50 protein-coding genes, 1 riboswitch and 2 other annotated features are annotated in these 53,896 nt (G+C 28.7%); of the genes, 13 read left to right on the forward strand and 37 right to left on the reverse strand.

What is annotated here, in order from left to right; genetic code table 11:
* Positions 1-12: 12 nt before the first annotated feature.
* The 7 genes from Q5O29_RS00800 to Q5O29_RS00830 all read right to left on the reverse strand — a co-directional run bounded on the left by Q5O29_RS00800 (position 13) and on the right by Q5O29_RS00830 (position 8,447).
* Positions 13-1,182, reverse strand: coding sequence for a glycosyltransferase (locus Q5O29_RS00800; RefSeq protein WP_022211126.1), 1,170 nt, complete (start codon positions 1,180-1,182; stop codon positions 13-15).
* 6 nt (positions 1,183-1,188) lie between these two features.
* Complete coding sequence (locus Q5O29_RS00805) at positions 1,189-2,463, reverse strand: glycosyltransferase (protein ID WP_022211127.1); 1,275 nt, start codon at positions 2,461-2,463, stop codon at positions 1,189-1,191.
* 3 nt (positions 2,464-2,466) lie between these two features.
* Positions 2,467-3,999: a murein biosynthesis integral membrane protein MurJ gene (murJ, locus tag Q5O29_RS00810; protein WP_022211128.1), complete on the reverse strand. Its 1,533-nt coding sequence runs from the start codon at positions 3,997-3,999 to the stop codon at positions 2,467-2,469.
* Entirely contained in the window at positions 3,989-4,735 is a 747-nt protein-coding gene (locus Q5O29_RS00815) for a WecB/TagA/CpsF family glycosyltransferase (RefSeq protein ID WP_022211129.1), read from the reverse strand. The genes murJ and Q5O29_RS00815 overlap by 11 nt, the downstream gene beginning before the upstream one ends.
* Before the next feature lie 12 nt (positions 4,736-4,747).
* The gene (locus Q5O29_RS00820) at positions 4,748-5,836 is read right to left on the reverse strand and encodes a M48 family metallopeptidase (protein ID WP_022211130.1); all 1,089 of its coding nucleotides are present in this window, start codon (positions 5,834-5,836) and stop codon (positions 4,748-4,750) included.
* A 136-nt stretch (positions 5,837-5,972) separates the two neighbouring features.
* Positions 5,973-7,700, reverse strand: a complete 1,728-nt coding sequence (locus tag Q5O29_RS00825) for a phospho-sugar mutase (protein WP_022211131.1) — start codon at positions 7,698-7,700, stop codon at positions 5,973-5,975.
* A 153-nt stretch (positions 7,701-7,853) separates the two neighbouring features.
* Positions 7,854-8,447: a 50S ribosomal protein L25 gene (locus tag Q5O29_RS00830; RefSeq protein ID WP_022211132.1), complete on the reverse strand. Its 594-nt coding sequence runs from the start codon at positions 8,445-8,447 to the stop codon at positions 7,854-7,856.
* A 197-nt stretch (positions 8,448-8,644) separates the two neighbouring features.
* Between Q5O29_RS00830 and Q5O29_RS00835 the strand changes: the two genes are divergently transcribed.
* Together Q5O29_RS00835 and glmS are read left to right on the forward strand one after the other, a co-directional pair.
* On the forward strand, positions 8,645-10,108 hold the full coding sequence (locus tag Q5O29_RS00835) for an aminotransferase class I/II-fold pyridoxal phosphate-dependent enzyme (RefSeq protein ID WP_022211133.1): 1,464 nt from the start codon (positions 8,645-8,647) through the stop codon (positions 10,106-10,108).
* 202 nt (positions 10,109-10,310) lie between these two features.
* Complete coding sequence (gene glmS, locus Q5O29_RS00840) at positions 10,311-12,134, forward strand: glutamine--fructose-6-phosphate transaminase (isomerizing) (RefSeq protein ID WP_022211134.1); 1,824 nt, start codon at positions 10,311-10,313, stop codon at positions 12,132-12,134.
* 44 nt (positions 12,135-12,178) lie between these two features.
* Here the strand turns inward: glmS and Q5O29_RS00845 are convergent, their stop codons facing one another.
* From Q5O29_RS00845 to zapA, 6 genes are all read right to left on the reverse strand, one after another.
* Entirely contained in the window at positions 12,179-13,207 is a 1,029-nt protein-coding gene (locus tag Q5O29_RS00845) for a hypothetical protein (protein ID WP_022211135.1), read from the reverse strand.
* Positions 13,200-13,661 carry a DUF523 domain-containing protein gene (locus tag Q5O29_RS00850; RefSeq protein ID WP_022211136.1) on the reverse strand — a complete coding sequence of 154 codons (462 nt, stop codon included), beginning with the start codon at positions 13,659-13,661 and terminating at the stop codon, positions 13,200-13,202. Before Q5O29_RS00850 ends, Q5O29_RS00845 begins: the two co-directional genes overlap by 8 nt.
* Positions 13,662-13,724: 63 nt before the next feature.
* Positions 13,725-16,082, reverse strand: coding sequence for an endonuclease MutS2 (locus Q5O29_RS00855; protein WP_022211137.1), 2,358 nt, complete (start codon positions 16,080-16,082; stop codon positions 13,725-13,727).
* A 16-nt stretch (positions 16,083-16,098) separates the two neighbouring features.
* Positions 16,099-16,443, reverse strand: a complete 345-nt coding sequence (locus Q5O29_RS00860) for a hypothetical protein (protein ID WP_022211138.1) — start codon at positions 16,441-16,443, stop codon at positions 16,099-16,101.
* A gap of 7 nt (positions 16,444-16,450) precedes the next feature.
* Complete coding sequence (locus Q5O29_RS00865; protein WP_022211139.1) at positions 16,451-18,802, reverse strand: DUF3656 domain-containing protein; 2,352 nt, start codon at positions 18,800-18,802, stop codon at positions 16,451-16,453.
* Positions 18,803-18,869: 67 nt separating this feature from the next.
* Positions 18,870-19,991: a cell division protein ZapA gene (gene zapA / locus Q5O29_RS00870; protein WP_022211140.1), complete on the reverse strand. Its 1,122-nt coding sequence runs from the start codon at positions 19,989-19,991 to the stop codon at positions 18,870-18,872.
* A gap of 162 nt (positions 19,992-20,153) precedes the next feature.
* Here zapA and Q5O29_RS00875 point away from each other — a divergent pair, with 162 nt between their 5' ends.
* Positions 20,154-21,071, forward strand: coding sequence for a radical SAM protein (locus Q5O29_RS00875; RefSeq protein WP_186834800.1), 918 nt, complete (start codon positions 20,154-20,156; stop codon positions 21,069-21,071).
* Positions 21,072-21,094: 23 nt separating this feature from the next.
* Here Q5O29_RS00875 and Q5O29_RS00880 read toward each other — a convergent pair whose 3' ends face one another.
* Positions 21,095-21,631, reverse strand: coding sequence for a hypothetical protein (locus Q5O29_RS00880; RefSeq protein ID WP_022211142.1), 537 nt, complete (start codon positions 21,629-21,631; stop codon positions 21,095-21,097).
* 204 nt (positions 21,632-21,835) lie between these two features.
* Between Q5O29_RS00880 and Q5O29_RS00885 the strand changes: the two genes are divergently transcribed.
* Together Q5O29_RS00885 and Q5O29_RS00890 are read left to right on the forward strand one after the other, a co-directional pair.
* Positions 21,836-22,135: a hypothetical protein gene (locus Q5O29_RS00885; RefSeq protein ID WP_022211143.1), complete on the forward strand. Its 300-nt coding sequence runs from the start codon at positions 21,836-21,838 to the stop codon at positions 22,133-22,135.
* A gap of 137 nt (positions 22,136-22,272) precedes the next feature.
* Positions 22,273-23,208, forward strand: a complete 936-nt coding sequence (locus Q5O29_RS00890; protein WP_022211144.1) for a DUF2156 domain-containing protein — start codon at positions 22,273-22,275, stop codon at positions 23,206-23,208.
* A 72-nt stretch (positions 23,209-23,280) separates the two neighbouring features.
* Here Q5O29_RS00890 and pheT read toward each other — a convergent pair whose 3' ends face one another.
* The 9 genes from pheT to ytxC all read right to left on the reverse strand — a co-directional run bounded on the left by pheT (position 23,281) and on the right by ytxC (position 32,377).
* Complete coding sequence (pheT, locus tag Q5O29_RS00895) at positions 23,281-25,659, reverse strand: phenylalanine--tRNA ligase subunit beta (RefSeq protein ID WP_022211145.1); 2,379 nt, start codon at positions 25,657-25,659, stop codon at positions 23,281-23,283.
* A gap of 31 nt (positions 25,660-25,690) precedes the next feature.
* Positions 25,691-26,710, reverse strand: a complete 1,020-nt coding sequence (gene pheS / locus Q5O29_RS00900; RefSeq protein ID WP_022211146.1) for a phenylalanine--tRNA ligase subunit alpha — start codon at positions 26,708-26,710, stop codon at positions 25,691-25,693.
* A gap of 109 nt (positions 26,711-26,819) precedes the next feature.
* Positions 26,820-27,041, reverse strand: a binding site (T-box leader).
* A gap of 65 nt (positions 27,042-27,106) precedes the next feature.
* On the reverse strand, positions 27,107-27,883 hold the full coding sequence (locus Q5O29_RS00905; protein ID WP_022211147.1) for an RNA methyltransferase: 777 nt from the start codon (positions 27,881-27,883) through the stop codon (positions 27,107-27,109).
* A gap of 13 nt (positions 27,884-27,896) precedes the next feature.
* Entirely contained in the window at positions 27,897-28,568 is a 672-nt protein-coding gene (locus tag Q5O29_RS00910; protein WP_022211148.1) for a TrkA family potassium uptake protein, read from the reverse strand.
* Between the two features lie 12 nt (positions 28,569-28,580).
* Entirely contained in the window at positions 28,581-29,927 is a 1,347-nt protein-coding gene (locus tag Q5O29_RS00915) for a TrkH family potassium uptake protein (protein WP_022211149.1), read from the reverse strand.
* Between the two features lie 206 nt (positions 29,928-30,133).
* Complete coding sequence (gene rplT / locus Q5O29_RS00920; protein ID WP_022211150.1) at positions 30,134-30,493, reverse strand: 50S ribosomal protein L20; 360 nt, start codon at positions 30,491-30,493, stop codon at positions 30,134-30,136.
* Between the two features lie 27 nt (positions 30,494-30,520).
* Positions 30,521-30,718: a 50S ribosomal protein L35 gene (rpmI, locus tag Q5O29_RS00925; RefSeq protein ID WP_022211151.1), complete on the reverse strand. Its 198-nt coding sequence runs from the start codon at positions 30,716-30,718 to the stop codon at positions 30,521-30,523.
* Between the two features lie 21 nt (positions 30,719-30,739).
* Positions 30,740-31,261, reverse strand: a complete 522-nt coding sequence (gene infC / locus Q5O29_RS00930) for a translation initiation factor IF-3 (protein WP_022211152.1) — start codon at positions 31,259-31,261, stop codon at positions 30,740-30,742.
* Between the two features lie 225 nt (positions 31,262-31,486).
* Positions 31,487-32,377 (reverse strand): putative sporulation protein YtxC, encoded by an 891-nt coding sequence (ytxC, locus tag Q5O29_RS00935; RefSeq protein WP_022211153.1) that lies wholly within the window; start codon positions 32,375-32,377, stop codon positions 31,487-31,489.
* Positions 32,378-32,520: 143 nt separating this feature from the next.
* Between ytxC and Q5O29_RS00940 the strand changes: the two genes are divergently transcribed.
* A complete protein-coding gene (locus Q5O29_RS00940) occupies positions 32,521-33,222 on the forward strand; it encodes a DUF6873 family GME fold protein (protein ID WP_022211154.1) in 702 nt (233 codons plus the stop codon).
* Positions 33,223-33,325: 103 nt separating this feature from the next.
* Here the strand turns inward: Q5O29_RS00940 and hslO are convergent, their stop codons facing one another.
* The 3 genes from hslO to Q5O29_RS00955 all read right to left on the reverse strand — a co-directional run bounded on the left by hslO (position 33,326) and on the right by Q5O29_RS00955 (position 35,348).
* Complete coding sequence (gene hslO / locus Q5O29_RS00945) at positions 33,326-34,207, reverse strand: Hsp33 family molecular chaperone HslO (protein WP_022211155.1); 882 nt, start codon at positions 34,205-34,207, stop codon at positions 33,326-33,328.
* A 27-nt stretch (positions 34,208-34,234) separates the two neighbouring features.
* On the reverse strand, positions 34,235-34,972 hold the full coding sequence (locus Q5O29_RS00950; RefSeq protein WP_022211156.1) for a class I SAM-dependent methyltransferase: 738 nt from the start codon (positions 34,970-34,972) through the stop codon (positions 34,235-34,237).
* 124 nt (positions 34,973-35,096) lie between these two features.
* Positions 35,097-35,348 (reverse strand): small, acid-soluble spore protein, alpha/beta type, encoded by a 252-nt coding sequence (locus Q5O29_RS00955; protein WP_022211157.1) that lies wholly within the window; start codon positions 35,346-35,348, stop codon positions 35,097-35,099.
* Positions 35,349-35,515: 167 nt separating this feature from the next.
* A riboswitch (Lysine riboswitch) is annotated at positions 35,516-35,685 on the forward strand.
* A 124-nt stretch (positions 35,686-35,809) separates the two neighbouring features.
* Here Q5O29_RS00955 and Q5O29_RS00960 point away from each other — a divergent pair.
* From Q5O29_RS00960 to Q5O29_RS00975, 4 genes are all read left to right on the forward strand, one after another.
* Positions 35,810-36,793, forward strand: a complete 984-nt coding sequence (locus tag Q5O29_RS00960; RefSeq protein ID WP_022211158.1) for an aspartate-semialdehyde dehydrogenase — start codon at positions 35,810-35,812, stop codon at positions 36,791-36,793.
* A gap of 21 nt (positions 36,794-36,814) precedes the next feature.
* A complete protein-coding gene (dapA, locus tag Q5O29_RS00965) occupies positions 36,815-37,693 on the forward strand; it encodes a 4-hydroxy-tetrahydrodipicolinate synthase (protein WP_022211159.1) in 879 nt (292 codons plus the stop codon).
* A gap of 14 nt (positions 37,694-37,707) precedes the next feature.
* The gene (gene dapB, locus Q5O29_RS00970; RefSeq protein WP_022211160.1) at positions 37,708-38,460 is read left to right on the forward strand and encodes a 4-hydroxy-tetrahydrodipicolinate reductase; all 753 of its coding nucleotides are present in this window, start codon (positions 37,708-37,710) and stop codon (positions 38,458-38,460) included.
* A 141-nt stretch (positions 38,461-38,601) separates the two neighbouring features.
* Positions 38,602-38,766, forward strand: coding sequence for a hypothetical protein (locus tag Q5O29_RS00975; protein ID WP_022167862.1), 165 nt, complete (start codon positions 38,602-38,604; stop codon positions 38,764-38,766).
* Between the two features lie 39 nt (positions 38,767-38,805).
* Here the strand turns inward: Q5O29_RS00975 and Q5O29_RS00980 are convergent, their stop codons facing one another.
* Both Q5O29_RS00980 and Q5O29_RS00985 read right to left on the reverse strand, forming a co-directional pair.
* Positions 38,806-39,939: a pyridoxal phosphate-dependent aminotransferase gene (locus tag Q5O29_RS00980; RefSeq protein ID WP_022211161.1), complete on the reverse strand. Its 1,134-nt coding sequence runs from the start codon at positions 39,937-39,939 to the stop codon at positions 38,806-38,808.
* Between the two features lie 30 nt (positions 39,940-39,969).
* Positions 39,970-40,503, reverse strand: a complete 534-nt coding sequence (locus Q5O29_RS00985) for a cob(I)yrinic acid a,c-diamide adenosyltransferase (protein ID WP_022211162.1) — start codon at positions 40,501-40,503, stop codon at positions 39,970-39,972.
* Positions 40,504-40,656: 153 nt separating this feature from the next.
* Between Q5O29_RS00985 and dapD the strand changes: the two genes are divergently transcribed.
* Positions 40,657-41,367, forward strand: coding sequence for a 2,3,4,5-tetrahydropyridine-2,6-dicarboxylate N-acetyltransferase (gene dapD / locus Q5O29_RS00990; protein WP_022211163.1), 711 nt, complete (start codon positions 40,657-40,659; stop codon positions 41,365-41,367).
* Positions 41,368-41,419: 52 nt separating this feature from the next.
* Here dapD and Q5O29_RS00995 read toward each other — a convergent pair whose 3' ends face one another.
* Together Q5O29_RS00995 and Q5O29_RS01000 are read right to left on the reverse strand one after the other, a co-directional pair.
* A complete protein-coding gene (locus Q5O29_RS00995) occupies positions 41,420-42,106 on the reverse strand; it encodes a single-stranded DNA-binding protein (RefSeq protein WP_022211164.1) in 687 nt (228 codons plus the stop codon).
* Between the two features lie 115 nt (positions 42,107-42,221).
* Positions 42,222-42,980, reverse strand: a complete 759-nt coding sequence (locus Q5O29_RS01000; protein ID WP_022211165.1) for a polysaccharide deacetylase family protein — start codon at positions 42,978-42,980, stop codon at positions 42,222-42,224.
* A 125-nt stretch (positions 42,981-43,105) separates the two neighbouring features.
* On the opposite strand from Q5O29_RS01000, the gene Q5O29_RS01005 reads away from it, so the two are divergent.
* Positions 43,106-43,639: a DUF4364 family protein gene (locus tag Q5O29_RS01005; protein WP_022211166.1), complete on the forward strand. Its 534-nt coding sequence runs from the start codon at positions 43,106-43,108 to the stop codon at positions 43,637-43,639.
* Here Q5O29_RS01005 and Q5O29_RS01010 read toward each other — a convergent pair.
* The gene (locus Q5O29_RS01010) at positions 43,636-44,511 is read right to left on the reverse strand and encodes a YncE family protein (protein WP_022211167.1); all 876 of its coding nucleotides are present in this window, start codon (positions 44,509-44,511) and stop codon (positions 43,636-43,638) included. The genes Q5O29_RS01005 and Q5O29_RS01010 overlap by 4 nt on opposite strands.
* 379 nt (positions 44,512-44,890) lie before the next feature.
* Here Q5O29_RS01010 and Q5O29_RS01015 point away from each other — a divergent pair, with 379 nt between their 5' ends.
* A complete protein-coding gene (locus Q5O29_RS01015; protein ID WP_022211168.1) occupies positions 44,891-45,331 on the forward strand; it encodes a hypothetical protein in 441 nt (146 codons plus the stop codon).
* A 46-nt stretch (positions 45,332-45,377) separates the two neighbouring features.
* Here Q5O29_RS01015 and deoD read toward each other — a convergent pair whose 3' ends face one another.
* From deoD to Q5O29_RS01045, 6 genes are all read right to left on the reverse strand, one after another.
* Positions 45,378-46,088 carry a purine-nucleoside phosphorylase gene (deoD, locus tag Q5O29_RS01020; protein ID WP_022211169.1) on the reverse strand — a complete coding sequence of 237 codons (711 nt, stop codon included), beginning with the start codon at positions 46,086-46,088 and terminating at the stop codon, positions 45,378-45,380.
* A gap of 87 nt (positions 46,089-46,175) precedes the next feature.
* Entirely contained in the window at positions 46,176-47,477 is a 1,302-nt protein-coding gene (locus Q5O29_RS01025; protein WP_022211170.1) for a folylpolyglutamate synthase/dihydrofolate synthase family protein, read from the reverse strand.
* A 162-nt stretch (positions 47,478-47,639) separates the two neighbouring features.
* Positions 47,640-50,282: a valine--tRNA ligase gene (locus tag Q5O29_RS01030; protein WP_022211171.1), complete on the reverse strand. Its 2,643-nt coding sequence runs from the start codon at positions 50,280-50,282 to the stop codon at positions 47,640-47,642.
* A 56-nt stretch (positions 50,283-50,338) separates the two neighbouring features.
* Positions 50,339-50,613, reverse strand: a binding site (T-box leader).
* Between the two features lie 84 nt (positions 50,614-50,697).
* Positions 50,698-52,923 (reverse strand): ATP-dependent Clp protease ATP-binding subunit ClpA, encoded by a 2,226-nt coding sequence (gene clpA / locus Q5O29_RS01035; protein ID WP_022211172.1) that lies wholly within the window; start codon positions 52,921-52,923, stop codon positions 50,698-50,700.
* 3 nt (positions 52,924-52,926) lie between these two features.
* Complete coding sequence (locus tag Q5O29_RS01040; RefSeq protein ID WP_022211173.1) at positions 52,927-53,226, reverse strand: ATP-dependent Clp protease adaptor ClpS; 300 nt, start codon at positions 53,224-53,226, stop codon at positions 52,927-52,929.
* Between the two features lie 299 nt (positions 53,227-53,525).
* The gene (locus Q5O29_RS01045) at positions 53,526-53,657 is read right to left on the reverse strand and encodes a CPC_1213 family protein (RefSeq protein WP_022211174.1); all 132 of its coding nucleotides are present in this window, start codon (positions 53,655-53,657) and stop codon (positions 53,526-53,528) included.
* Positions 53,658-53,896: the final 239 nt, after the last annotated feature.

The following is a 53,896-nucleotide window of genomic DNA, read 5'->3' on the forward strand; positions in this document are numbered from 1 at the left end:
ATTAGCCCTATGCTATTTTTTCATACGAAACTTTACACTATCTTTTAAAACTTCTTTATACACAGAAATTATCTTATTTACTATAACCTTAGGACTAAATCTTTTTAAGCAGTCAATCCTTATTTCTTCTTCATCATAACTTTCAATATTATCATAAACTTCTATCATTTTTTCTGCCAATATATCTATATCATCTATTGGAATAAGATATCCATTAAGATTATTTATAATATCTTCTGCTCCACCATTTAAAGCCCCTATAACCGGTCTTCCACTGGCAAGAGCTTCAATATACACTACACCAAATGTTTCATATCTAGAAGGTAATACAAAACAGTCACATTTATTCATCCATTTTGAAACATCATCTCTTGAAAGAGCTCCTAAAAAGATTATTTGATCTTTAACACCATTCTCCACAGTCAAAGCTTCTAACCAAGATCTTTGACTGCCATCCCCGCCTATATATAATACTGCTTCTTTATCTTTAAACTTCTTTGCAAAAGACTTTATTAATGTATCAAATCCTTTTTCACCTTCTAAAAATGCCAGTGAAAAGAAAATAAACTTTTCATTTTTAATTCTTTTTTTAATAGTAAATTTTGATAGATCCACTAAATTTCCTATGACTTCTATATCCTGTCTTCCACTTAAAGATTCTATTTCATTTTTTAAGCCATTACCTACAGTTATCACTTTTTGAGCTTTCTTATAAGAATCACAAATAAATGGTATATAGCTTTTCTTTACATATGGTCCTCTCTCTACAGAGGAATGTTCAGTAATAACTAAAGGTATATTATATTTTTCTGCTATATAAGCAGCACTTATTCCTCCCCATAGAGAAGACTGAGCATGAATTATATCTATAACTCCTTCTTTTTTCACTATTTCTTTATATAATTTTTCCATCCTTTTGTTAAACACTTTAAACATTAAAGGATTCTTAGGAATATAGTTATAATTTTTATATCTATATGTCTTTAATCCATCTTCAACATTATACTTAAGACCTTTTTCTTCATGAATTTTTCCCAGCATAGTAAGTGGCCACACTTCATTGTATGCTACTGTTACTTTAACACCAGCTTTTTGTAACTCTAAAGCTTGTTCTTTAAAAAAGCTTCCATGAACCTTATTTCTAACATTGGAATACCATGATGGTATGAACATAATATGCATATTCTTTTACCCCTTTAATATATCATTAAGTTTACCTGAAATATTTTCCCACTTATATTCCTTAAGCGGATGGAATTTATCTTCATTATCCAAATGATTAAAAATTTTATATATACCACCTACAATTTCTTCTGGATTATTATTTACAACAATGCATTTTTCTTTATCTCTTACCACATCTAATATAGGATCATTTTCATCGCCTAAAATAACAAATATTATTCCATCTGCTCCAAAATAATCATAAATCTTAGCAGGGATTTGTCTTGAGTTCTTATTACCAAAAATCATTAGCACATCACCATTAAGCATATAAGATATCGCTTTGTCGTAAGGTATCCTTGGTGAAACATCCACAACTGTTACATCAACTAAATTTTTTTTCATACCTTCATTGTCAATATTACCAAAGAATAAAACATTTAATTTCTTAAAACTTTCTGGATCTCTTTTCTCAAGTATCTTTAATGCCTCGACAAAAGGATTTGTATTTCTAAGCTTTGAGAAAATTTCTCCAGCATAAATAAAGTTTATTTTATCTTTATTTATCTTTTCTGCTGGCACAGTGCTTTTTATCTTTTCATATGCTTTTTCATCATACCCTCTTGTTAAAATGAAAGTCTTTTCCTTCGGTATATTATAACTATTAAGATAATCATCACGATTTGATTTAGTAACAAAAATATGTCTATCAGCAAGATTTATAATATCTTTTTCAAATCCTCCTTCTATTTTTCGTCTTATATATCCCATATTTTCTCTAGTAGAATCCTTTAACCAAGGGTCACTCCAATATGTAATCCACGGAACACCCTTATTTTCCTTTTTTATATACATTGCGCATATATGACTTGAAGGAGGTTCATGCATTGAAAATATTACATCAAACCTTTCCTTATCCATTAATTCAAGACCTACTTTAGAAGCTTTTCTAGCCCAATTTAAATACATATCAGGTATGGCAATAATTTTTTTACCTTTCTTTAATAATTCTTTTAAAGCTGATTTGCTAGAATTATTATTAGAATTTACTCCATTATTACCTTTCTTAGGCATTATTTTTTCAAATATCTTTCCACCAGATACTTTATGAATCTTAACCTTCGGATTAAGCATGCTTAAAATATATTCATCATAATATATTGAGTTCTTTGGAAAATCTACTGTAAGCAAATGTATATCGTTACCTTCATTAACTAAATTATTAAGATACTGTAGTGTTTCTATAGATGCAGAATTATTTATTAATGGAGAATAACAAGCTATAAATAAAATTTTCATATATTATCTCTCCCCTTTTGCCACTTTGTTTTTTAACATACTTAGTACTTCATTAAGTTCTTCTATCCTTAGCACAATTGAAATTATCACATATAATGCTGCTCCAACTATTGCATCAATAATTATTTTAATTACTCCTGTAATTCCTGTTAAATAATTAAATACTAAAAGAGCTAAAAACATCATAATTGTTGTTAATGTGATTTTAGCTAACTTTACTAATAAAATCTTTAAATCAATTTGTCCTGTATATTTCACTATTGCCCTAAATAAAAGCAACGCTATTATCACTGATGAAATAGATGAAGCCAACGCAACACCTATTATTCCATACCTTTTAGATAAATATATATTCAAAATAATATTTGTTGCAACACCTATTATTCCATTAAAAGCGGTAGTTTTTGTTTTTTCCATGGCAAATAGTGATGAATTTAATATATCTCTTATACCTGTAAATGGAATTGAAAATGAATATCCTAATATAGCTAAAGATGTCAATCTTACAGCAGTAGCATCAAATTGATTTCTTGCAAAAATAATTGTAACTACATCTTTATTTAAAATCATTATTCCTGCTGTAACTGGCATTAAAATAAATGCAATAACAACAATACTTTTAACTAGATATTGTAAAAATTCTTTATTATCTTTTTCATTTAATTTATTAGCCATTAATGGATACATAACAGATACAATTGAAGTTGTAATTGCTGTATTAATAAAAGATATAATCTTTTGTCCATATTCAAGATTAGACATTATTCCAACACCTAAAGTTGAACCAATATTAGTATCCACCACCATATTTATAGAGTTTGCACCAGCACCAATTATTACTGGAACTAATAATATAAACATTCTCTTTATATCATTATCATTAATTTTAAACCTAAATTTAATATTGTATCCTTGTCTATAAAGGGATGGTATTTGTACTACCACTCTTAATATGTTTCCAATAACATTGGCAATAGTAACACCTAAGATATTCACATCTTTAAATATTATTAAGTATAGTATTATTGGTGCATTGAAGAACATTCCTAAGATTGATGGTATTACAAAATCTTCACATACTTGCAGTATAGATAAAAAACAAACATTGATTGACATAAAAAGAAGATTTATAAGACTTATCCTTGTTAGATTAATTGCCAACTCCATATTTTCCCTTGAAAATCCCGGTGCAATTATATTTACTATATTTTCTGTAAATATATTTCCTAAAATAAATATACTTAAGGATAAAATTACGAGAATACCAATTACATTATTGGCAAACTCAAACATCTTTTTTTTACTATCCCTATATCTTATTTTACTAAGCATAGGAATAAAGACAGTTGAAACACCGAGTCCTATTATGGTAAATAATGTTTCAGGCACCATAACCGCTGCTTTATATGCATCAGTTATAGCACTAGCACCAAAATAATACGCTACTAGCGAATCTCTTATAAGCCCTAAAAATCTACTGACAATGGTAATTACCATTACTAAAAATGTTGCTTTAAATATTTTTTTACTTTTCATCCTGATTACCTCGGCTACTAGCTACTTTCAAAAGGAATTTTGGAATACTTCCTAATCTTTTTATTCTCCACGGTTCTTTAGCTACTCTGTATGCCCATTCACAACCAACATTAATCATCCATCTTGGAGCCCTTTTTACTTTATCAGCTATAACATCAAAACTTCCTCCAACACCCATAAATATTTCCACAGGAAGCTCGTTAAAATATTTAATAATAAATTTTTCTTGCCTTGGGCATCCCATTGCTACAAATAACACTTTAGGTTTTTTTCTCTTTATATCTGCCAATAACTCATCACAGTTGTCTAAATCAAAAAAGCCATTTTTATATCCTGCAATAATAAGTTTTGGATGATCTTTCTTTAAATTTTCAACACATGTCTTTAATGTTTCTTCTTCTGCACCTACAAGATATATAGAATCACCAGCTTCTTCACATTTAGTTATTATTTCCTTCATAATCTCTATTCCTGCAATTTTTTCGCTAACAGGTGTTTTAAGCATCTTGGCAGCAATTTGTGTGCCTACTCCATCCGGAATAATTAATGCATCATCACTAATAAAATTATTAAATAAAACTTTATCATCTAGCCCTCTATATAATACTTCTGGATTTCCTGATATGATATGGACCTTTTTTCTTTTAAAAATCTCATTTAGACATTCCTTTTTACTTAATGAATATATCCTATATCTTAAGATAGAAATATAATTTTCCTTCATATTCCTCTTCATATTTCTCATCCTTTATTTACTTATTAAATTTTCTATTTCTTTTACAATTTCATCCTCAGAATTTAATTCCTTTGCTATAGCAAGATGTAATTTTGCATTCTTCATATCTTTTAAGTTTATGTAGCACATAATAATATTTGTACAGATTTCAACATCTCTTGAAGCTTCAAAAGCCTTTTTAAAGTATATAAGTGCTTCTTCATATTCTCCTAAGCAAGCATAGTTTAATCCTAGCTCTACTACCACTTCCAGTATTCCACTTTCAATCTTTATACTTTCTCTTAAGTAATGAATTGCTTCTTCAAATTTTTGCAATCTCCTAAAAGCAACACCTATATAATAATAAATAAGTGGATTGCTATCGAATTCTTCTACCAATTCTAATAATGACTGAAGGCTTTTTTCAGGGACTTCATTTAGCATCTCAATAGCTTTCTCATACTTGGTAATATTATCAATATCCTTTGTTAAAACTTTTATTTCCTCAGTGATATTACCGCCTTTGTTAATATACTCGTTTAATTCTATTTTAGATTTCTCAAATTCACCATTATCCTTTAAAATAAGTGCTTTATATAAATGATAATCATTTATTTTTATTTTATTTTTTTCACAATACTCTATATCATCTAATAATACTTCACCAAATTCTTTATCCTTTTCTCTAATATTTTCTCCAACTAAAAGTAGCTTCTTAAGCACTTCATTATCTTTTGAGTAATAATAATAACCCTTAAGTAAAATATAAGCCTCTAAATATTTTTCTTCATTAACATTCTTGGATATTAAAGATCTTATACAATTTTCAGTATCTTTTATATAATCTAATATAAGTTCATAATCGTCATTAAACCTTAAATTTTCATCACAACCAAAAGCTATGAACATGCCTTCTATAAAATAATATATTGGAAGATTTTTAATCTTTATTTCATTTTCAATATTAGAACTTATATATTCTGTACTTATTGGAAGATATAAATCCTTGTTTTTGAATTTTACATATTTTGGAATGTTTATGCTTTCCTTAAAACCTTCAATATTCATTTCTAAGAATAGCAATTTCCCCATTTTTTCTTTAATTTGCGACCTATAATCCATTATTAACACTCCTTTGCAAATTATCTCATTACATAATACATTATTATAGAAAAACTTTCAAATAAAAGCGATATATTTATGAATTAATACAACAAAAAAACTACTGAAAAAAATCAGTAGCTTTTATTAAAATTAATTATGCTAATTTTTCGTTAACTATATCCATTACTTTACCTTTAAATACTTCTAATTGCTTCTGTGCATCTTCTAAACTTGAGCCTTTAACTGCAATGTATATTTTCATTTTTGGTTCTGTACCTGAAGGTCTAACAACAAATGAAGAACCATTTTCAAGTATATATTTTAATACATTTGATTTTGGTAAGTTAATTACGCTTTCAGTTCCAGTAATTAAATTTTCTTCTTTGCTTAATTTATAATCAAGCTTAGTAGCAATTTTAACTCCGTTTACTTCTGGTAATGAAGAATTTCTTAATTCATCGATACATTTAGCAATCTTTTCTTGTCCTTCCTTACCTTTTAAATCTATTGAAACAAGACCTTCTTTAAAGAATCCATATTTATTATATAAATCTATTAATCCATCATATAAGCTCTTTCCTTGTTGTTTATAGAATAAAGTCATTTCAGCAATAAGCATTGAAGCTATTACTGCATCTTTATCTCTTACAAATTCTCCTGCTAGGTACCCATAGCTTTCTTCAAAGCCAAACAAGTATTTTCTATCTCCAGCTTCTTGGAATTCTCTTATTTTTTCTCCAATATATTTGAATCCAGTAAGAACATCCATTATTTCTATTCCATAATGTGTAGCTATAGCTCTAGCTCCTTCTGTTGTAACTATAGTTTTAATTACAACACCATTTTCAGGAAGCTTATTTTCTTCCTTTAATGATGATAAAATATATTCAGTTAATAATAATCCAGTTTGATTTCCATTTAATACTCTGTAATTTCCTTCGCTATCTTTTACTACAACTCCAATTCTATCACAGTCAGGATCTGTACCAAATATTATATCTGGATTTGAAGTTTTTGCCATATCTAATGCTATTTCAAAAACTTGTGGATCTTCTGGATTTGGATATGGTGCTGTTGGGAAATTTCCATCTGGTAACTCTTGTTCTTTAACAACTTGAACTTGTTCATAACCTAATTCCTTTAATACTCTTCTTACTGGAATATTTCCAGTACCATGAATCGGTGTATAAATCACTTTTAAATCCTTAGCATTTTTTTCTACTAATTCTCTTCTTATTGTTAAAGATTTTACTTGTTCTAAGTAAGCTTTATCAACTTCTTCACCTACATAAGTTAAAAGATTATCCCTTATAGCTTCTTCTTTTGATATAGTCTTGATTTCATCAAAAGATTTTATATTATTTACTTCATTTATTATTATAGTTGCTTTTTCATCTGTTACTTGTCCACCAAATTCATCATAAACCTTGTAACCATTGTATATTTTAGGATTATGTGAAGCAGTTACCATAATACCACCATTACAATTTAAATGTCTAACTGCAAAAGATAACATTGGTGTAGGTCTTAAGCTTTCATATAAGAATACCTTTACTCCATTGCTGCATAAAGTTAAAGCAGCTGCTTCAGCAAATTCCTTTGACATATTTCTTGAATCATATGCAATGGCCACAGATGGCTCTTCAAAACTTTTATTTAAATAATTAGCAAAACCTTGAGTTGCTTTTGATACTGTATATACATTCATTCTATTAGACCCAAAACCTATAACTCCTCTAAGTCCGCCTGTTCCAAAATCTAAATCTTTGTAAAATCTGTCTTCTAATTCTTTTTCATCCTTGATTGACCTTAATTCTTCTTTAACTTCTTCAGCTACAACTGCTGAATTTAACCACTCATTAAATTTCTCTTTGTATATCATACTCATACCTCCTAAATTAAGTCATTAAACTTACATCTTATACTATAAAATATTTTTAATCATATAAAAAAAAAAGCTACATGTATATTATTACTTGTAGCTTAATAAAAATCAATATTTTATTCTTTAAAATTTATATTTTAAAAAGATATTTTAACTTTCATTCTCTTCAACTGCCATTTCCATATCATCAGCCACTCTCTTTCTTTCATAAATTACTGACGCAATAACTGAATTTAAATCATCCACTATTGAAATTTCAGAGCCTATTTCCAAATCTCCAAATTTATAAACATCGCCTACTGTACCAGTACCAATATTGATATTTAAATATTTAGGTAAAGAATCTACATTTCCTTCAACTTTAACACTATCCTTTTCTTTTTGTAAAACAATCCCTTTTTTATTTATATATTCTTCTCCAATATAATGAATTGGTACCGTAGATATAACTTTTTCTCCAGCAGATACCTCTTCTAAATCTAAGTGTATTATTTTATTTGTTGCAGGATCTCTCTGCATCTCTTTTATTAATGCTTTATGTTCTTTGCCATTATAATTGACATTCATAACCCCATATTGACCATTGGCAGTAATTTCGTCAACTAAATCCATTTCTCCAATTTCAAACATAAAGTTATTAATATTCTTTCCATATAATATTCCTGGTATTTTGCCTCTCTTACGACATTTTTTCGCACTTTTAGCAACACTGCCATCTCGTTTATTTAATTCGATTACTGACACGATATATACCTCCTTAATTACTTTCTTAAGTAATTATTCTCAATTTTAATTATTTTTATGCATTATTATTTTTTATACCAGCATTTGATTAAAATAACATGTAGTAAAGTTACAATTCTGCATATACTATCTTTATAAAGTATCTATATTTTCATTCTAAGAAAAATTTGTCAATAACTTGAAAGAAGGTGTATTTTTTGTATAACTTTGATCAAAATGAAACTCCCTTATTTAATGCATTGATGGAGTATGTAAATAGAGATACATTACCTTTTCATGTACCTGGACATAAAAAAGGCGTTGGTATAGATGAAGAATTTAAAAATTTCATTGGGGAAAATCCATTTAAAATTGATGTAACAGTCTTTAAATTAGTAGATAGCCTCCATCATCCAACAGGACCAATAAAAAAAGCCCAAATACTTACAGCTGATGCTTATGGTGCTGATGCTTCATTCTTTTCAATTCATGGAACATCTGGCGCAATACAAGCTATGATCATGTCAGTGGTATCTGATGGTGACAAAATAATAGTTCCAAGAAATGTTCATAAATCAGTTACCAGTGGCATTATCTTAAGTGGTGCTATTCCAATCTTCATGCAACCTGAATTAGATAAAAAATTAGGGATAGCCCATGGTGTATCACCAAAAACTGTTGAAAAAACTTTAAAAGATAATCCAGATGCAAAAGCATTGCTTTTAATTAATCCAACATATTATGGAGTAGCCACAGACATTAAAAAAATTGCTGAAATAGTTCATAGCTACCATATCCCTTTAATTGTTGATGAAGCCCATGGACCTCATTTAGCATTTTCAAGAAAATTGCCTATGTCAGCCTTAGAAGCTGGTGCAGATATTTGTTCACAAAGCACTCATAAGATTATTGGTTCTCTTACTCAAGCATCATTAATACATATAAAAAGCAAATTTATAAATCCTAATAGAGTACAAAGAAATCTTAATCTTTTACAAACTACTTCTCCTAGCTATATCCTCATGGCATCTTTAGATTGCGCTCGTAGGCAAATAGCATTACATGGTGAAAATTTATTAAATAAAGCCATTGAATTAGCTAACTATACTAGAAATGAAATTAATAAAATACCAGGATTCTATTGTTTTGGCAAAGAAATTCTTGGAAAACCCGGTTCATTTGCCTTTGATCCTACTAAAATAACTATTTGTTGTAGGAATTTGGGAATCACTGGATTTCAACTAGATATGATACTTTATGAAAAATATGCTATTCAGATGGAACTATCTGATTTTTATAATGTGCTTGCTGTTGGTTCTTTTGGTGATACAAAAGAAGGTATGGATAGATTACTTACAGCTTTAAAAGAAATATCCAAAGAATACTATGGGGTAAACAAACCTATTGCTGATTTCTTAGATATTCCCCCTATTCCTACCAAAATTATTAACCCTCGTGAAGCATTTTATGCTGATAAAAAATCAGTACCACTTTCCGAAAGTCTTGGAAAAATTTCTGGCGAATTCTTACTTGCATATCCCCCTGGAATTCCGCTACTTTGCCCTGGTGAAATCATTACCTCCCACATAATAGATTATGTTAACGATTTAAAGAAAGCAAATCTCTATGTTCAAGGTACTGAAGATCCTACTGTAGAAAATATAAAAATTTTAAATATTTGAATATAGATAACCTAAAATATCATCAATATTTTAGGTTATCTTGTATTACCTTGTATCAATATCAATATATTATTTATATACTTATATTAATAAAGTAGATTTATTTTTTAGATAATGTTAAAATAATTCATTATACAATATTTAGAAGTGAATGCACCTTATTTTCCCAAAGCTAAAATATATTTTTGAAAGGAAGAATAATATGTGTGGAATTGTTGGCTATATAGGATATAACCAAGCATCTGATATACTATTAGAAGGACTTAATAAATTAGAATATAGAGGCTACGACTCTGCTGGAGTAGCAATCTTAAATGATAAAATTGAAGTTCGTAAATTTAAAGGAAGATTACTTAATTTAGCCCAAAGTTTAAATGCTAATCCTATTAAAGGAACAGTTGGAATTGGACATACAAGATGGGCTACTCATGGTGAGCCTTCTGATGTAAATGCTCATCCTCATTCTAACGAAAAGATAACTTTTAGCGTAGTTCATAATGGTATCATCGAAAACTACTTAAAGCTAAGAGAATGGTTAATTTTAAAAGGATATAACTTTTATTCCGAAACTGATACTGAAGTTATTCCAAATTTAATTGATTATTATTATAATGGTGATTTATTAGATTCAGTTATTAAAGCTACAGCCAAACTTGAAGGAAGTTTTGCCATTGGAGTTATAAGTAAGAATGAACCTGATAAACTTATAGCTGTAAAGAAGGATAGTCCTTTAATCGTAGGCATTGGACAGAATGAATACTTTATAGCCTCAGATATTCCTGCTGTTTTAAGTCATACTAAAGATGTATATTTACTAAATGACAATGAATTTGTAATATTAACAAAAGATGGTGTCGATATACGTACTAGAAACAAAGAAATTATCAAAAAAGAAATTTTCCATGTAACATGGAATGTTGATGCTGCTGAAAAAGGTGGTTATGAAGATTTCATGCTAAAAGAAATTCATGAACAACCAAAAGCTGTCAGAGATACTTTAGCTGGTAAAATTATCTTAAATAAAGAGATTTCTTTTGATAACATTAAATTTACAAAAAATGACTTAGATAAATTTGATAAAATATATATTGTTGCTTGCGGAACAGCCTATCATGCTGGCCTTGTAGGTAAATACGCTATAGAAAAACTTGCAAATATATCTGTTGAAACTGATATTGCCTCAGAATTTAGATATAGAGAGCCTATAATTACAGATAAAACTTTAGTAATTGTAGTATCTCAATCTGGCGAAACAGCTGATACTTTAGCCGTTCTTAGAGTATCTAAAAAACAAGGAGCCAAAGTTCTTGCCATTACAAATGTAGTAGGTTCTTCTGTTGCAAGAGAAGCTGATGATGTATTTTACACCTTAGCTGGGCCTGAAATTGCTGTGGCTTCTACCAAAGCTTATATAACTCAGCTAGTAGCATTCTATATATTAGCATTACACTTTGCAGAAGTGAAAGGAACTTTAGCTTCATCAGAAATAGAATCCATTAAGAAGGAACTTATAGCTATTCCTAATAAGATTAATGAATTATTAAAAAATAAAGATAATATTCAAAAATATGCATCTTATCATTTTAATCAAAAAGATTTGTTTTTCCTAGGACGTGGATTAGATTTCGCTGTAGCTCTTGAAGGCTCCTTAAAGCTTAAAGAAATTTCTTATATTAATTCTGAAGCATATGCTGGTGGCGAACTTAAACATGGACCAATTGCCTTAATTGAAAAGGGTACTTCTGTTATTACCTTATTAACTCAAGAAAGATTAAAAGATAAAATGATTAGTAATGTAAAAGAAGTAACCACTAGAGGTGGTAATATTCTTGCCATTGTTAATGATGGTGATGAATCTGCAAAAAACATCACAGATGATGTCATATATATTCCAAAGACTATTGATTTATTAACTCCTCTCTTAAGTGTAATACCTCTTCAATTATTATCCTACTATATTGCAAAACTTAAAGGTTGTGATGTTGATAAACCAAGAAATTTAGCTAAATCAGTTACTGTTGAATAAAATAATAAAGGATTAAGTGATTCATTTCACTTAATCCTTTATTATTATTCTAATGTTTCACTTAAAAAAGCTCTAAGTTCAGAATCTAAAGAGTTATTTTTTAAATAATATAATCTATCATTTATTTCACTATCCATTTTGTTTAGTGAATAGAAACTTATAGCTGCTTTAATTCTTAGTTTCTCATCAATATTTTCAAAGCTAACTCTTCCATTTTCACCCTTTAAAATCATCTCCATATCTAATTCACTATCAAATAATGCTAGTGCCTTTATAAATATAAGCTGTTCTCTTGTGTATCTTTCTCTAATATTTATTAAGTTTAATATTATATCATAAGCAGCATCTAAATTACCTTCTAAAATAAACTTTTTATAATATAATTCATATAGTCTCTCTATTTTTCCATAACCCTTAATTTGTGAAAAATATCCTAAAACTTTATACTTATCTTCTTCATTAAATGACTTCATTAAATAAATTAATGAATCAACTATCTTTTCTATTTCTATTCCTTTACCTGCAAGTTTACATAATAAATTAATTGCTTTTAAACAAGAGTTACCTCCATTATCAACAATTTTTAGTAACTCATCTACACCATCTTCTTTAAAACTATATAAAATCGATAATACTGAATTTTCAACAGCTATTGGCCATTGACCTAATTCATCAAATTTTCCTTTCATATATGTAGGTTTTGATACTTTATCTTTTATATATGTGCTTATCAGTTGAATATGTTCTTTACCGATAATTTTACAAGCCTCTTCTGCAGCGCTTTGCATAGAATTAAAGTCTTGGCCACTATCTATTACTCTTAAAATTTGCTGTACAATTATTTTATGAATTTCTTCTTCTGTATAGCTTTTTTCCTTTACTTCAATATATGAATTTTGTTCACTCTTCTCTGAAATACTTTCATAAAAATCTGTATTTGCAACCTTAAAATCATACATATATTTTTCGCTATTTTCACTAGATTTCTCTGCTTCAGAAATATCCTTTGCTTTCAATTGCTCATCTATTTTAACATTTTCTTTTTTCTTTTTTTTCTTAAAAAAATCAAACATTTAAACCCTGTACCTCCAAATCTTTTTCACTTAGTGTCTTAATTCCTATTTCATTTAGCATTTCGGCAGTAATGCCTTTTCCTTTAACTTTATTTCCATTAAAACTTCCATCATATACAAAATTAACTCCACAAGACGGGCTTCTCTCTTTTAATATAGCTGTTGAAATAGAAAGCTTTTTTGCAATTTCCACCACTTCCTTTGCCCCTTTAATAAATTGCTTTGTGACATCCATTCCTTCTTTGGTAACAATTTTACCATTGCCTTCCAGAATATCTTTTGCCTTTGCCTGAAGTTCACTTGGCACTCTTGGCGTAGTAAGTCCCCCTAATTGTTCTGGACATATTAATATTGCTTTCCCACTGATAAATAATTCATTGCATTTTTCATTATAATTGTTTGCACCATCATATTTACAGTTAACTCCACATAAACATGCACTTATCAAATACATAGCTAAGACCTCCCTACTATGCATAATTATAGCATAGTAGAGAGGCCTTTTAAATAATTTATATTATTTTAATTCAACAATTGTAACTCCGTCTCCACCTTCGCCATATACACCAAGTCTATATGATTTAACATGTGGGTGTCTTTTTAACATATCGTTAATTGCTTTTCTTAAAACACCAGTACCTTTTCCATGTACTACTGTAACTTCACCTAAATTACACATATAGGCTTCATCTAGATATTTGTCTGTTCTATAACAAGCTTCTTCTGAATCCATTCCCCTTAAATCAATTCTACTTTCAATAGATTTAGTATTTAATTTAAGTTCTCTCTTTTTCTTTTCCTTTTTAACAGGTACATCATCAACTTTTCTTAGGTCCTTAAGCTTAACATTTATCTTCATAATCCCTGCTTCAACTTGAACTTCACCTTTATTATCAGGCATAGATATAATGACTACCCTTTGATTTAAAGAAGGTAACATAGCTTCCATACCTAATGTAACCTTTGTTATTGCCTCACCTTTTTCTTCTCTAGCAATTCTTAGTGCAGCTTCCTTAGCTTCAAGACTATCCTTAAGCTTCTTTCTTTCTTCTTCAAGTCTATTTCTTCCACCTTCAGCTATACCCATTCTTTCTAGTTCTCGAATAGCTTTTACAATTTCATCTGCTTCATCCTTAGCATTACTTATGATATTTTTAGCTTCTTGCCTAGCTTCCTCATAAGCTTTTTCCCGTACTTTATTTATCTTAGCAAGTTTTTGATCATATTCTATCTTTAACTTTTCTGCCTGTTCCTTTAAAATCCTTGCTTCTCGAGCATTATTATTAGCAATAATACTTTTTTCTTGTAAGTCTCTTATAAGATCTTCAAATTGAAGATTATCCTTTGACATATATTCCTTTGCTTTAAATATTACATCATCATTTAAACCTAATCGTCTTGATATTTCAAAGGCATTAGACTTTCCTGGTATTCCTATAAGTAGTCTATAAGTTGGTCTTAATGTTTCAACATCAAATTCTACTGATGCATTTTCCACACCTTCAGTATTTAGAGCATATCCTTTTAACTCACTATAGTGAGTTGTGACCATAACTCTTGAATCTCTACTCTTTAGCTCTTCAATAATTGAAATTGCTAAAGCAGCTCCTTCAGCCGGATCTGTTCCTGAACCTAACTCATCAATAATTATCAGTGAATCTCTATCAGCCTTTTCTAATATAGAAACTATATTAGTCATATGAGATGAGAAAGTTGATAATGATTGCTCTATACTTTGTTCATCACCAATATCAGCGTATATTTCTTTAAAAAACCCTATGGTAGATCCATCTTTTGCAGGAATTAAAAGGCCACTTAAAGCCATTAAATGCAGAAGCCCTACCGTCTTTAATGTTACTGTTTTTCCCCCTGTATTAGGCCCTGTAATCATTAATGTGGTAAAATCCCTACCTAGAAATACATCTGATGGTACTACTTCCTTAGGATTGATCAGTGGATGCTTAGCACCAAATATTTCGAAACTTCTATCCTTTGAAACATTAGGCTTTAATGCATTTATAGCAGAAGCATATTTACCTTTTGCAAAAATAAAATCTAGCTCTGTTAATATCTTTGAATTATTTACGCATTCATTTATATGTTCTGTAACCTTTGCTGACAATGCTGTTAAAATTCTTTCAATTTCTGCTTTTTCTTTTAACATTAACTCTTTTATTTCATTATTTAGATTAACAAGGCTCAGTGGTTCTATAAACAACGTAGCTCCTGTAGAACTTTGGTCATGTACAAGTCCCTGAACAGCACCTTTATATTCAGCCTTAACTGGAAGTACATACCTTTCACCTCTCATAGTATAAATTGCATCTTGTAAATACTTAGAATTAGATCTTACAATAGAATTTATCTTTTCTCTAACAGAAGAATTTTTCTCTTTTAAGCTTCGTCTTATATTATAAAGTGTGGCACTTGCCTTATCACTTATTTCTTCCTCAGATATTATTGCTGTTTCAATATCATTTTCAAGAGATTTTACAGGAGTTAATATATAAGCTAAATCCTCTAAGTTCTTATATGCAATTTCATCATCTTTCCTATTCATGTATTCTTTAAACCTGCGTGAAACTCTAAGCATACCACCAATCTTTAATAATTGCTCAGGTGTAAGAACTCCTCCCTTTCCTGCTCTTTCAATGGCCTCTCTCGTATCATATAATCCTTCAAAAGGAGGTGCACCTTTAGTAATTAATAATTCCAATGCCTCATTTGTTTCTTCAAGTTTCTTTTCAACCTCATAAATTGATTTACAAGGTTTTAGAGAATGTACCATTTCTTTTCCGCTTGAGGTAATTGCATATTTTTCAACTTTATCTTTAATTTTATTAAATTCTAAAATTCTTAGAGTTCTTTCTTTCATCACTCTCTCCCTCTTGCTATTTCATAATTTTATTAAATTCATTTTCCATTTTTTTCTTATTAATTGTAATAATAACATAAGCTATCAAAGAATATACCATTGTTATAACGCTTACTGCATTACTATATATAACTGTTTTACCAATAATCTGTGAAATCATAATAACGATAAATCCAATTATTATTGCTAATAAAATCATTGATACTCTCCAATAACTCTTTACTATGCCCACTGCAGCATTTTTCTCTGCAGTGGTTAATTCTCTAATTTTGTCTTTACTTATTTTTTTGCTACTTTTATTCATTTCTAATATTCCATAAATAAAAACTGCAAGTAAAACTACAATTGCTATTATAACCATATAAATTTTATTCTACTCCTCTTCTATAATGTCCTTTAGTATATTCTTTACTATCAAAATCATCACCATTTTTTAATATTGATATTACATTCTTAACTTCTTTATATGTTTCATCTCTAAAATCAAATCTGAAAGTAGTTATACCAAATCCTTTTAACTCTTCAATTTCATCAATTATATTTAAAGGTACTGGATTTAAAATATAACTTCTACAATATAAATCTGTCATTACCCTAAGCTCTTCATTTACTCTATCTATTAATTTGAACTTATCTTTTGAGCATATTCCATTACATCCGCTATCCTTAGTTCTTCCACCAAATGTACTTCCAATTGGACAGTATTCACTAATCATAAGCTCTGGCTTACCATACACAACCACTCCAGCGTTTCCATTAGCATTCTTCATTAGATTTTTGATTTCTACTCTATTAAGTTCTAAACTTAAAGTAGGAACATCCACATCTTCCTGATAGAAAGCTAAAGATTGTGAGTTAACTATATTTAATTTATAATCACCAATGATGTACAATTTATCTTTAAACTCACTTATTATACCAACATTAGATGTTATAATACCCTTGATATAAGAAGAAACTTCCTCAATAGTCTTAACCACCTTCTTAAATTCTCCTTTAACAATTGTAGAAGTCTTAAGATAAAAATTAATATCTCTATATTTTTCAGCTAGTTCAATTAAATCTTTCTTCTTAATGGAATTTTTTTCCCTGCTAAATAAATCTACAGCTATATTTTGACACTTCATTTCTACTAATGCTTCAACTTGCTCTTTTGTTATACAGCTACAAATAACGTCAACTTTTGTCTTTTCATAAGATGGTTTATGCTTCTCTCCTTTAGCTGGTCTCTTTCTTCTATGTTTTCTACATACTTCTTTTGTTATTTTCTCAATTATATCTCTTCTTAAATTATTTAAGTCAGAAACTCTCATAAATCCATCTTCAAAGTTTTCAAATTCTATATTTTCAATTTTAAAAGCAACATCCCCTGATTTCTTTAAAGCTTCTTTAATTCTTTCCTGATCTAATGGTCTCTTTTCTGCTTTTTGAACTACTTCTCCCTGTACTTCATAAAAATTTCCTTTATAATTTATTCTGATAGTTACAGGTTTATCTACAGAAAAATCTACTATAGCATTTAAAGCAATCTTTTTAGTGTATGGCTTTAAGTATTCTTCAAGTTCATCAAATAATTGTTTATTAAGACTCTTAAATAGTTCATCACCTTTTTTATAATCAATTGGATAAAGTTTTACTTTATCACCTCTTTTAGCACTCTTTACTTCATTACCTTTATATAGTATCTTACTTAATGTAAATCCTTTATCTCTATATCTGATACCATCACCTACATTTAAATCTTCTTTTATTACTATATCACCATTTTTATCAACTACTCCCAGTGATATTCCTGAGTTTTTGGGTGAATTAAAACTCATCATATCTTTACCAGTATTTTTCTTTAAATATGCATTAGTGAATCCACTTCTATTAAATAATTGTAAAAGTTGCCTCTTTCCAGCTTGATCATCATATTTATTATTATATAATACTTTATCTACGGCCTTTTTATAGTTATCTACCACTCCAGCAACATATTCAGCTCTCTTCATTCTACCTTCTATCTTTAAAGAGTATACTCCTGTATCTACAATGTCTTCTACATCTTCAATAGTACACATATCTTTAGGACTTAATAAATGTCCTTTTGTTTCCCCACTGTGTTCCCCTTTTAAAGTATATTCCATTCTACATGGCTGAGCACATCTTCCTCTATTTCCACTTCTTCCACCAATCATAGAACTCATTAAGCATTGTCCTGAATATGCCACACAAATAGCTCCATGAACAAACATTTCTGTTTCAATAGCTAAATCCTTAGATATATACTTTATTTCCTCTAATGTCATCTCACGTGATAATACTATTCTGTGAAACCCCTTATCTTTAAAATATACTGCTGCTTCACCATTATGTATAGTCATTTGAGTAGATGCATGCACTTCCATCAATGGGAACTCTTCTTTAATTCTTTTTAATAAACCTAAATCTTGAATAATTAAGGCATCAACACCAATTTCATATAGATATCCTACATATCTTACTGCTTCTTCAATTTCATTTTCTTTTAAAATTGTGTTTAATGTTACGTATATTTTCACATCATAGCTATGAGCATAATCAACAGCTTTTAACATATTGTCATTATCGAAGTTAGATGCATATGCTCTTGCCGAAAATTTATTTCCTCCTAAATATACTGCATCAGCGCCTTTATTTATTGCTGCAACCAAACTTTCCATGGTACCTGCTGGTGCAAGTATTTCCACCTTTTCCATTTTTACGTCTCCTTTTTTTGTATATTCTTCATCTTATGTTAAAAGCCTGTTCCACTCTGAACAGACTCTATTTTAATAATGGATTTGCTTTTCTTCTTTCCACTGCCAATTCAACTTGTAGATCAATAAGCTTTTTCTCTAAATCTAAAACCTTATATTTAAAGTTTTGTAATTGGAATTTTATAGCTTTATCCCTATTTAATAAAGCCTTTCTTTGCTCTTTTCCCTTAGCAATTACAGCTTCAAGTTCAAGTATCTTATCTTTCAAAATTTTAGCCTCTTCTTCATCTACAGATGCTTTACTCTTATATTCCTCAATTTCATCTTCTTTTGATGAAATAACTTCTTTTAATACATTTTCGCTATCCTTTAGGTTTTTATTTTCAAGTTCAATATAATTTATATTTATTTTAAACTCTTCTAACATGTTTTCAATTCCACTTTTTTCCATCGATATTTGTTCAACGTTTTCCTTTAAAGCATTATAACTATCCAATACATTATTATACTCTTCAAGTGAAACTTTATTAGCTATATCTTCATTTAATTCAAATATTTTCGCATTTAATTTTTTATTTTCCTTCTTTTCCTTTAAAAATTCATCTTGTGTATTTAGAAGGCTCATGCTTAGTTTTTTATTATTTTCATCTGAAGATGTAAGATTTGATTCTAGTACTTCAATTTTCTTGACTAAATTTTCATTTTCCTTTTTTAAAACTGCCATATTTTCCTTTAATAGCACTACTAATTCTTCTAATTTGCTCTTTTCTTCTAACTCTTCAGTTAAATCAGCAACCTTATCATTTAAAATTTCAGCTTCTCTTGACTTTTGCTCCATTGAGTACAACATCTCTTTTAAAGAAGCCATTTCTTGATTTTTATTTTTAATAGTTTCTTCAACTTCCTGCTTTATTTCTCGTATTCTTTCCTTTAAAGTTAGGTTTCTTTCTTCTAAAGAATTTTTTTCCTTAAGTAAATCCTCAACTTCATTATTACATTTAAAAAGTTCATCTGCTATATTTAATGCACTTAATACTGCAACTGAACTAATGCTTAATTTGTTATTATTACTTGATACTTCTTTAAATTTACCATCAACATATTCTGAAACCTTTAGTAAATATTCATCATCTTCTTTTCCCTTTAAATTATACTCCATCCCATTTATTTTAACTGTTACAGTATTCATTTAATACACCTCTAAATTATATTATAATTACTGATATTATATCATATTTATCTTTGAATAACTATATTCTGCCACATATATTGTCTATTTTTATATTAGTTATTTTAAATTTATTGAAAATATATTTAAATTTGATAGAATCTTAATAAAAGATATACTTTTATGAGGTGTTTAAAATTGATAATAAATTTAGAAACAAAAAAATGCAACTTATGTATAAGAAATTGTAATGTTGACAGAGATATAAATCTTGGTGTATGCCAAGCAGATAATCATTTAAAAGTAGCCAGGGCTCAATTACACTTTTGGGAGGAACCCTGTGTTTCTGGCAAAAATGGCTCAGGAACTGTTTTCTTTTCTCATTGCAATCTTAAATGTGTATTTTGCCAAAACCATTGCATATCACAGGAATTCAACGGTAAAACCATTTCCATTGAAAGATTGGCTGCAATATTCCTAGAACTTGAAAAACAAGGTGCTAACAATATAAATCTAGTTACTCCTACTCATTATGTACCTCAAATCATTAAATCCATTAAAATTGCAAGAAATAATAATTTAACTTTACCAATACTATATAATACTAATTCAATAGACTCTTTAGAAACTATTAAATCTCTTGATGGACTTGTGGATGTTTATCTACCAGATTTTAAATATTTTGATGATAAATATGCTTTAGCATATTCAAAAATTAACAACTACCGTGAAAATGCTTTAAATGTAATTAAGGAAATGGTACGTCAAGTAGGTGCTCCTTCCTTTAATGATAATGGAATAATACAAAAAGGTGTAATTGTACGTCACTTATTATTACCTGGACTTTTATTTGATTCTAAGAAAGTTATTGACCTTTTATACAATACATTTCATGATGATATCTATATCTCATTAATGAATCAATATGTACCTATGCATAATGCTTATAAATATCCAAAGATAAACAGCAAATTAAATCCTAAGCATTACGATTCTATCATAGATTATGCATTGTCCATTGGTGTAAAAAATGGCTTTATTCAAGGAGAAGGAGCCAACACCACAGATTTTGTACCATCCTTTAAAAACGAAGGCGTTTAATTAACATTAAAAATGGGCATAGATTAAACTATACCCATTTTGCTAAATACTCCATATATTATTTGTTTTTTCTTTTGAGTAAGATACTCTCCATAGTATTTATCCTCTTCTTCTGCTGAAAGCTTCTCTACTAGGTTACTATCCATAGAATTTAATACTAACATATTGATATCTCTTCTATATCTCTTTTCTACTATATCATATATTTTATTATATTCTTCAATTCCACTGCTTTTCTTATATTTTCTTATTTCCGAATCTAAGCTTGTATCATATTTTTTTATCTTGTATGCGATTGAATCAATTGCCTTACTTTTATTTCTTAGAAAATTTTTTTCATATTCAAGCTTTGCTTTAAATAATGCAGGAATACTATACTCCTCACCAGCAAAATTAAACTTCACTTCTTCTCCTTCAAAAACACTGCTTATTATGTATTCTGCCATATCAATATCATCTGTTATTTTCGTATTTAAAAACTCTTTTCCACCAACTATCTCTATAGCTTTATTTAATTGATTACATTTTTCTATCAGTTTATTATTTTTAAATTTACTCATTTTTATCTCCCTTATTTATATAAGTACTTCATTAGTTCTAATAAATTCATATAAATTATACAAGATTTTATTCAGTGTTGCAAAAATTAAATTATTAAAAAATTAATTAAATATACGAAAATAATTATATTTTTATATATTCTTACAATTTTAACATTTATTAAATAAATGTATAATGTAATTTATAAAGGGAGGTATGGTAAAATGTTATTAAAATGTATAAATAATGATTTGTGTTCTACTTTAACTTTAAATAAAGAATACTATGTATTAGAAGAAAGTTCTGATTATTATGTAATAATTGATGATGAGCAAAACGAAACTACTTGTAAAAAATCAAGATTTGAAATTATTGAAGATAATGAACTTTCAAAAAAATGTAAAGCAACAATCAATGAATTAACATATCAGGTAAATCATGAATTTAGCGATATTAAAAACTTTAGCATAAGAAAAAATTCTAAAGGTGAAATTAAAGAAGTATTAATAAAATTCAAATATTAGCTTTTGGTAATCCTATGTCTTGATAAATTCTTATTAGACATAGGATTTTTTCTATAAAAGTTCTTTTCAATTAACCGTATTATCTTTTTTTAATAAAATATAATATATGGCTTATTTTTTACAAAGGAGATGATATCTTGGATATATTCCATACCTTAACTCTCCAAGATAAAGAAACATTTAATGATTATTGTTATAAAAGTAACTTTTCTTCATATGAATACACTTTTGCTTCATTATATTTATGGAGAAATTTATCAAAAACCACTTTTGCTATAATAGATAATACCTTAATTGTTAAGAAAAGTGAAGAATATTATGGTGATTTTTTTATGATTCCATATAATTACACTCCCAATAAACTAAATTCAATCATCGAATTATTACTATCATATAAAAAAAACAATAATAATAATTCGCAATCTAATTTCTTATCTAATAACACCCATGAACTCTATCTTTTTGGAGATGTAGAAAACTTTTTTATTAATGATTTAAAGAAATATTGTGCTCATAAATTTGAAATTGTTTATACACCGGAAGATTATGAATATATATATCTTACCAAAGATTTAATTAACTTAAGTGGAAAAAGGTATCATGCTAAAAAAAATCTATATAACTTCTTTAATAAAAACTATTCTTTCAAAATATCTGAAATAAATAGCCCTAAAATAATCAACGACTGCTTAGACTTAATAAAAAAATGGGAAAAATCAAAAAACTCTCTCTGTACTGAACTAAAAATAGAATACGATGTCATTAGGGATGTATTAATAAACTTTCAAAAATTAGATTTAAAATCCATAACAATTTATGTTAATGATACTCTTGCAGGCTTTTCTATTGGAGAAAAATATGGTGATACAGCTATAATCCACATTGAGCGCTGTGATATTTCTTTTAAAGGTATTTATTCTTTTTTAAATAGAACATTTTTAGATATGTATTTTAGTGATACTTTATATGTAAATAGACAAGAAGACTGTGGTGATTTAGGACTACGAAAGTCTAAAGTATCATATCACCCTATTGGTTATATAAAAAAATGTTTTATAAAAATTACTGATTAAAATTATCACCTAATAAAATAAAAAATCAAAAGCAAATTAAATCTGCTTTTGATTTTTATAATTGTTTAAATATTATCTTAACACAGCACCTAGCTTATGCTCTAAAGCTTTTAATATCTTATCATGAACTTTCGTAATATCTTTTTCATTTAATGTTTTATTTTCATCTCTATATGCTATTGCATAAGCTATTGATTTTTTATCAGCTGGAATTTGTTCACCTTTGTAAATATCAAATAATTGAACTTTTTCAACTAAATTTCCACCAGCTTTTCTTATAGCTTCCTCTATATCTGCAACTAATACAGAATCATCCACTAGTAATGCTATATCTCTTGTTACAGCTGGGAATTTTGGTAATGCTTTATATGATTTTGTCATTTTAGCTGCTTCAAATAATTGATCTAAATCTATTTCAGCTATATAGCAATCAATATCTATACCATAATTTTCAGTTACATCTGGATGCACTTCTCCAAAAACTGCAGTCTTTTTATTTCTTACTAATAATGCAGCTGTCTTACCTGGATGGTAACTAGCATTTTCACTTTCCCTTACATATTTGGCTTTTTCAACTCCAAGACCATCTACTAGATTTTCAATAATTCCCTTCATATCTAAGTAATCACAATCTCCGTAAATACCTATAGTTAATATATTTTTTTCAGTTGGAACTTGATTTTCGTCTTCATTTGGAATATATACTTTACCAATTTCAAATAATCTAACATAATCATTATTTCTTGAATAATTTCTAGATAAACATTCCATCATTGAAGGAATTGTTGTTGTTCTCATCACACTAAAATCTTCGCCTAAAGGATTCTTAATCTTAACAACATTTCTTAATTGGCTATCTGCTGGTATATTAACTTTGTCAAATACCTTAGGAGAAACAAATGAGTAGCTTATTGATTGATTTAATCCGTTTCCTATCATTATTTCAATAACTTTATCTTCTAAAATATTTTTCTTATACTTAGGCTCTCTCTCAGTAGATACGCTAAATACAGTTGTAGGAATTTTATCATATCCATAAATTCTTGCAACTTCTTCTGCAATATCTTCTCTAATAGTTAAATCAATTCTAAATGTAGGTGTAGTAATTTCTAACATATCCCCATTTATTTCAGTCTTTATATCTAAAGAATCTAAAGATTTCTTCATTTCTTCTTTTGATATATCAGTTCCTAAGAAAGCATTTATCCAATTAGTATCAACAGTTAAGTGACCTTCTTCTTTAACATTGTTGTATACATCGATAGTTCCTTCCATAACTTCTCCGCAACCAAGCTCACATACTAAGCTACAAGCTCTATCTATAGCAAGCTTTGCTAAATTAGGATCTATATCCTTTTCAAATCTAGAAGAACTTTCAGTTCTTAGTCCAACCTTTTTAGAATTTACTCTAATGTTTGTACCATCAAAATTTGCTGATTCAAAATATACTTCTGTTGTATCTTCTTTTATTTCAGAATTTAATCCACCCATGATACCAGCTAAAGCAATAGTCTTATCTTTATCTTTTATACATAAGCATTCTGAATCTAAAGTTCTTTCTACTTCATCTAAAGTTGTGAACTTTTCACCGCCTTTAGCTCTTTCCACAACTATTTTTCCAGATTCAATTTCTCTTGCATCAAAAGCATGCATTGGTTGACCAAGTTCAAGCATTACAAAGTTAGTTATATCAACCATATTATTTATTGGTTTAACTCCAGCTTCTAATAATCTTTCTTGCATCCATGAAGGTGATGGAGCTATCTTAACATTCTTAACCCCTCTAGACATATATCTATTACATAATTCATCTCTAACTTCAACTTTTAATTCATCATTGATATTATCTGAATTTTTAACTTCATATTTGAAGCTAGGCATTTTATAAGATGTTCCAAGAGTTGCTGCTGCTTCTCTTGCCATACCAACAATACTTAAACAGTCCGGTCTATTTGAAGTTATTTCAAAATCAATTATTGCTTTATTTAATTTTAAATATTCCTTTATATCCATTCCTAATGGTGCATCTTCTGGAAGAATCATTAATCCATGAACCGGTTTATCTCCAGCAATTCCCAATTCTTCTTCAGAACAGAACATACCATTAGATACTACGCCTCTCATCTTACCTTTTTTAATTTCGGTACCATCAGCTAATATTGATTTATGAAGAGCTACAGGTACTATATCTTGTTCCTTCATGTTTGTAGCAGCTGTAACAATTTGAATTTCTTCTTCAGCTCCAATATTTACTTGACAAACATTTAATCTATCTGCATCAGGATGCTTTTCAATTTTTGTAATTTTTCCAGTTACAACATTCTTAATTGTATCTCCCTGCATTATAACCTCTTCTGCTTGAGAACCAGAAAGAGTTAATTTATCTGCTAATTCATATGCATCAACATTTATTTCTGCATAATCTTTTAACCAATTATATGGTATTTTCATTGCATTTTACCTCCTACAATAACTATAATTATTAGAATTGATTTAAGAATCTCATATCACTTTCGTATAATAATCTAATATCGTCTATTCCATACTTAAGCATAACCATTCTATCTACACCGAACCCAAAGGCAAATCCGCTATATATTTCTGGATCAATACCACAATTTCTAAGTACATCTGGGTGAACCATACCGCATCCTAAAATTTCAATCCATCCACTATTTTTACAGACTTTACATCCCTTACCTTCACAAACGAAACAAGTTGCATCCATTTCTGCTGAAGGTTCAGTGAATGGGAAGTGGTGAGGTCTAAATTTAGTCTTAACTTTATCCCCAAACATTTTCTTAGCAAATAATTCTAAGGTACCTTTAAGATCTGCAAAAGTTACTCCTTTATCTACAACTAATCCTTCCATTTGATAGAATATTGGTGAATGTGTTGCATCAACATCATCTGATCTATAAACCTTACCTGGTGAGATCATTTTAATTGGTAAGCTTTGCTTTTCCATTGTTCTTACTTGAACTGGTGAAGTTTGAGTTCTTAAAACTAAACTATCATTAATATATAAAGTATCTTGTTCACTTCTTGCAGGATGGTTTTTAGGAATGTTTAAAGCCTCAAAATTGTAATGATCTAATTCTACTTCTGGCCCCTCTTCTATTGTAAATCCCATAGAAATGAAGATGTTCTTCATACTTTCTAATGTTTGATCTAATGGATGTCTCTTTCCTATTACTTGTTTCTTTCCTGGTAAAGTTATATCGATAACTTCACTAGCTAGTTTAGCTTTTTTTTCTTTTTCCTTTATTTTGCTTCCTACTTCTTCAAGTTTAGTTTCAACTTCATTTTTAGCTATATTAACTAACTTACCAACTACTGGTCTTTCTTCTGGTGATAAAGAACCCATTCCTCTTAATATAGTAGTAAGTTCACCTTTTTTTCCTAAATATTTAACTCTAATTTCTTCTAAAGCTGCACTATTTTCTACTGAAGCTATTTCATTAAGTGCTGCTTCTTTAATGGCGGTTAATTTTTCTTCCATAATATTACTCCCTTCTTTTTTAATCAGTATCTTACGAATATTAAATACTTTTAATTTAATTGCTATGCAACTAAAATAATTTGTAAATAAAAAAAAGGATATTCATCCCAAAAGGGACGGAATATCCGCGTTACCACCCTAGTTGATATTATACAAATGGTACAATATCCTCTTAATTAAAATAACGGTTAAACCGCTAGTTACTACTATTACTTCACAACTAGTACTCCTGAGCGAACTTCATTATAATTTTTATTAAAAAAGCTTCCAGTCTTAGACTTTTTCTCCCTGAAATATTCCTTATAATTACTCTCTCATTCACAGTATTTACATATTCTTTTCAACTTATTATACAAATAAAGATTATTTTTTTCAAGTATTTATTAAAAAATACTTTTATAGCATTCCTTGTCTAACTTTCTCAAAAAGTATTATTGATGAAGCCACTGCCACATTTAAACTTTCTGCACCACCTGGCATAGGTATCTTAACCTTTTTATCTGCCATAGCAAATATCTCATCACTGATGCCATTACCTTCATTACCAACACCTAATATTACCTTACCTCTTAAATCCTCTTGAAAGAAATCCTTTGATTCCTGAAGTGATGTAGTAACTAAGCTAAAACCATCCTCTTTAAGTTTCTTTAAGAAGCTGAGGTCATTATCATATATAATTGGCAGATAAAAAACTGATCCCATTGTTGACCTTATAGTCTTATCATTATATATATCAACTGTACCCTTTGTTAAAATTATTCCTGAAGCACCAGCTGCATGGGCAGTTCTAATAATAGTTCCCAAATTTCCTGGATCTTGAACTTTATCACATAAAAGATAAAAATCTCCTTTTATTTCTTCTGTACTATCATTCATCTTCACAACAGCTAATACACCTTGAGTCTTTTCTGTAGCAATAAGCTGACCAAACAAACTTTTTTTCATTAAATAAATTTTAGATACTGTTAAGTATTCTTTTAAGAATTCATTTGCTTTCTGCTCATTTCCTTCTTCTATAACTAAGCATTCAATATCTGCACCAGCTTTAAACCCTTCTTCTACCAACCTAAAACCTTCTATAATATATTTCTTTTCTTTAGATCTATTTTTTCTTTCTTTAAGCTTTTTAATATTCTTAAATAAAGAATTTTCTTTACTTTCAATGACTATCAAAGTGCAGCACCTCTTACTTCTGTTTAACAATTATTTCTTCTAAATTACCTAAGTTATTTGTTGGTCCAATAACTACCAGAACATCTTCACTTTCTATAACAGCATTTGCACTTGGTGTTATATCAATTTCCTCACCTTTTTTTATGGCAATAACATTAATTCCATATTTACTTCTTAAATTTAGTTCATTTAAAGTTTTATTGTCCCATACCTTTAGTGGCTTAATTTCTAAAATGCTATAATCAGATGATAATTCTATATAATCCACTATACTGGAAGACACTAAATTATGAGCTACTCTTATACCCATATCTTTTTCTGGAAGCACTACTCTATCAGCACCAATTTTGTATAATACCTTAGCATGAAGTTCACTTTGCCCCTTTGCTATAATGTATTTAATTCCAAGTTCTTTAACTAAAAGTGTAATCATTACGCTCGCTTGTATATTTGAACCAATAGTAATTACTGCAACATCAAAATTTCTAAGTCCTAAGCTTTTTATAGATGTTTCATCTGTTGCATCTAACTGCACAGCATGAGTTACATTTTCTGAAATTTCTCTTACTGATTCTTCATCTATATCTATAGCTAATACATCATGGCCTAGATCATATAATGTTTTTGCCACAGATTGACCAAATCTACCAAGACCTATAACTACAAATTGTTTTCCACTTGCCATTATTACTTTCTCCTAACCTATTAATATTTTTCCTTCTGGATATTTAATTCCACTTCTAACTTTTTCTTTAGTCAATGATAATACTACAGTTAAAGGTCCTACTCTTCCAATATACATCATCATCATAATTAACACTTTTCCAATGATGCTTAAATTTGGTGTAAGACCAATAGTCAAACCTGCTGTACCAAAAGCAGAAACAGTTTCATATAAAATAGCTGTAAAAGATGCCCCCGCTTCAGTAAATGATAATATTAAACTTACCACTATAACAAGACCTGAACCTATAAAGAATAAGGTAAATGCTTTATAAACAAGATCTTTTGATATTTTCTTTGAAAAAACCTCTGTATCTTCTCTTCTTTTTATAACACAAATTACTGTTAATATTAATACACCTACAGTTGTTGTTTTTATTCCACCAGCAGTTGATCCAGGTGAACCTCCAATTATCATCAAAATCATTGTTAAAAACTTACCAGCACCAGTCATGCCAGACGTAGATATACTATTAAATCCTGCTGTTCTAGGTGTTACAGCTGAAAAGAAAGAATTTAAAACCTTTTCTCCACCATCCATATATGCTAAGGTTTCAGGATTATTATATTCAAATAAAAGCATTAAAACAGTGCCTCCTATTACCAAGAATCCAGTAACCAGTAGAACTATTTTTGTATGTACTGAAAACCTTCTTATCCTTCTTACATTATATAGTTCTGTCCATACACTAAAACCTAATCCACCTATAATTATAAGTGCTGCTGCTGTTAGTATTACCACAGTATTTGTATTGTGAGTCGTTAAACTCACCCCGCCACCAAAAATATCAAAGCCTGCATTACAAAATGCTGAAATAGAATGAAATATACTATAAAATAACCCTTTACTTAATCCATATTCAGGTATTAATTGTGTGCAAAATATAAGTGCACCAATTAATTGAATTGAAGTGGTGAATAACAGTATATATTTAACCATTTTTACTACTCCTTGAATATTAAATGTATTCATTGCATTTTGTAAAATCAATCTTTCTCTAAGGGTTATCTTCTTACCAAGTAAAATTGCTATTAAAGTAGTAAAAGACATAAATCCTAATCCACCAATTTCAATCAATATCATAATTACAGTTTTACCAAACAAATTCCAATGAGTTCCTGTATCTACAGTTATTAGTCCTGTTACACATACTGCTGAAGTCGAAGTAAATACAGCATCAATAAAGCTAGTATATTCTCCAGTAGATGATGAAATAGGTAATGATAGCAATATTCCACCTACCAGTATTATTGCTAAAAATCCCAGTGAAAGGATCTGCATTGGATTAAGTTTAGAACCTTTATTTAACCTATACTGCATATATACACCTCTGCTAAACAAAAATTTTAAATACCAAAATAATACTTTACCAAATTATTATACACTATCCTACTAAAAGTATAAGTATATTTTTTTAATTTATCTAATGAAAACTTTAATTACAAAAAAGCAGCATCTCTCTTAATAAATAAAGATGCTACTTTTTTATATAATAAAAATGCGACATAAGTCGCATTATGTATTAATTAAGCATTTAAGTTTTTCTTAGCTAATTCAACTAATTCAGCAAATGATTTTGGATCATTTATAGCTATTTCAGATAACATCTTTCTGTTGATATCAACACCAGCTAATTTTATTCCATTCATGAATTTTGAATAAGAAAGTCCATTCATTCTTGAAGCAGCATTTATTCTTGCTATCCATAATCTTCTGAAATCTCTCTTCTTTAATCTTCTTCCTACATATGCATTTCTTAAAGCTCTTATTACAGTTTCGTTAGCAGTTTTGAATAATCTGCTCTTTCCACCGTAGTAACCTTTAGCAAGCTTTAATACTTTTTTATGATTCTTACGTGAATTTACCGCTCTTTTAACTCTTGCCATTCTTTAGTCCTCCTAAACCTTCTTAAATTATAGGTATGGTAATAATTTCTTCATTGCTTTTTCTTGAGTAGTTGAAACATAAGCACCTTTTCTTAAGTTTCTCTTTCTCTTAGCGCTTTTCTTAGTTAAGATGTGGCTCTTGAAAGCCTTTGCTCTCTTTAACTTTCCTGTACCTGTTTTTCTAAATCTTTTTGCTGCACCTTTGTGAGTTTTCATTTTTGGCATGATAAATATCCTCCTCTCAGATTATGCTTTTTTTGGGGCTAAAACCATAGTCATGTTTCTTCCATCTTGTTTAGCAGGTTTTTCTACTACACAAACATCTTCAAGTTTAGAAACAAAATTATCAAGTATTTTAACACCTAAATGAGATAATGCTGCTTCTCTACCTTTAAATCTTATAGTTATTTTAACTTTATCCCCATCCACTAGGAATTTTCTAGCATTTTTAGCTTTAATAGCAATATCATTTTCCTCAATTGTGATTCCACATCTGATTTCTTTAATTACTGTTACTTTTTGCTTCTTTTTTGCTTCTTTTTCCTTTTTTGCTTGCTCATAAATATATTTACCTAAATCCATTATTTTACATACTGGTGGTTTTGCATTTGGCGAGATCATAACTAAATCTAATTCACTCTCATCTGCCATTCTTTGAGCTTCTTTTGTTTGAAGTATTCCCAATTGATTACCTTCTGCATCAATAACTCTTACTTCCTTTTCTTTTATACTTTCGTTACAAGTAAAATTTTTACTGATATCGTTCACCTCCGATAAAATGTACCAATGAAAAAAGCATTTTTATATAATAAATGGATGACATTACTGCCATCCATTATTATCAAACTAAATCTAGACATAATAATATATTACTAGATACAAATTTCATACGTATTACCTTACTAAGCTTTGCCGTAAGGTGAGAAACGGCAGTTCCTTCTTAACATTTTAAATTCTATCATGCTATCTTTTAGTTGTCAATTATTAATTTTTTTAAATTTTCAACTTACTTGCCAAGCACTTACTACAGCCATTACAAAAAGTTACCCTCTCACCGAATACATTTTTAATAGTATCAATAAACTCTAAGTTTAAGGCTTTGTCTTTATTATGAATTACTACTTCTTTTGGTGCATTTGTAATAAGACCACTAATAATTATATCTTCTACATTAGCTTCCGTATCAATCTTACATTCATATATTTCCTTGACAAACTCTTCAAAAACATCATTATCAAGGCCATCTTTTAATACATATCCCCCATCACTTTGTATATATATATCAATCTTTTCTATTTTACTTTCTTGAATATCTACAAAATATTTTAATAATTTTATAAACTCTTTGTATTCCTTTTCAATCATATAATCTTCAACTATTTTATCAATGATACACTCAATATCTTCCCTAAGCTCTTTCATTCTAAAGGTTATAAAACCTTTAATATTTATAACTTCATTTTCCTCTAAGCATTCCTTTATCTTTTCAATTATACAATTTATCTTATTAATGCAATAAAACATTTTTTCATCGGTAACTTTTTCTTCATTTTGTAATACCCTAACTATTTTTTCTTCCACTTCCATAACCTCATTTTGCTTCAAGAAAAAATAGTTTTCCATTAAATAATTAAACAATTCTTTTTTTCTATATTCCTTAACCACTACCGAATACAAAATATTACTTATATATAAATAAATAGTGTTTCTAATCCTATCATTATAACTTTCATTATTACATATTATCTTAATTATATTAGAGCTTCCCTCTCCGCTTTCAACAATTCCCATTGTTATATTCTTCTTTTTTAATAACTGTCGTAACTCTTGTAACTCTTTTACAAAATCTAAGTCATTATTGTGTACTAACTTCATTACCAGCATGGATTTCACTCCTTCCTTAATAATAGTATGTATTAAAAAGTTTTCTATATTCAACATTTATAAATAGTAACTGTTTAAATTTATTGATTTTTAGATAAATTTTGTTTATTTTATATATATTATAAATAAAAGGAGTTAATTTAATGATTTGTTTTGTTGATTATAAAACTACAGATGAAGAATGTAATAATTTAAACAAGCTAGGGCTTAAAATAATTAAAATTCCTCAATCTAAAGCTTTGTATAATGCAATTGATGGCCATGTAGATATACAAATAAATATTCTTCATAAAGAAAATAGATTAATCTTAATAAATAAGCATATGCCTGATGAGTTTAAAAAACAACTGGAAGAAAATAATATAAAATATATTGAAAGTTCTAGCACCCTTGGCCATAAATACCCTGAAAATATATCTATAAACGCACTAAATAGCAAGGAGTATTTCATACATAACCTAAAGTATTCTGATGATGCTTTTAAAAAATATATTACTCACAAAAAAATTATTAATGTAAAGCAAGGCTATACAAAGTGTTCCATTCTTCCCTTGCGAGAAAAAGTTTTAATTACTAATGATCCTGGAATATATAAGACTCTTTCAAATGATGATTTTCATGTTCTTTTATTGCCTTATGGAGATATTATCTTAGAAGGTTTTGAATATGGATTTATAGGTGGTGTTGGAGGAATGATTTCTCACGATAAATTAGCACTATTTGGAGACTTAAATCATTATTCTTATGGCAAAGAAGTGTTAAATTTTCTTAATAATCACAATATCACACCTATTTACTTAAAAAGCGGAAAGCTTACTGATAGAGGAAGTCTCTTTGTTTTATAATCTATAATATAGTACGTATATCCCTAACATTTGTTGCATAAAATACTTAAAACATCTTTCTTAAAAAATAATGAAAAAGGCTACAATATAGCAGCCTTTTTCATTATTTAATCTTAGTTAATAACTCTCCAATTTGTTCCTTAGTAAATACATATTTAGTATTACAGAAGTGGCATTTGATTTCTTCATCCTTACCTTCTTCATATATCTCTTTTAAATCTTTTTCACCAATTGATATTAATGCTTTTTCCACTCTTTCTCTTGAACAATTACATTTAAATTCAGGCTTAGTTTCTTTTAATATCTTTAATCCCATATCATCAAATAAATAGTTTAAGATATCTTCTATAGTCTTTCCTTCACTTAACATTTCAGTTAAAGTAGGAATTTCTTCCAATCTAAATGTTACTATATCTGCAATATGTTCTTCAGCACCTGGTAGCATTTGAATTATTAATCCACCTGCAACCTTTATTGAATAATCAGTATCTACTAATACACCTAAAGATACTGCTGATGGAGTTTGTTCTGATACAGTATAATAATATGCTAAATCTTCTGCAATTTCTCCTGAGAATATTGGAACTTGGCCTACATATGGATCTTTCATTCCTAAATCTTTTATGATTATAAGGTTACCATTTTTGCCTACATATCCACCTACATCGAGCTTACCTTTTTCGTTTAATGGTCTATCTCCATAAGGATTTCCAATAAATCCTTTAACAACAGCATTTTCATGAGCTGTTACAGTAATTCCTTCTGCTTCTCCACCACCATTAATTCTTAATGTCATAATTTCTTTATCAGATTTTAAAGTAGTACCTAATAATGCTCCTGCAGTAATCATTCTTCCAAGTGCTGCAGCTGCTACTGGTGTACATTCATGAATTTCTCTTACTTTTTCTACTAAATTTGTAGTTGTTCCTGCTATTATTCTAACAGTTCCATCCATAGCTACCGCATTAATAATCTTATCTTCCATCTATACTTCCTCCTAAATTTAATATAGTTATATTTTTTTAACTACATATACTATTCTTTCACTACTTGCTTGAACCTTATTATTACTATATCCATCAAACTTATTTATTATCTCTAATCCACAATTTGATAGAGCACTTTCAAGCTCTTCTTCCCTATATGCTCTTTCAAAATGCTCCTCTTCAAATCTTTCATAAAGTTCTCCTTGCTTTACAAAGAAGGTAAGAAACATTGAAACCATATCATCTTCAAAAACATTTTCCCATATGTAGAAAACATCTTCTTCACTATATGTATAAATATTGTTACCTAATATTTCTGATAACTTATAATATGAATTAACATCAAAAATAAAAATCCCGTCATCTTTTAAATGCTCTTTAACAGAACTGAAATATTTTTTCAAATCATCTTCGTCAGTAATATAATTTGTAGAATCTAAAACTGATGTAATTAAATCGAACTTCCTATTTAGCTGCATTTCAGTCATATCTTGACAAATTATCCTACCTTTAATTCTATTTTCCTTAAATTTATTAAAAGCTTCTCTCAGCATATCTTCAGATAAATCTACGGCATATACATCTTTAAAATACTTTGCTAGTCTTACAGTAACATTTCCAGTACCACAAGCAACATCAAGATAATCTTTGTATTCAATATTATATTCATTGCATATTTCAATTATTCTGCTAATCATATTGTCATAATTAATATCTTCATTGATTAAATCATCATAAATTTTAGCAAATTCTCCATAAGCCATACTATTCCCCCTTGCTATAAATTTTACAGCTACTTAAAAATTAATGTAGAAGAAATATTTCTTCTACATTAATCTATAATTTCTAAGAATTATAATATATGTATTCCACTAATTAGTCAATCCATTATTTTCTTCCTAGTATCTCATCATTAGTTGGAATTTTTAGTTCTTTTTTTCTACGGGTCATAATACCTCCTATTCTTCCTGTTTCTTCAGCTGTGAGTCCTCCCCATCCATATTGATCAACTTTTTCTTTTAATCCTAATTCGTCAGCAATTTCATATTTGATTTTTTCTCTTAAAAGTTCTTGTGCTGTAAGCTCTTTATTAGTTTTAATTTTAGATTTTATAATTTTTTTTAGCGGTGTCTTGCTCATAACTATTCCCCCTACAAAGTAATATATGTATTTTCTCCATAAAAATATAAAATATTCAAAGATTAAATTACATTTTTATACATATATTGTATTATATATATTTATTTCAATTTTAATCTTGCATTGTTTATAAATAACATATATAATCAAACTAATCTAATAAATAATTGCAAGATAGAGGCGCGATACTTATCAGTACTATTAAAGAGCTAAGCACAATGATTTAATGGGAAAGGATTTATCGCCGAAGTAAATAGCCTATGCTTTACAGCTATTTACTGGGGGTTCATATAATATATGTATTCCTGTCACATTTTTGTGGAGAGCTATCATTTAAAGAAATCTAATAAATATTTATATAAAATATAAAAAAATTAGAAGCTTTGAGTGATTTTGCTCAAAGCTTCTAATTTTTTATTATTAATACGCTAATAAGCGTTTAAATTTAAGGGGGAATTTACATGTATAATGTAGCAGTTGTTGGTGCAACAGGTAATGTTGGAAGAAAATTTTTAGAAATTCTTGAACAAAGAAATTTTCCAATAAATGAGTTATATCTTTTTGCTTCAAAACGTTCAGCTGGAAAATATCTAAAGTTCAGAGATAAAGAATATATAGTAAATGAAACTTCTGAAGAAAATATAAAAGATAAAAAAATAGATTTGGCATTATTTTCAGCTGGCAGAGATGCAAGTTTAAAATTTGCACCAATCTTTGTAAGGTATGGTGCAACAGTAATTGATAATTCCAGTGCATGGAGAATGGCTAAAGATGTTCCTTTAGTAGTTCCTGAAGTAAATCCGGAAGACATTAAATGGAACAATGGTATAATTGCCAATCCAAATTGTTCTACTATTCAAGCTATGCTACCTTTAAAAGCATTAAAAGATGCCTACGGTATTAAAAGAGTCGTTTATTCAACTTATCAAGCGGTATCTGGTGCAGGTATGCAAGGTATTGCTGATTTAAAAGATGGATTAAAAGGAGTAGAACCTAAAAAATTCCCTTACCCTATTGCAGAAAATTGTCTTCCTCATATTGATGTATTTTTAGATAATGGATATACAAAAGAAGAAATAAAGATGATTAACGAAACTAAAAAGATTCTTCATGATGATTCCATAAGGATTACAGCTACTGCCGTAAGAGTTCCAGTACTAAACTGTCATGCCGAAAGCATAAATATAGAATTAGAAAAACCATATGAACTTGACGATGTAGTTAAACTTTTAGAATCAACTAAAGGCATAGTGGTATATGATGATACTAAAGAACTTAAATACCCTACACAACTTCAAGTTTCAGGAAAAGATGAAATTTATGTTGGAAGAATAAGACGAGATTTCAGCATTGATAACGGATTAAATATATGGGTTGTAGGGGATAACATAAGAAAAGGTGCTGCTCTTAATGCAATACAAATTGCAGAAGAAATAATTAAATAATTATTTTATACGGAGGTTAATATGACAGTTTTTAAAGGTTCTGGTGTTGCTATAATAACACCTTTCAATGAAAATGGAATAGACTTTCCTAAGTTTAAAGAACTAATTGAATGGCAGATTGCTGAAGGTACTGATGCAATAATAGTTTGTGGTACTACCGGTGAAGCTACAACAATGAGTGAATCTGAAAGAAAAGATGCTATCCAATTTGTTATAAATACTGTAAATAGACGAATACCTGTAATTGCAGGAACTGGTTCAAATAATACAGCTGCTTCAATTGAAATGAGTAAGTTTGCAGAATCTGTTGGTGTAGATGGACTTCTTGTTATAACTCCTTATTATAATAAAACAAATAAAAAAGGATTATTTAAACACTTTGAAGCTATTAACAATGCTGTAAACACACCAATAATCCTTTATAATGTTCCTTCAAGAACGAATATGAATATCACACCTGAAGCTTTACTAGAATTATCTGAACTTTCCAATATGACAGCTGTAAAAGAAGCCAGTGGCAATATAAGCCAAATTGCAAAGATAAAAGCTTTATGTGGTGATAAATTAGATATTTATTCTGGTAATGATGATCAAGTTACTGCAATTCTAGCACTAGGTGGTATTGGAGTTATATCTGTACTAGCAAATATAGTTCCTAAAGCTGTTCATGAAATGGTAATGTCATATTTAACTGGTGATATTAACAAATCTTTAGCTTTGCAGTTAAAATATCTCAAACTAACAAATGATTTATTTATGGAGACAAATCCTATACCAGTAAAAACTGCTCTTAACTTGATGGGAAAAGAAGTTGGAGAATTAAGATTGCCTCTTTATGAAATGGACGAAAAAAATAAAACAATATTATGCAGTACTTTAAAAAATTACGGCTTAATATAGAATGGAGTTTTTAAATGGTTAAAATTTTATTAAGTGGATGTTCCGGAAAAATGGGAAATGTAATACAAAATGTTATAAGCGAATTTCCATCTTTAAAAATAGTTGCTGGAATTGATAAATTTCCTAAAGAATCTGAGTTTAAAATTTTTAAAAATACTGAAGACGTAAATATTCATTACGATGTTCTTCTTGATTTTTCTAGAGCTGATGCTTTAAAAGACTTACTAGCTTTAACAACTAGTACAAAAAAGCCTTTAGTATTATGTTCCACTGGTTACACTGATGAAGATTTAAAGTTAATTGAAGATTCTAGTAAAACTCTTCCAATTTTTAAATCTGCCAATATGTCATTAGGTATTAATTTAATAAATTCTTTACTAAGGAAAATTTCACCTCTACTATATCAAAATTATGATATAGAAATAATTGAAAAACACCATAACCAAAAAGTGGACTCACCAAGTGGAACTGCTCTACTACTGGCTGACACCATCAAGGAATCTATTTCTGATGATACCTACTATGTTCATGGAAGAAATGGAGAAAAGAAACGTGAAAAAGCAGAAATAGGAATACACGCTGTTAGAGGGGGTTCAATTGTTGGAGACCATGAAATCATCTTTGCTGGATCTGGTGAAGTAATAGAACTAAGTCACAAAGCAATTTCCAGAGAAGTATTTGCCGTCGGTGCTTTAAAAGCTTGTTCATTTATGGCTAATGTAACTAAAGCAGGCTTATATAACATGGATGATGTATTAGGCTTATAGATATTATTAAAAATACACAATTTTAATTTAATATTCTTATTGTATATGTTTAATTTATAAATACCTAGTTTAGTATTAATGTATCTTTATTGGTTATACTATTTTCTGAAGGAATTGATTAGACTTATAGGAGGTTTTATTATGACAAAAGATAGCCAACCTGATAACAAAAAGGCCCGTATGGAAAAATGTAATTATCAGACTCCAATAACTGAAGAAGGTTTAAACCACAATCCAAATAGAAAGCATAAATCAGTAAAGAGACAAGGTGTATCAAGCGATAATTTTAATCCTGCTGGTAATTAATTAATAAGCGCTGCAAATGAATTTGTGCAGCGCTTATTATCATATTTTGTTAATGAACTTTTTTAATCCCAAAAGAGCTTTTTTTAGCTCTTCCATTGAATAACAATATGATATTCTAATATATCCTTCGCCACCTATTCCAAAAGAACTCCCTGGCACACAAGCAATCTTTTCTTCATTTAATAGCTTTAAACAAAACTCTTCTGAAGACATATTAAATTTTTTAATAGACGGGAATACATAAAATGCACCTTTAGGCTCATTTACTTCAAGTCCCATATTTCTGAGTTCAGAAATTACATAATCCTTTCTTTCTCTAAGGACATTTCTCATATTCTCTACATCATCTAACCCATTTCTAAGACCTTCTAAGGCGGCCCATTGACATATAGATGTTGCACAAGATACATTATATTGATGTACCTTCATTATTTCATCCATCAATTGCTTTTGAGCTGCAAAATATCCAACTCTTAGCCCTGTCATAGAAAACATCTTAGAAAATCCACTTATATATATCACCTTATCTAATATTTCCTTTTCTTCAGCAACACTATAGTATTCTTCATATATAAGTGATTCATATATTTCATCAGTAACAACAAAAATATTATTATTAGCAATAATTTTAATAAGTTCATCTTTTTCCTCTTTTGTTAATATTGTTCCTAAAGGATTAGAAGGAAGTGATAAGACTAGAACCTTTATTTGATTTTCTTTAATAAGCGCTTTTAAATTTTCAATATTAATTGAAAAATCATCATTCAAACCATAACTTACAACATTTCCACCTAATATATTAACAATGTTTTCATATGCCGGATATGCTGGAGTTGGAATAAGCACATTATCACCTTCATTTATAAGTGCTGTCAAAATAGTAAAAATAGCTTCACTACCTCCTACAGTAATACATATCTCATCTGCTGAATAATCAATACCTCTCTTCATTAAATATTGGCTTATTTCTTTTCTTAGTGGTAATATTCCAGCATTTTCTGTATACACTGTCTTATCTTCATTTACAGCATTTATTAATGCCTCTTTTACTACCTTTGGTACTGGAAAATCCGGTTGCCCTAAAGTTAACGATATAGCACCATCTATTTTCTTTACCTCATTATAAAATTTCCTTATCCCAGAAATTTGAACATTTTTTAAGTTTAAATTCATTAAATTCTCCCCCAATGTTTATACCATCTTTTAATACTCTATACCTTCTCTGGCACCTATTCCTTTTTCAAAAGGATGTTTAATCATCTTCATTTCAGTCACTAAATCTGCTAAATCAATAACTTCCATTGGAACATTTCTCCCTGTTAAAACAATTTCCATTGATTCCTTTTTATTCTTAATTAAATATATTATCTCATCAGTACTTATAAATTTATTATAATGAGCTCCCATTATCTCATCTATAATAAGAACATCACAAGAACCTTCATCAACTATTTTCTTAATAAATTCATATCCTGTTCTAATTTCTTTTTTTAATTCCTCAATTTCAGCTTTTGATAAATTCCATACGAAATCCCTTTCTTTTTCAAATCTAAAAATATTAAAATTATCAATTTTATCTATTGTTGAAAGTTCTCCTGTATATCCTCCCTTTAAAAATTGGACCATTACAACATTTAATCCATATCCTGCACTTCTTATCCCTTGCCCTATTGCTGCTGTTGTCTTTCCTTTTCCGTCACCAGTATAAATTTGTACTAATCCTTTCTTTAATTTCATTAAATCATCTCCTTTAAATCATTGTACATTAACATACAATGATTCGTAAAGTTTTTTCATATTTTTTCTATTTACTCTTTAAATTACCTTTTTTGTCTATTATAATTAATAATATCTATTTAATTCAAATTCACAAGAAGAAAGGATGATAATATGAATTATAATTTAACTGATCCATATGAAATTGCAAGATTTATAAAAGAATCTAAGAAATCTACTCCTGTGAAGGTTTATATTAATGGTAATTTAGATGATGTAAATTTTGAAAATATCGAAGTATATAGTTCTAATAATTTTTATGTACTATATGGTGAATCTGAAAAAATATCTGAACTTATATTGAATAACAAAGATCGAATTAAAAATTTCAGAGTAGAAAATGATAGAAGAAATTCAGCTATTCCTATGCTTGATTTGCTGGCTATCGATGCAAGAATTGAACCTGGTGCAATTATTAGAGATAAAGTTGTTATTGGTAAAAATGCTGTCATAATGATGGGTGCCGTTATTAATATAGGTGCAGAAATCGGTGAAGGCTCTATGGTTGATATGAATGCTGTTATTGGAGCTAGAGGAAAGATTGGTAAAAGAGTTCACTTAGGTGCTGGTGCCGTCGTAGCTGGTGTATTAGAACCACCAAGCAAATCTCCTTGTGAAATTGGTGATGATGTAATGATAGGTGCTAATTCAGTAATATTAGAAGGTGTTAAAATTGGTAATGGCTCTGTAGTAGCTGCTGGTTCTGTAGTTATAAGTGATGTACCTTCTGGAGTTGTCGTTGCTGGAAGCCCTGCAAAGATTGTTAAATCTGTAGATGACAAAACAAAAAATAAAACTCAAATACTTAGTGATTTAAGAAAATAATAACAAGCTCCACTACGGAGCTTGTTATTATTTAAGCTATATATTTTTAAAATTATATAGCACCTTTTTCAGTTACATGCGTATTTTCATGTTCTTCACTATTGAAGTTTTCATCATTTTCTTCAGTTACTCTTTCCATCTTAGAAATAGAAACTTCGTATGCTATCTTCTTAACTACTTCTGTTTCACTGATTTTCTTTTGATATTCTCTGCTTTGAAGCCTTCCCCATACCCTTATATTATCTCCAACTTCTAAAGTTTGGCAAAATCTTGAATTTCTTCCCCAAGCTATTGTTGGTATATAATCTGATTTATTGTAAGCTCTATTTACAGCTAATAATACATCTGCAATTTCTCTACCAAAAGGTGTTTTTCTATAAACAGGTTCCTTACATATATATCCATCTAGGAATATTTCATTAGGATTTTTGCTTTTTTCAATGCATGGTTCTATGTTTCTAGCAAATACAGTTAGTATAAGCTTATTAGATCCATCTACAAACTTATTATACGACCTTAATTGTCCTAATACTATTATTTCTTTTCCAATACTTAAGTCCATATTACTAATTAATCTTTCTGATACTGTTATATTTAGTAAATCAACAGAATCACTTAATCTAGTAACTTCCATAAAAAATGTATAAAATCCTTCTCCATACATTTCATGACTGAATTCAAGTTTGCTTACAATCTTCCCTTCAAGATAAATTTTATTATTTAACATCAAATTGTCCATCTTTACCCCTCTCTCCATTAGTAATTTTTTAGCTTATTTATAAATTTATTACCATATAAGAATTTATTTCCATTATAATACAAATCATGTGTACTTTTCAATATATTTATAATATTTATTTTTTATTTTGTGCTCCATTTTCATCAATATAATAATCATCATCATAAATTAATTCACTAACTGTTAAAAATTTATAGCCATCACCTGTCAATTTATTAATAATCCTCTCTAAATTCTCTGGAGTATATTTAGCATTATTGTGAAATAATAATATTGACCCTGCTTTTACATTTTTCATTACTCTGTTATATTCCACATCTGCCCCCGATTGTTTCCAATCAACTGAATCAACATCCCACTGAATACATTTATATCCTTTTGATAAAACATAATTTAATGCTTTTTCATTATATGAGCCACTTGGAAATCTAAATAATTTTGTATTACATCCAATTGTTTCATAAATAATATCTTCCGTCTTTTGTAATTCATCATTCATTCTTTCTTCTGTAATATTTACAAAGTTAGGATGTATATAGCTATGATTACCTATTTCATGACCATCATTATATATATTTTTAAGCTTTTCTTTATTATCATCTGTATAATTTATCCAACCACCCATAATAAAAAAAGTACCTTTTACATCATATTTTTTTAATACTTGTAGAATTTCATCTAAATGCTCCTCTTCTGCCCAATTAATATCAAAGGTAAGTGCTATTTCTTTTTCTTCTGTATTCACTCTAAATATAGGTAGTTTAGCTTGATTATTAGTGCTTACACTAATATTGCGTTTATTTACAGCAAATGACAGAATAATTATAAATACAAGCAAAATTACTTCTATAACAACTTTTTTTCCCTTAAGCATAAAAAACCTCTTAACTTAATTTTTACTAATTTATATTCTTAATGTATAATTTTAATGACAATAATATTACAGTGTTTAAAATTTATGTTATAATAATATAGATACTTTCAAATTGGAGGTTTAATATGTACGAAAACTCAGCAGAACTAGCAGAAAATAAACTTTTAGTTTTATATGTTATAAAATCATTAAAACAACCCATTTCAAATACACAGTTAACAGAAATAATTTTAGAAAATAACTTTATAAATTACTTTACTCTTCAACAATACATAAGCGAGTTAGAATATTCTAACTTTGTAAAGTATATTGAAAAAAATGAGAAAAAATTAATTTCCATAACTGATAAAGGAGAAAAGGTTTTATCATTTTTCACCGACAGGATTGCTCCAATAAAAAGAGATATAATCAATAATTATATCTCCGCAACTATTGAAAATATAAAAAAGGAGCTGACAATTTATAGCGATTATACCATTGATAATAATGATTCCTATATTGTAAATTTAAGAGCCTTTGAAGATGAAAGCTTATTAATTGATTTAAAGGTATCTGTTCCTAGCAAAAAACAAGCCAATTCTTTATGTTCAAAATGGAAAGATGATCCTTCTACTATTTATACAAAAATAATTCAAAGCTTATTTGATGACAATGATTAAAATAAAGTCATGGCATTGGGTTCAGACTCGATTGCTATGACTTTTATTACTTTATCATCTTCAATTAAAATAAGTTTACTCTTTAAATAATCAGCTACATATAACACTGATCCATACTTAAAAATTCCCTTTGGCATTCCACCTACATAAATAACCTTTTCTACCGTATATGTTCTTTTGGCTATTACACTAATTGTTCCATCGGTAAAATTAGAAACATAAATATTATCATCATCTTCAATCATATCTATTGGTGAATATCCAACCATAACCCTTGCTATTTTTTGAAAATTACCAATATTAATTACATCTATATATCCTCGTTTATCTTTTCCTAAATAACTGCAACAGATATAAATCCTATTTTTATCATTGGATACCCTTATTTTTGTAGGATATTCCGGCACTTGAATATTTTCAACAGTATCATAATTATCCATAGATATTACTGTAATACTATCACTTTCCAAGTTTGACACAAATAATAATTTATTATTAAAATCCATGTCAATACTATGTGGCCAGCTTTCAGTAGCTACTTCACCTATACTTTTATCTTCCTTAAGGTCATATATAACCATTGAATTAGACTCTCCACAAATTACATAAACTTTATAATCATGCATTAATAAATCATTTGGCTTTGGCCCAACACCTATAACCTTGTCCTCAATAAGATTTTCACCATAAAAAAAAGATACAGAATCATTATAACTATTCGCTGTAATAACAGTATCTGAATATGACCTTATACCATGTGGCCCAACTGGTTTATCGCAATGTTTTAACCTTATTTTTTTCATATCTAAGCTATCTAATACTAGTTTACAAATTGAATCACTTGCTGTTGTGCATAGAATTAATGATTTCAATATTACACCTCCTTTAAAAGATACACTGTAATTTCATTATATGTTGTATTCTTTTAATGGGTGCTATTTGTAATACTTTTTAGAAGATTGTCTTTTTATTTTATTTATTATACATATATAATATATTATTAAATATCATTATAACTACTTTTTTACATTAATAACTCCATATTTATAACCTATTATACATAGTAATACAAGAAATAAATATTATAAAAATATCACTTATATTTTTAAATGCACTTTTAATATTTTCACTTCTCCCTTTACTTAAATATATTAACTAAAAAAATTAAAATTATTAATAAATTTAATATTAATTTTTTCATATATTAACCGATAATATAGTGGAAAATATTAAAACTTAGGGAGAATAAATGTGAAAACTTTTAAAATTATATTTAGAATTATTGCATGTTTAATATTTTGTACATTTTTATTCGTAGGCTATAAGGTGCTTAATTCTGTATTTATAAGCCATATAGATACAGTATTAGACGTTGTAAATACTGAAGAAGAAAAATATATTAAATATTACAATGAATTTATGAATAGAGAGGAAATTTCTGAAAATGATTATAGAGCTTTTATTGATGGAGTAAATAATTTCCTAATTGAAGATTACGAAAGAAATAAAAAATTATACTCTTCTCAAAGAATTATAATTAATCTTTCTCTAAAAGTAGGTGTTATTATTAGTGGTTTTGTTTCAATTCTTAATTGTATTTTTTATTGCTTTACTATTTCAAAAACACAAAATGCTAAATCTAATAAATATCTATCAATGTTCATTAATATTAAAAATAAAATAAAATCATAATATACAAAAAAGATGATATATAAAATCATCTTTTTTGTATTAAAGTTTATTTTATTAATTGTAAAGCTACTTCCATCATATCAGTAAATGTATTTTGTCTTTCTTCTGGAGATGTTTCTTCTCCTCTAAATACATGATCAGATATAGTTAATATTGAAAGTGCTTCAACATTATATTTAGCAGCTAATGTATAAAGCTCTGCTGTTTCCATTTCAATAGCAAGACAGCCATACTCTGCCCAATTCTTAGCTCCAAACCCATTTGTATCATCATAGAATAAATCACTAGATAATACATTTCCTACTTTTACATTAACACCTTTATTTTTAGCAATATTATATGCATCATATAATAGCTCAAAGTTGGCTGTTGGTGCATAATCTAGTCCTTGGAATCTTCTTTTGTTAATTCCTGAATTCGTTGATGCACTTTGAGCTAAAACTAAATCCCTTACGTTTACATTGTCATTTATAGATCCAGCTGAACCTATTCTAATTAGTCTCTTTGCTCCATAGAATTTAATTAGTTCATTTACATAAATAGAATGTGATGGTAATCCCATTCCTGTTCCTTGCACTGAAACTCTCTTTCCTTTATATGTTCCAGTATATCCATACATTCCTCTTACTTCATTATAACAAACTACATCTTCTAAAAAGTTTTCTGCTATAAATTTAGCTCTTAAAGGGTCTCCTGGTAATAATACTGTTTCTGCTATAGAGCCTTCCTTAGCCATAATATGTAAATGTGCTGCCATATTTTTTCCTCCTCAAATTGAACATATTTATTTAATATATTTTTTTATATCAGTATACTATATTAGTGAATTTTAGTAAACAAAGTATTATTTACTAAAATGTTTTTTTATTATTCCTCTCATTTCACCTATCATATATAATGAACCACTTATAAGCAGTAAATCATCCTTCTTGCAAAGCTTTAAAGCATCTTCAAAAGCATTTTTATAATCACTATAAGCTTGACAATCCTGATTATATTTCTTTACCACTCCCATTAACTCTTCTGATGTTTCAGCTCTTATTGAATTAGGTGTTACTGTAAAGACCTTCTTTGCTTGAGGAGTAATAACCTTAACCATATGATCAACGTCTTTATCTGCTAATATTCCTAATATTAAATATAAATCATCATATTTAAAATATTTTTTAATATTTTTATCAAGTTGCGTTATTCCCTGAATATTATGTGCTCCATCTATTACAACACATGGCTCATTACTCATTACTTCTAGTCTTCCATTCCATCTAACTTCTGACAGGGCTTTTATTATACTTTCCTTACTTAACTTTGCTGCTTTATCTTTAATAATTTCTAAGGCCTTCAAAGCCACTGCTAAATTTAAAATCTGATGCTCACCTAATAGTTGAAGCTTAACATCATATTCATCATCTAACTTCACCTTTACTAGCTGATATATCTTATCTTCCTTAATTATCTCAACTAATTTTGCATCATCTTTATTTATCTTATAAAGCTTTGCACCTAACTCCTCACATTTTTCGCTCAGCACTTTTTCTACTATCTCTTCTTGAGGATATATTAAAGTGGGTATACCTGCCTTAATTATACCAGCCTTTTCTCTAGCAATTTCTTCTAAGGTATTTCCTAAAATATTTGTATGATCAAAACTTATAGAAGTAATTACAGACAAGATAGGTGTTATTACATTGGTAGAATCAAGTCTTCCTCCAAGGCCTACTTCCACTACTGCAAAATCCACCTTTTCAGTAGCAAAATATAAAAACATCAATGCTGTTATTATTTCAAACTCCGTAGGATGATTATACCCCTCTTCTATCACCTTATCTACAGCATACTTAATCTTTGTCATAAGCTGTGCAAGTTTTTCCTTAGGTATATTATTCCCATTAATTTGAATTCTCTCTTCAAATTCTTCTAAGAATGGAGAAGTGTACATGCCTACTTTATATCCAGCTTCCTTTAACATAGAAGTAATCATTGCCGTGGTAGACCCCTTACCATTTGTCCCTGCTACATGGATTATTTTTAGTTTCCCATGAGGATTATCAAGAAATTCCAATAATTTATATGTTCTTTCTAAGCCATAATTAGAGCCAAAATTCCCTACTTCTGTTATATATTTTATTGCTTCTTGGTATTTCATCAAACCACCCCAAAATTTTATTTTTTATTTTCACCTTTATTTAAATATAATGTATAATTAACAAAAATGCAAAATTTATTGCTCTACTATTTAACAGATTCATCTTAAATTTTCCTTACAAAAAATGGACATCTACCAACGTAGATATCCATTTTTTATAAACTATTTTAAAGTATCTATTCTAACTAAAACAGCATCAAGCATTTCTTGATATTTAGCCATTTTTGCTTTTTCACCTTCTACTACAGCCTCTGGAGCTTTTGCAACAAATCCTGCATTAGAAAGTTTCTTTTCTATTCTAGTTATTTCACCTTCAAGTTTGCTCTTTTCTTTATTTAATCTTTCAAGTTCCTTTTCCTTATCAACTAAGTCAAGTAGTGGCATAAATAATTCTCCACCTTTAACTACTACTGATACAGCATTTTCAGGAACTAATGCTTTATCATTTATAAATTCAACATCTGAAGCTGAAGCTAATTTTTCAATATAAGCTGTACCTGCATTAAATGCATCTCTAGCTTCATCATTAATATAGCTTATTACTTTAGCTTTTCTTGATGGTGGTACATTCATTTCAGCTCTAACATTTCTTAAAGATTTAATAGCTTCTATGATGTATTCCATATCTTTTTCAGCCTTAGCATCAACTAATGTTTCGTTGAATTTTGGCCAAGTTGAGATAGTTATTGATTCACCATCAGTTAAAGTAGTATATATTTCTTCTGTAATGAATGGCATTACTGGATGTAATAATTTTAATCCTGTAGTTAATACAGTATATAATACGTTGTATACTATTCCTTTTTGCTTTTCATCATCGCTGAAGAATACTGGTTTAACAAGTTCTATATACCAATCACAGAATTCAGTCCACATAAAGTCATAAACTTTTTGAAGTGCTATTCCTAATTCGTATTTTTCCATATTTTCAGTTACTTCTTTAACAAGAGTATTCATTTGAGATAAAATCCATTTATCAGCTAAGCTATATTCTTTGCATTCAGCATATTTAGCCATAACTTCTTTATCTAAGTTCATCATAACGAATCTTGATGCATTCCACATTTTGTTAGCAAAGTTTCTTGCTGCTTCAACTCTTTCAGGAATATATCTTATATCATTTCCTGGTGAATTACCTGTTACAAGCATAAATCTTAAGGCATCAGCACCATATTCTTCAATAACTTCTAATGGATCTACTCCATTACCAAGTGACTTACTCATCTTTCTACCTTGAGAGTCTCTTATAATACCGTGGATTAATACTGTATCAAATGGAGTTTCTCCCATATTATGAATCCCTGAGAATATCATTCTAGCTACCCAGAAGAAGATTATATCGTATCCTGTAACAAGAACGTTAGTTGGATAGAAGTATTCTAAATCTTCTGTTTTATTAGGCCATCCTAAAGTTGAGAAAGGCCAAAGTGCAGATGAGAACCATGTATCAAGAACGTCATCTTCTTGTCTTAAATTAGTGCTTTCGCATTTTGAACATTTACATGGTGCATCAACTTCAACCATCATATGTCCACAATCATTACAGTAGTAAACTGGTATTCTATGTCCCCACCATAATTGTCTTGATATACACCAATCTTGAATATTTTCCATCCAGTTGAAGTAGATTTTATCAAATCTTTCTGGAACAAATTTAGTTTTTCCGCCTCTTACAGCTTCAATAGCTGGCTTAGCTAAAGATTCCATCTTAACATACCATTGCTTAGATATTATTGGTTCAATAACTGTTCCACATCTATCATGTGTTCCAACATTATGAGTATGCGGTTTTATCTTAACTAATAGACCTAATTTGTCTAAATCTTCAACCATTTGTTTTCTAGCTTCATATCTATCAAGCCCTTGATATTTTCCACCTAATTCATTTATTATACCATGGTCATCCATAACTCTTATTTGTGGAAGGTTATGTCTCTTACCAACTTCAAAATCATTTGGATCATGTGCAGGAGTTATTTTAACAGCACCAGTTCCAAATTCTATATCAACATATTCATCACCAACTACTGGTATTTCTCTATCAGTTAGCGGTAACTTTAATGTCTTACCAATTAAATGTTTAAATCTATCATCATTTGGGTTAACAGCAACTGCTGTATCTCCTAATAATGTTTCTGGTCTTGTTGTTGCTATTTCTAAGAATCCTGAACCATCAGATAATGGATAATTTATGTGCCAGAAGCTTCCTTCTTTTTCTTCGTATTCTATTTCTGCATCTGACAATGCTGTTGTACATTTAGGACACCAGTTAGTTATTCTGTTTCCTTGATATATAAGTCCTTCATTATATAACTTAACAAAGACAGTTCTTACAGCTTTGTTTAAATTTTCATCCATTGTAAACGCTTCTCTTGAGAAATCCGCAGATACTCCCATCTTCTTAAGTTGTTCTCTTATATGACCTCTATATTCATCAGACCATTCCCAAACTTTTTCAAGGAAAGCTTCTCTTCCCATTTCTTTTTTTACTAATCCTTGCTTCAATAACTCATTTTCAACTTTAACTTCTGTAGCAATAGATGCATGATCTTGTCCTGGTAACCATAAAGTACAGTATCCTTGCATTCTTTTAAATCTAATAAGCATATCTTGAAGAGTATTGTCTAATGCATGCCCTAAGTGCAATCTACCAGTTATATTTGGCGGTGGCATAACAATTGAAAAAGGCTTTTTGCTCTTATCAACTACTGGTGTGAAATATTTCTTCTCTTCCCAAATTTTATAAATTCTTTCTTCAAATTCTTTTGGATTATACGTGGTAGGTAAATTGTTTTTTTCTTCCATTACAGAAACCTCCTTAGTTTAATAAATTGTACAAATAAAAAAGAGCCTAAGTCCTAAAAAAGGACGAAGACTCGCGGTACCACCTTTATTCCCACAGGCACAATACTATTTTAGCATTTCAACTTTAAACTATACTAAATAAATATTGGCCATTATTATGGGCTCTTAATTCAATAACGGCTATGAACGCCGTCTTTGCCTACTAATTACTAAACTTTCAGCAAAGAAACTCAAAAGCTACCTTCGGGATATTCCATATAGAAGGCTTTCAGCCAAGACCTTCCTCTCTTAATACTTCCTAATCCGTACTCCTCTTTATCACAGTTTTTAATTTATATTATTTGTTTTTATATTATTCTATAAAATATTTTTTGTCAATAAAATTTATCTTTAAAAATAGTTAATTTTATATTTTCTAAAACTCTATATCATATTTACTATCATTAAATACAACTTTAGCCTTTCCACCATCTTTTAATCTACCAAACAATACTTCATCAATTAACAATGCCTTAATTTCTGAATTTATTATTCTACTGATTTCTCTTGCTCCATATTCTTTAGAAACCCCTTCATTGCTTATATGATTTATAACAGACTCATCAAATTCTAATATTATATTTTTACTTAATAATTGTTCTTTAAATAAACCGATTTCTTTTATAGTTATATTTCTTGTCATTTCTTTATCTATATGGTTAAATACCACAATTTTATCTAATCTATTTCTAAATTCTGGAGTGAAGAATCGTTTTACTTCATCCTTGATGGCTTCTACTTGTACTACTCTTTCACCAAAGCCTACCTTATTTTTGCCAATTTCCTTGGCACCTGCATTGGAAGTCATAATTAGTATTACATTTCTAAAATCAGCTTTTCTACCTTGGTTATCTGTAAGTGTAGCATAATCCATTACCTGAAGTAATACACTTAAAATATCTGGGTGAGCTTTTTCAATTTCATCTAATAGTAATACAGAATATGGATTCTTACGGACTGAATCCGTAAGTAGTCCACCCTCTTCATACCCTACATAACCTGGTGGCGCTCCAATAAGCTTAGATGCTGCATGCTTTTCACCATATTCACTCATATCAAATCTAATAAGTTTTATCCCTAATTCCTTTGATAACACTCTGCATATTTCTGTTTTCCCTACACCTGTAGGTCCAACAAAAAGCATTGAAGCAACAGGTTTGCCTTCATCTTTAAGTCCAGCTCTTGACATCTTTATACATTTTACAACTTCATCTATGGCAACATTTTGTCCAAAAATATTAAGCTTTAATTTATTTTCTAAAGTCATTAAAGCTTCAATTTCATCCTTTTCAACTGTTTTCTTAGGAATATGACACATTTTTGAAATTATTTCTTCAATTTTAACATTATCAATTAATGTTCTTTCTTCACTATTTTCCATAGAAATAGATGCACCAGCTTCATCTATAACATCAATAGCCTTATCCGGTAAGAATTTATCATTTATATACTTATTACTTAAAATAACTGCACTTTCAATAGCCTTATCAGTATAAGATACATTATGATATTCTTCATACGACTTTTTAATTCCATTAATAATTTCAACAGTTTCGTTAATGCTAGGCTCCTTTACTTCCACTGTCTGAAATCTTCTTGTAAGAGCTTTATCCTTTTCAAAATGTTTTTTATATTCATCAAAAGTAGTTGCACCAATAAATTTTATCTTTCCTTCCATTAAATATGGCTTAAGAAGATTAGATGCATCTAAAGAACCACCACCTAAAGCTCCTGCTCCTACTATTGAGTGTATCTCATCAATATAAACTATTGGATTAACTCTATGCTTAATCTGCTCTAGCACTTTTTTTATTCTCTCTTCAAAATCGCCTCTATACTTAGTTCCTGCCAATAACCCACCAATATCAAGAGAATATATTTCTGAGTTCTTAAGTTTTTCTGGAACCTTACCTTCATTAATAAGTCTAGCAAGCCCTAACACTATAGATGTCTTTCCTACACCTGGCTCTCCAACATGAATAGGATTATTTTTAGTTCTTCTGCATAGAATCTGTATAGTTCTATCTAAAATATCTTGACGCCCTATAAGCAAATTATTATCTTGCTCTTTAACAAATTCATTTAAATTTACAGTATACTTCTCAATTATAGATTTATTACTGCCTTTTTGCTCACCTTTATTTTTTGATGATTTTTCTCCACCTTCTTCTGACTTTACATTCCCTTCTTTATGACATAAAGTAAAAAGAAGATTTCTTTTATCTATTCCCTCTAAATTTAAAAAATATAAAGCATAACTATCTTCCATCATATATATAACTGATAAAATATGTTCAATTTCTATGACATTTTTACCAGAAGCCATAGCCTGCTCTCCAGATGTTAATATCACTTGCTGAAAACTATAGCTTTCTTGAATACCTGTATTTTCTGTAGTCTTTATATACTCATTAAAATATTCATTTAGATTTTTTCTTAAATTTTCAATATCTGCACCACATTTCTCCATGGCATTTTGTACTTTTTCTATAAAAGTACATTTATATAATATGTGTTCAGCTGTCACATATTCATGCTTATTTTCTCTAGCATATTCAATTGCAGCAACTATTACTTCATTAACTTCTTTTGTCACCTGCATACATTAAACCTCCTCAATAGTTATCATAAAGGGAAATCCTTCTTCTTTAGCCATATCCATTGCTATTGATACTTTTGTAACAGCAATATCATATGGATAAGTTCCTACTACTCCTCTTCCTTTAGAATGTACATCAAGCATTATTCTATTAGCTTCTACGCTATCTTTATTAAACACGCTCATCAATACATCAATGACAAATTCCATTGTTGTAAAATCATCATTTTCCATAATGACACTATATTTTTTAGGCTCCTTTACTTTTATTTTACCTTTTTCTTTAGTTACAACATCATGTTCCATATAGTCCCCTCCAAATAATAAGCATTATGTATTATTTATAATATAATTATATTAAATACTTAATATGTATATCAACATTTATTTATTGTACACAAAAAGAACCTATATAGATAGAATCTATTTTATAAGTGTCTATCTTATAGGTTCCAGTTCATTTATATATTTTATTTATTTTTCATCAACTGATAAATCTTATAACTTTTTTATTATTATCTATCTTCATTCAACTATTCCAAATAATTAAATTTATTTTTTACAGCCTTAAACACTGACTAAAAATTGCTAGAATGCTCAAAAAATTAAATCTTAAAATCTGTTGGATCATATGGCTTTGCTTTAGGTTCTCCAAAACATGATTTAACACTTTCTGCTCGAGGATTATGACTTATATTCTTATTTTCTTTCTTATTAATTTTTAATTTACTTCCCATACTTATCACCTCATAAATATTTTGTCCATCTATTTAGTATTTATACTGAAAGTTTATTTGTGCAGTGTTTTATTAATTATTATACTCATTTACAAGTATTTTATTTACGCCTATATACTTTTTTTATTTCTTCTCTCTTATATAAATATTCCTTTATTTTTATTATGTAAAATCATACTTTCTTTTTAACTATTTCCTAAGCATAAAAAAGTGGCTTTCGCCACGCTCCCTTCGGGAAT

It is taken from the genome of Clostridium sp. CAG:265 (assembly GCF_000436575.1).
GTDB lineage: Bacteria > Bacillota > Clostridia > Clostridiales > Clostridiaceae > Clostridium > Clostridium lentum.

What these genes read in the sequence shown, in the direction of transcription:
- glmS (WP_022211134.1), top strand. Translation starts at nt 10,311, where the DNA reads ATGTGTGGAATTGTTGGCTATATAGGATATAACCAAGCATCTGATATA.
- Q5O29_RS00880 (WP_022211142.1), bottom strand. Translation starts at nt 21,631, where the DNA reads ATGAGTAAATTTAAAAATAATAAACTGATAGAAAAATGTAATCAATTA.
- Q5O29_RS00825 (WP_022211131.1), bottom strand. Translation starts at nt 7,700, where the DNA reads ATGATATACAAAGAGAAATTTAATGAGTGGTTAAATTCAGCAGTTGTA.
- Q5O29_RS00985 (WP_022211162.1), bottom strand. Translation starts at nt 40,503, where the DNA reads ATGAAATTAAAGAAAGGATTAGTACAAATTTATACTGGTGACGGAAAA.
- Q5O29_RS00815 (WP_022211129.1), bottom strand. Translation starts at nt 4,735, where the DNA reads ATGAAGAGGAATATGAAGGAAAATTATATTTCTATCTTAAGATATAGG.
- dapD (WP_022211163.1), top strand. Translation starts at nt 40,657, where the DNA reads ATGAATTATAATTTAACTGATCCATATGAAATTGCAAGATTTATAAAA.
- dapA (WP_022211159.1), top strand. Translation starts at nt 36,815, where the DNA reads ATGACAGTTTTTAAAGGTTCTGGTGTTGCTATAATAACACCTTTCAAT.
- Q5O29_RS00820 (WP_022211130.1), bottom strand. Translation starts at nt 5,836, where the DNA reads ATGGATTATAGGTCGCAAATTAAAGAAAAAATGGGGAAATTGCTATTC.
- dapB (WP_022211160.1), top strand. Translation starts at nt 37,708, where the DNA reads ATGGTTAAAATTTTATTAAGTGGATGTTCCGGAAAAATGGGAAATGTA.
- rpmI (WP_022211151.1), bottom strand. Translation starts at nt 30,718, where the DNA reads ATGCCAAAAATGAAAACTCACAAAGGTGCAGCAAAAAGATTTAGAAAA.
- Q5O29_RS00975 (WP_022167862.1), top strand. Translation starts at nt 38,602, where the DNA reads ATGACAAAAGATAGCCAACCTGATAACAAAAAGGCCCGTATGGAAAAA.
- Q5O29_RS00950 (WP_022211156.1), bottom strand. Translation starts at nt 34,972, where the DNA reads ATGGCTTATGGAGAATTTGCTAAAATTTATGATGATTTAATCAATGAA.
- Q5O29_RS00860 (WP_022211138.1), bottom strand. Translation starts at nt 16,443, where the DNA reads ATGGTTATAATAGCAATTGTAGTTTTACTTGCAGTTTTTATTTATGGA.
- Q5O29_RS00995 (WP_022211164.1), bottom strand. Translation starts at nt 42,106, where the DNA reads ATGGACAATTTGATGTTAAATAATAAAATTTATCTTGAAGGGAAGATT.
- Q5O29_RS01040 (WP_022211173.1), bottom strand. Translation starts at nt 53,226, where the DNA reads ATGGAACATGATGTTGTAACTAAAGAAAAAGGTAAAATAAAAGTAAAG.
- Q5O29_RS00850 (WP_022211136.1), bottom strand. Translation starts at nt 13,661, where the DNA reads ATGTATTTGATAAGTGCATGTTTATGTGGAGTTAACTGTAAATATGAT.
- Q5O29_RS00915 (WP_022211149.1), bottom strand. Translation starts at nt 29,927, where the DNA reads ATGCAGTATAGGTTAAATAAAGGTTCTAAACTTAATCCAATGCAGATC.
- murJ (WP_022211128.1), bottom strand. Translation starts at nt 3,999, where the DNA reads ATGAAAAGTAAAAAAATATTTAAAGCAACATTTTTAGTAATGGTAATT.
- Q5O29_RS01030 (WP_022211171.1), bottom strand. Translation starts at nt 50,282, where the DNA reads ATGGAAGAAAAAAACAATTTACCTACCACGTATAATCCAAAAGAATTT.
- Q5O29_RS00865 (WP_022211139.1), bottom strand. Translation starts at nt 18,802, where the DNA reads ATGGAAAAGGTGGAAATACTTGCACCAGCAGGTACCATGGAAAGTTTG.
- Q5O29_RS00955 (WP_022211157.1), bottom strand. Translation starts at nt 35,348, where the DNA reads ATGAGCAAGACACCGCTAAAAAAAATTATAAAATCTAAAATTAAAACT.
- Q5O29_RS00845 (WP_022211135.1), bottom strand. Translation starts at nt 13,207, where the DNA reads ATGTTTGATTTTTTTAAGAAAAAAAAGAAAAAAGAAAATGTTAAAATA.
- Q5O29_RS01005 (WP_022211166.1), top strand. Translation starts at nt 43,106, where the DNA reads ATGTACGAAAACTCAGCAGAACTAGCAGAAAATAAACTTTTAGTTTTA.
- Q5O29_RS00800 (WP_022211126.1), bottom strand. Translation starts at nt 1,182, where the DNA reads ATGCATATTATGTTCATACCATCATGGTATTCCAATGTTAGAAATAAG.
- rplT (WP_022211150.1), bottom strand. Translation starts at nt 30,493, where the DNA reads ATGGCAAGAGTTAAAAGAGCGGTAAATTCACGTAAGAATCATAAAAAA.
- Q5O29_RS00910 (WP_022211148.1), bottom strand. Translation starts at nt 28,568, where the DNA reads ATGGCAAGTGGAAAACAATTTGTAGTTATAGGTCTTGGTAGATTTGGT.
- Q5O29_RS00805 (WP_022211127.1), bottom strand. Translation starts at nt 2,463, where the DNA reads ATGAAAATTTTATTTATAGCTTGTTATTCTCCATTAATAAATAATTCT.
- Q5O29_RS01045 (WP_022211174.1), bottom strand. Translation starts at nt 53,657, where the DNA reads ATGGGAAGTAAATTAAAAATTAATAAGAAAGAAAATAAGAATATAAGT.
- Q5O29_RS01025 (WP_022211170.1), bottom strand. Translation starts at nt 47,477, where the DNA reads ATGAAATACCAAGAAGCAATAAAATATATAACAGAAGTAGGGAATTTT.
- Q5O29_RS00855 (WP_022211137.1), bottom strand. Translation starts at nt 16,082, where the DNA reads ATGAAAGAAAGAACTCTAAGAATTTTAGAATTTAATAAAATTAAAGAT.
- Q5O29_RS00980 (WP_022211161.1), bottom strand. Translation starts at nt 39,939, where the DNA reads ATGAATTTAAACTTAAAAAATGTTCAAATTTCTGGGATAAGGAAATTT.
- pheS (WP_022211146.1), bottom strand. Translation starts at nt 26,710, where the DNA reads ATGGAAGAAAAATTAACCGCCATTAAAGAAGCAGCACTTAATGAAATA.
- ytxC (WP_022211153.1), bottom strand. Translation starts at nt 32,377, where the DNA reads ATGCTGGTAATGAAGTTAGTACACAATAATGACTTAGATTTTGTAAAA.
- Q5O29_RS00875 (WP_186834800.1), top strand. Translation starts at nt 20,154, where the DNA reads ATGAGGTGTTTAAAATTGATAATAAATTTAGAAACAAAAAAATGCAAC.
- pheT (WP_022211145.1), bottom strand. Translation starts at nt 25,659, where the DNA reads ATGAAAATACCATATAATTGGTTAAAAGATTATGCAGAAATAAATGTT.
- deoD (WP_022211169.1), bottom strand. Translation starts at nt 46,088, where the DNA reads ATGGCAGCACATTTACATATTATGGCTAAGGAAGGCTCTATAGCAGAA.
- clpA (WP_022211172.1), bottom strand. Translation starts at nt 52,923, where the DNA reads ATGCAGGTGACAAAAGAAGTTAATGAAGTAATAGTTGCTGCAATTGAA.
- Q5O29_RS00960 (WP_022211158.1), top strand. Translation starts at nt 35,810, where the DNA reads ATGTATAATGTAGCAGTTGTTGGTGCAACAGGTAATGTTGGAAGAAAA.
- Q5O29_RS01000 (WP_022211165.1), bottom strand. Translation starts at nt 42,980, where the DNA reads ATGCTTAAGGGAAAAAAAGTTGTTATAGAAGTAATTTTGCTTGTATTT.
- zapA (WP_022211140.1), bottom strand. Translation starts at nt 19,991, where the DNA reads ATGAATACTGTAACAGTTAAAATAAATGGGATGGAGTATAATTTAAAG.
- Q5O29_RS00885 (WP_022211143.1), top strand. Translation starts at nt 21,836, where the DNA reads ATGTTATTAAAATGTATAAATAATGATTTGTGTTCTACTTTAACTTTA.
- Q5O29_RS00940 (WP_022211154.1), top strand. Translation starts at nt 32,521, where the DNA reads ATGATTTGTTTTGTTGATTATAAAACTACAGATGAAGAATGTAATAAT.
- hslO (WP_022211155.1), bottom strand. Translation starts at nt 34,207, where the DNA reads ATGGAAGATAAGATTATTAATGCGGTAGCTATGGATGGAACTGTTAGA.